Source organism: Fibrobacter succinogenes, assembly GCF_902779965.1.
Classification (GTDB): domain Bacteria; phylum Fibrobacterota; class Fibrobacteria; order Fibrobacterales; family Fibrobacteraceae; genus Fibrobacter; species Fibrobacter succinogenes_F.
In genome coordinates this window covers 1-57,671 of the sequence record NZ_CACZDK010000013.1, presented here as the reverse complement: position 1 = coordinate 57,671, position 57,671 = coordinate 1, and the positions used below count along the sequence as shown (strand labels likewise).

The following is a 57,671-nucleotide window of genomic DNA, read 5'->3' as shown; positions in this document are numbered from 1 at the left end:
TACTAATTACTCACACGCCTCCCTCCAACAAATTTTAAAGTATATTTAGTTTAGGTTTGGTTATGGCAGAAATCTTTGATTACGATGATTACCGAGATATGATCAAGGATTACTACTTGGAGCACAAAAAGCACAACTCCTTGTATTCCTTTAGCACTCTCGGCAAGACGCTTGGCTTGGATTCAAGTCACGCTTATTATATAGTTCAAAAAAAGCGAAATCTTCCCGTCCATGCAGTTCCCGCCGCAAAAAAAATGCTCGGGCTCGATGGTCGCGGGGCCGCTTATTTCGATTTACTAATCGTCGCCTCGCGCACGAAATCCGAAAAAACAAAAGCGGAAATTCTGCAAAAGGCGTTCCAGTTGCGCGATGTCAAGCGTCATCTACTCAAAGATAACGAACTCAAGTATCTTAGCGCCTGGTGGACCATTGTCGTGAGAGCGCTCATCGAAGTGAAACACGGCAATGTGGACATTCCGGAAATCGCCAACAGCGTCATTCCGCCCATCACCGAAGAACAAGCGCAAGAGAGCATCGAAATTCTAAAATCGCTCGGCTTTATCCAGCCCATCAACAATAACAGCAAAGTCCGCCTCGCCGACCCGCACATCACGGTTCAAGGCGCCGAAAAGGCCGAAGCAATCCGCAGTTTCCATTCGAAGGTCATGCAGTTTGGCATCCGTTCTTTGAACGAAATTCCGCCAGAAAACCGAGACATTTCGACAATCACCATGGCCGTCGACGCTAAAGGTTTCGAAGACCTCAAAAAGATGCTCAAGGAATTCCGTAAAGAAATCCAGATTCGAGTCGATAAGTGCATCGTACCCGATCGTGTAATGCAGTTGAACCTCGCCTTATTCCCCGTCGCACTCAATAAAAAGAAGGAAAAATAAAATGAAAAATTTTAACAAGCTTCTTTATTTGGTTCCCTTTGGAATTCTCGCTGCCTGCGGATTAGGCAACGACTCTGCCGGGAATACGACGGAAATCGAAAACGCCATCGCCATTCGAATTTTTAACGAAGGGACGCCAGCCGCAAACGTGCGCTACCAGGTGCTCCCCTCTTGGTACGTCGCCGACACCACCGAAACGAATTCTGTCAATTACACTTACCAAGGCACAACAGATACCAACGGTTGGGTCCACATCGACAAACACCAGAACGGTTCGTACATCATCAACTTTACCAAGGGCGATTCCTCCATCGTCTTGCAGTACACGCTGAACAATCTCAACCACGAGTACACGCTCGACAGCGCTTCACTCGAAGCCGTTGGAGCGGTCAAGGGTCTTGTAGATTTGCCGGACTCCGCCAACTACGCCTGGGTTGCTATCCAAGGCACCAACGAAATTGTCAAGACCGATTCTCTGGGGCAGTTCGTCATCCGTAAGGCGCCATGCGGAAACCTCACGGTCAGTGCTTGGGACGCTCAAGACATGGGCGCCATCGGTCAGACATCAGCAACGGTTACAACGAACGATACGATTGACCTCGGACTCATCGAGAATCCGAACAAAGTCATTCCCGAAAACTCAATCCGCTTTATGCCTTCCGAACTGATTTCGGATTGGATGCGCCCGCTCAGTTTCCCGACTGTACTGGTGTTGCGATTGACCGAAGACAACTTCGATTTCAAGAAAGCAGCCAAGGACGGAAGCGACATCCGCCTTTACGATGGCAGCGGGAACCTCCTCCCGTTCGAAATTGACGGCTGGGATACAACCATCAACAGCGCCACGCTCAACATCCGCGTCGAAAACGCCGCAGATACCGTAAGGCCGTGGATGCTCACCTGGGGCGACAAGAATGCCGAAAAGCTCAAGGATGTGAACGTCTGGAAAGGCCTCAGCGATTCCCTCGTGAATGCGCTCAACAGCGTCACTATATTAAACTTCGAAAGTGGCACCAAATATAACGCACTTCCGGCACCGTTAAAAAACAAGTACGATTGGTACATCCAGCCGCACGACAGCGCAACGGTCAAAAACGATCTCGACAAGACACCTACAAACGGTATTGAAAAAGCCGACAGTTCCATTTTCGGGAAGAACGTGCTCCACGTGCAATACCAGGCCAACAAGTTGGGACGCTACGTTGTTATCGGCACCCGCATTGCAGAACACCAGCACGACTTGAGCAAGCTCGATTCTGTAGAAGTTTGGATCAAGGGTGATGGCGACTTCGAAATTGTGCTTGAAACAATTGTCGAATCCGACACGAACTACAAGACTTCGTACAAAGGAAGCGTAAATAAGGAATGGACTCGCGTAGCGGTCACTCCCAAAGACTTCACCAACGCCGATGGCAAGAGCTACCATGGTTGGGAAGTCACCCGCAACAAAATTACGCGCTTCACGATATTCGTCTACAACGGTTCCGACGTGTGGATTGACAACGTGAAGATGTACGGGATAAACCTCGACGACTTGCTGTAAACGCAGTTTAAACGGCAATTAAAAAGCCCCCTCGAAGGGGGCAAAAAAGGCCGTTTGGGATTGAAAACTCTGTTCGGCCAAGGTCACTTTAGTATTATCATGAAGAAGAGTGATCCGAGTCTCCACCCGATACAAAAGCATCAATTCTCCAACACTAATTGATACTATCGAATTCAATCCCAAATCGGCTGTGTATTGGATACCCGTAAATTATGTTTATTTGGGGATTTTTACCCCAAAGCACCAAATCCGTTCATTGACAAAATGTCAAATAATTGGCAATGCCGCCCAAACGGGCAAGTCCGAAAACAAACATTTACAATTAAATTTTCGCAAAATAGCAGCATTTGAGCTGTTTTTGCACATGCGGAACAAGTTCTAAGGAGCCTAGAACTTTGTGTGCTTTACGTAGTAGAAATAAAGCCCCACAAGAACTGATATGGTCACAACCCAGCTAATTGGGTAAATCACCATGAGAGAAGCGAACGATTTATACTGCGGGAACACAAAGAATACCCAAAGAATGCGAATTCCGCACACGCCAGCGACACAAGTAAGCGCCGGAGCAAGCGAACGCCCCATTCCCGAAAGCGCACTCGAAAATACATCCAAGAAGACATTGATGAACAAGAGCCCCACCACCACGTACATGCGGATAGAACCGATTTCAATAATCTCTGAATCAGAAGTGAATACGGACAGCAAAGGATGGGCAAAAATGCAGCAAAGCGCGCTCAAGACAATCGTCGAGACGCAGCCCAGCAAGAGCGTCCAGCGGACTGCGCTACGGCAACGGGGCATGTTTTTCGCGCCGTAGTTCTGCCCCACAAAAGTCACGCAAGCTTGCGAGAACGAATTGAGCCAGTAATACACAATGAATTCGTAATTGAGGGCCGCAGCAGAAGCCGCCACCGTTGCAGACCCCAAGCTGTTTATGGCCGACTGCAAGCACACATTGCTAAACGAGAACACAACACCGCGAAGCCCGGACGGCAAACCCACGCGCATAATGCGGCTCAAGAAAAGCGGCGTCACGCGGAGCTTCCAAAATTCGAGCTTGAACGGTCCCACTTCATGGAGCAAGAAATAGATCAACGTAAGTCCGCTAATGGCATTGGCAAAAACAGTCGCAATCGCAACGCCCGACACACCAAGGCCAAAGCCCGCTACGAGAATCAAGTTCAAAACGACATTCACAGCACCTGCAACCATCAGCACATAAAGCGGACGCTTCGTATCGCCTTTGCCGCGCAAAATCGCTGCGATAAAGTTGAACAGCATTACAAACGGCATTCCGGCAAAATAGATTTGCAGGTAACGCACTGCCATGTCCAAAATGTCCGAAGGTGTCGAAACCGCCGAAAGAATCGGCCTTGCAAAAAAGATGCCGACAAACGAAAGGAAAATTCCGCTAAAGAACGAGACCATCACCGACGTGTGTACGCTGCGGGTCACCGAACGGTAACTGCGTTCCCCGATGGAATTGGCAACCACCACGTTCACCCCGACAGAAATGCCCACGAACAGATTGATGAGCAAATTGATGACGAACGTATTCGCACCGACTGCGGCTAGCGCCTTGTCGCCTGCGAACTGCCCCACCACGGCAACATCAGCGGCATTGAACAGCTGTTGCAAAATACTAGTCGCGGCCAACGGAATGGCAAACCTCAGGATTTTTCTCCCGAGAGGGCCGTTCAACATATCCATGTTCGTCTTTAACGAATCCGTTGCCATACAACACCTAAAAACGGGCGTAAATTTAGATTTTCACGTGGCCCGCCACAAGGGATTTTTTGAATCAATGGCTAAAATCCTTTTTAAACGCAAAAAAGAACGTCATGCGGGCGGGGCCCAAGCTCGGAGTTGCGAAGGCCGCACGGGCCCCTCCCTGCACCCTCCCCATCCTTGGCCGACGCCTCCATTCTCACGACGAATTTTGATTTTACAGCCCCACAGATAATTGCAGATGAGCTACTTTTTTCTAACTTTACATCGCAAAAAACAGACGGCGGCAAGAACCGCTAAAAATCGGAGATTATCATGGGTTTTAAATGTGGCATCGTAGGCCTCCCCAATGTGGGCAAGAGCACCATCTTTAACGCAATCACCAACGCAGGCGCAGAATCCGCAAACTATCCGTTCTGCACCATCGACCCGAACGTCGGCATGGTCAGCGTCCCGGATGCTCGTCTCGATGAACTTGTGAAAGTCTATAACCCGAAATCCATCGTCCCGGCCGTTACAGAATTTGTCGATATCGCAGGTCTTGTAAAGGGCGCTTCCAAGGGCGAAGGTCTCGGAAACCAGTTCCTCACCCACATCCGCGAATGCGAAGCTATCATGGAAGTGGTGCGCTGCTTTGACGACGAAAACATCATCCACGTGAACGGTTCTGTCGATCCGATCCGCGACGTCGAAGTGATCGAAACGGAACTTATCCTCAAGGACTTGGACACTGTCGAAAAGCGCCTTGCTACCGAAGCCAAGTCTGCACGTACCGGTAACGCCGAAGCAAAGGCTCGCCTCGCCGCTTGTGAACTCTTGAAGAAGAGCATGGAAGAAGGCCACGCCGCACGCACCGTGATGCACGACAGCGAAGAAATGGAAGGCATCGTGAAAGACCTCGGTCTCCTCACCGCAAAGCCGCTCTTCTACTGCGCAAACGTCAAGGAAGACGACATCCTCACGGGTAACGCCTACGTGGACCAGCTTAAAGAATACGCCTCCAAGCACGGTCACGACGTGATTGTCATCAGCGGCAAGATCGAAGAAGAACTCTCTGCCATGGAACCGGCCGACAAGGCTGACTTCCTCAAGGAACTCGGCATGACCGAATCCGGCCTCGACTCTGTCGTTCGCAAGGGTTACGAAATCCTCGGTCTCCGCACGTTCTTTACCGCAGGCGAAAAGGAATGCCGCGCCTGGACATTCCACGCAGGCTTCAAGGCCCCGCAGTGCGCAGGCGTTATCCACACGGACTTCGAACGCGGCTTCATCCGCGCAGAAACTTTGAGCTACGCCGACTTCCTCAAGCACGGCAGCTGGAACGCAGCGAAGGAAGCAGGGCTTGTCCGCACGGAAGGTAAGGAATACCTCGTGCAGGATGGCGACATCATGTACTTCTTGTTCAATGTGTAGCGGCTTCGCCGCAGTGGTTAGTAGACAGTAGGAAGAACTTAGACTTTATCGCCGACTGCTTATGCAACAAACCCTCAAAACGCTGAAATGACATTGTAAAAAAAGGCCGCGATTTCTCGCGACCTTTCTTCAGCTTTCTTCAATGGAGAATTTCGTTAACCAAATTCGTCGTCATAACCTTCGCCGAGATCTTCGAAATCAACGCCACTATCGTCACTAAATTCTGATGAACTAAGCAGGTTAGACACTCGTGTCAGTTGCACGAGCTTCATGCATGGCGGCGTATATTTTCTCTTTTCGACTTTGATATTCATATTCAGCCACTCCTACTTAATGACTACTTTTTTCCTGTTATGGAAATAAGTTCCCTTTGCAGTCGGCTTATGCTGAAGCAAACGACCCTTCATATCGTACCAACGGTTGTCATTCGAAACAAATTCACCTGTATATGTATTAAGCTTGCCAAGGGAAGTTGTGCTGCTATCAGCATTAATGACACGAACTTCAACTGTTTCTGGTAAATTATCCAAGCTAACAGCATCATCCGCAGATTTCGCCAACCCTTTTATAGCGGCAGGCAAAGTGCATCTTAAAAAGGCTCTAAAAGGTCTGATATAGGCGCAGCTCTTTTCGCTGCAAGTAGCCCTCTTAAAATCGCCTAATTTCGTACCATCATCTTTCTCCTTAGCGGCAAAACCATAGACACCCTTAGGATTCTTAAAATCTATGCGTTCATAGGTTCCAATGATTTCCCAGTTATAGCCATCATCATTCTGAAACGTCTTACGTTGCGAATTAGTCGTAGTATTGAATGTTACTTTATTTATCCCAGAATTTTCTATACTAAAAGAAATAACATTGTCTTCAGGCTTAGTTGATATAACAATATATGGAGTATTAGCTTCTAATGTACTAGAATATTCTTGAACATATACGCTATATTGAGTATTGTTATACTGATCCTTTTTTAAAGACACAAAAGAATATACTCCAAAACTTTGAAGTTTCCATGTTGGAACGCTAAAAGGAAGCATTATCGTCGATCTAACATTATTCTTAAACACACGGCTATAATAAACAGAGTCCACCTGTACATCTTCAGAAATCACAGGAACTTCATCGGAACTATCGTCAATATAGGCGACAACTTTATCCGACTTGGTTTCCCAGCTATTACGTTTGGCTTCACCGTGAATTTTCTTAACCGTAATGGAGCCATACTTGCCGATTACTTCTTCATCGGCAGCAAACGATGTTCCCGCCATAGCGAGAGCGAAAGCAAATGCAGAGATTACCTTCATGTTTATCATTGTCTACCTCCAAATCTAGAGCCTAATAAGAAGAATAAAGATGCAAACGAAAAGCGCTTATAATCCTGTGGTTGCTGCTTGTTGTATTCCTTTTCATAGTAACCGTAATGACCCGGTTCATATTCATACTGGTTCAACACAATAGCACCCTGCTTTCCGGAATAGCGCACAATCTTCGAGAGCGATTCCTTAATGTCATCCATACGATGCTTGCCATATTGGAGCACAAACAGCAAGTAATCGGCTAAAGGACAGATCAATTCGGCATCGGTCACCAAGCTTAAGGGCGGAGTGTCAACGATAACCAAATCATACTTCTGGCGAGCTTCCTTAAGCAAGTTGTCCATGGCATCGCTACGGAGCAAACCACAAGCCGTCATGTTGGTTTTGCCAGCGTTAAGCACGAACATATTCTTGTCGTATTTCTGCTGAACTGCTTCATCCAAAGTTTTCTTTCCGACAAGCACATCTGCAAGTCCGGCGCCACCAGTGCGAACAGAGCCACGACGCATATCAGCATCAATCAACAGCACCTTTTTGCCGCTAGTGGCGGCAATGGCAGAAAGATTCTGAGAGACAAAGCTCTTACCCACGCCAGAAATCAGACCCATCACGAGGATTACGGAGTGTTCCTTGTGCGAGAACGAGAAGTTGATCGCCGTCATCATGGACTGGAAGGATTCCGTCACCTGGTCTTCGGTTCTCTGCAGCACAAATGGCATGTTTTGGCGCATTTTTCCACGTTTGCCGAGCAATTTATTGTGGGACTTCGGGATCTTCACGAGCACATTCATTTTCGTTTCGCGTTCAATTTCAGAAGCGCTACGAACGCCGTTCTTGAGCAAATACATCAAGTAAGCGTAGAATACACCCAGTAAAAAGCCTGCAGCGACAGCAATAAGGAAAATCTTCTTTCTCTTCGGCTTGGACGGCATCGATTCAACCTGAGCCAAATCGACAATACGCACGTTACCCACTTCACCGACACGCACCACACGCAACTGCTGGATATTGTTGAGCATGTTCGTGTAGATTTCGTTATTCACGGCCACTTCTTCTTGCAAACGAGCGACTTCCTGCTGCGTGAGAGGCATCTTTTGAGCGCTCTTCTTAAGCATATTCAATTCAGAGCGCAATTTGCCCAACTGTCTAGAAAGCGTCACGACACTCGGATGTTCGGCCTTGAAAAGACGCATTGCAGCTTGTCTTTTCTGTTCCATTTCAAGAATTTGTCTTTTAAGTTCCGTTTCTTTCGAAATATGGGCCTTGGTTTCGCCATTCATGTCAATAGAGCCAATCTTATAGCGATAATCGGCCAAAACCTTTTCAGCACTATCAAGCTTAGCCTTGACCATCGGCAACTGGCTTTCCAAAAATTCAAGCGTTTTTTCGGCTTCAGCACTACGCATTTCAACGTTCTGGCGCAGATAAGTCTTAGCAATGGTATTCAAAATGGAAGCGGCGCGATCTGGATAGCGGTGGCTAAAATGAACGGAAATAATACCTGTCTTTTTACCCTGTTCTGCCACACCCAAAGCACCCCTCAAAGCGCGGCCAGCTTTCAGCGAAGACCCCTGAGCAATGATGAATTCCTGTCCTTCACGAGCAAGCAAGAACTTCACACGAATGACCAGGGAATCACCAGCATAGGCGGCCTTGCAAATTTCCCCAACCTTTCCATCAAGAATTTTTTTGCCATCCGGAGCGATTACGGAATATCCATCTTCGCCATCAGCCACAGCATACCACTTTTCGGTGCGCAATTCAGCCGGAATCTGCAATGAATCCAGATCCATACGGCCTTCCATATGCAGCAGGCGATTCCAAAAACCTATCGGTTGGGCAGACAGATGGAGGTGTTCCTCCTGAGCAACCGTAGTCAGAACCAAACGGCTCTTGATGAGCTCAATTTCGGCGTCGGTCGGGCTAGCCATTTCCAAAACTTCACCCATTTCGCCCATAGCCTTAGTCGACTTGCTGCTATTGCCCTTCATGTTCACCTGAAGGAGCACGTCACTAGAATATACAGGACGAGTCCACTGAGCAACAAAAGCTCCGATCACTGCGGCAACCAAGACGCATGTGATAATGGCTTTTCTATTTCTCCAAAGGAGGAGAAATATTTCCTGTAAGGAAATTTCTTCACTGTCCCGAGTGGTCGGAACCGAAGACAAACCCGATGCTGTAACTTTTTCTTGTTCTGCCATAATATTTATTTTGATACCCACTCCAAGCATCATAAGTTTTAAGGTTACGCACCTAATCAACCCGTTATCGTAAACAAAAGTTTAAGATAATCCCCAACACAATGCAAAATTTAAAATTTCCTATACAAAAAAGAATCCCCTCTAATCATACCTATTTTTGCCCATTTTCTGTTTTTTTTCATACTTTTGACACTGGTCACACGTTGAGAAAAAAGACAATTCTTGATATCAGGATTGTAAACTTAAAAAAACATTTAAAAAAGAAACAGGACCCGACTCTCGTCGGATCCTTGTATTTATATTTTGTAAACTTTTTGTTTACTTTTTCTTTTTTCGGCTACGGCGGGCGATAACTGCCGGGCGTACTAGAGTCGCTATATTCATCGCTGTTCCTATCAAAATCAAGAAACTAGCGCAATAAAGGCCAATTCCAGCCTGAACTTTCAATAGCGGAATCCCTAGCATATCGCTAATCTGCGAAAGCTTCATCAAAAGCGACCACAGCGAGACCATCGACAAAAGCCCCATCACCGTAGAAGCCAGCGGCACTATCCAAGCAAACACCGCTGCCAAGAATACCGCAGCGAGGATACCGTACAGATGGTGAACCGGTTCCATTTTAGGGAAATTCGGCATCTGCACCTTGAAACGGTCCAAAACCTTGGGGTTTTCCTTGACCATGCGGTGCATTTGTCCAAGCGCAGGGTCCGCTAGTGCTTTATCGAGGTCAACCCCCGAAGCCACTTGATAAAACGTCATCTCCGCAATAGGCTTGCTGTCGTCCTTAGCCGAACAAGAAACACTAGCCAATGGCATCAACAAAGCAAGAAACACCAGCAAATACGGAAGTGCCGTAAGCTTCTTAAAAAGGCTTTTTTCCTTATTGGAATTATTACTCATGATTACTTTTCCTGAACAATTCGTTCGAGCGGGAACACACAGCGGAAGCCAATGTAATCCGACCAATAGCGTGGATCTTCATCATCGCGGTATGTCATGTTCAATTTCTTGACTTTATCCTTCCAAGAGCCGCCTTTAATTACTTTGTTCGTTCCCAAGAAAGATCCCGTCGGATTTGAACTTTCAATCGTGAACGTAATCGCAAAGTAATTGTCGCGGGTCCATTCCGTTACGTTGCCCGACATGTCATAAAGTCCCCATGCATTCGGAGATTTCGTTGCCACATCATGCGGGCCATAAGCTTCATTTTTCTTACCGACCTTGAAAGAATTTTCTGCAAAGATAGCATACTTACTAACGCTCATTACATCGTCCATCGTCCACGGGACTCCATCGTTACTACCAGCGCGGCCAGCATATTCCCATTGAGCCTCGGTCGGCAAGTCACCACCAAGGACCTTACAGGCATACTGCGCCTTTTCCCAAGTGATATTTTGGACCGGCTTGTTCGGCCCCTTGAATGCCGATCTATCGGAATTACGTTTTGTCGAATCCAAGAGGCCCATAATTTTGTGATAAAATTCCTGCGTCACTTCGGTTGTATGAATTGCAAACGGAGACATCGACACAACCTTACCACGATAGCGGAACGAACCCGAATCAATAATAGCAACGGTTCCACGAGAAGGATGTTCAACAACATTAAACTTCGGTTCGTACTTTACGGTATCCACCACTTTAGAAGAAGAACTGGCAACAACTGACGAAGACGATTCAGGCCCTCTGGACTTGAGCCAATCCACAACTTCTTTTTCAATAGCAATATGCTTCGGCAAAGTAAATTTACCCTTGCCAAAATAAAGGGAATCGCCCACACGGAATCCAAGTTTGCCATAGCGATACTGGTAACGCCCAACCAAAGCACCTTCCTTGAACACCCACACCGGTTTGTTATTCACAAGAAACAGCGTAGTCACAAGGGAAGAGTCTCCATTGGCAAATAGATTCACAAGTGAATCCATCGAAAAACCATCAACCACGCCCTTCCAAGAAACCTCAACACGATTGTGGTCCGTACCAAAGCGAAGCCCCAACGATTCGATTTTGCAAGAATCTAAAGTTTTCTTTGACGTGTCAGTGGACGCAGCGGTTGTGTCAACGACCTTCATGATTTTTTCCACCGCGGCAGGCAACATGTTAATTTCAATCGGGAGCATCTGCAAGCTATCGAACTTTGCATGGAAAGCCTTATAGATCGCGCTAACTTCGCCCAACTTTTTTTCTCGCCAGATTTTTTGCGCTTCGCTACGTTTCAAATTATAATGCTTCACATAATCGCGATAGACCTTTCCCGAATTGTTAAGTCCAAGCGATTCGGCGGGGATAATCGAAGGATAGAACTTGGAAAATTCAGTCGTGTCTATACGCGTGAAATTCTTGTCGACATCGGCTGAGAAGATATCATAAAGCGATTCAGCTTCTTCGAGCACCTGAAGAGCCTGCACCTGTTCAAGCGTAACAGAAAGCAACGGCGCTGGGGCCTTCGATTCCGAAGACGCCACACTTGAACTCGAAACAGCAGCATCAAAATCAGGAATTTCCACGGATGCATTCGAGCTAGAAGAACCAGCGACTGAATCAGCAAGAGCGGAACTAGAAGTAGCTACAGCTTCAGGAGTCGCCTCACTCGAACTAGATGCCGCAACAACTTCAGGAACCGCCGCCCCCGAACTTGAAAGCACAACAACGGAATCCGGTTCCGGGAACTTCACATTGAACGTGAGCACTTCACCCGGCTTAAGCACACCCGCATCGACATACGGGAATTTACCCGGAGCGCTGAACGAAAAGAAATAAACACCATTTTCAGCAGGATAGATTGCCCTCGTTCCCGCCTTCATCTTTGAATTCAGAGACACAACTTCCAAATTCTTTTCATCGGTCTTGATTTGCACCAAACCCGGATGCACGCTTTCGTTCAAGACCTGCCACTTGCCATTCTTCATGAACAGGAGTTTTGCAACACGCGGCGAATAAACATACTCGGCATCAAAATAGATATCGGCTTCGTCCTGGAAGGCTTTATACTGACGGGATGCATAAAGACGGAGTCCCACCACCTCGCGAGCGGTCAAATGATTGCCCTTGAGGCTAAAGGCATGGAGCTTCTTATATTCTTCCGGCTTTGCCTCGCCAGAAAACCACAAGTAATCCTTAGCGGATTTTTTATAGCGAAGGTAAAGCGTATTAGGCAGCAATGGGAAGACCGGTTCCTGCGAGATAGCTAAAGATTTGTCCAAAGCAATAGCTTTCTTGGAAGCATTTTCCAAAAGACTTCCCTCCAGGAGGCTACCGACTTTAAAATTTTCCGATGTCAATTTGAAGTTGCGATCTTCGTCGGCCATGGTAAGCGCCGGAACCAGCAACAAAAGCGGAAGCAATCGGGAAAATGTCATAAGCACTCCTGTCATTTTAGAACCTTCTTGTCTAGAAAAATAATTTCTTCTTAGAAAAGAGATGCTAAAATTTCGACGAATTAACACCCATTTCGAGCAAGTAACCGCCCTTTGCTCCGCCAACAGGTCCCAATTCGACCTTCCAATCTGCCAAACGGATAATATCGGGATGGTGTTCGATGACAATGACCGTATCGCCACGCGCCGAAAGCCTACGCAAGAGGTTCCAAAGGATCTGGATATCCTTCAAATGAAGGCCCGTCGTAGGTTCATCAAGCAGGTAAACCATTTCGTTCGCCGGACGGCGGCAAAGTTCCGCAGCAAGCTTCAAGCGCTGGGATTCGCCACCCGAAAGTGTCGTAACCGGTTGTCCAAGCTTCACATACGGGAGACCCACATCGCGGAGGCATTCAAGCTTCGGCAAAATTTTTGGCTGGTCTTTGAAGAACTCGCAGGCTTCGACAATGCGCATGTCAAGCACGTCGGCAATGTTCTTGCCCTTGAACGTGACCGTGAGCGTTTCCTGATTGTAACGCTTGCCACCGCAAACTTCGCAGGTTTCCCAAATGTCCGAGAGAAAGTGCATCTCGACAGCGACGGCGCCACGGCCTTCGCAAGCAGGGCAACGGCCTCGCGCAAGGTTATAGCTAAAGCGACCGTAATCGAAGCCCTTCATCTTGGATTGTTCGAGCTTCGCGAACAGTTTGCGGATATCGTCAAAGACGCCCGTGAAACTCGCCGGCGTACTGCGAGGCGTTCCCGAAATCGGGCTCTGGTCTACAAGTAAAACTTCGCCGCTCTGCTTTTTACGACCGCGAGCCTGGAACTGCTTTTTAAGCGCCGGGAAAATTTCATCGACAACGAGTGAACTCTTGCCCGAACCCGAAACGCCACAGACAACGCTCACCGCTTTTTTCGGGAATTTTACAGACAAGTTCTTCAAATTATTAGCGTTAAGATTTTTGAATTCATAGAATTCCGTATCGTCCGTGATGCGTACCGGTTCCAGCTGGTTTGCCACCGGCGTGGAATAGGTGAGGAACTTGACCGTTTCGCTACGCGGGAATTGTTGCAACGCATATGGTTTTGCAAGTTCTGCAGGCGATCCTTCGGCAACGACTTCGCCACCGAAATCGCCCGCCCCCGGGCCCATATCGATAATGTGGTCTGCGGCCTGCATCATCTTGATGTCATGTTCCACGACCACGAGCGTATTACCGAGGTCGCGCAAGCGGTAAAGCGTATCCAAGAGTTTTGCGGTATCACTTTCATGGAGGCCGACAGTCGGTTCGTCAAGCACATACAAGACGCCTTCGAGGCCGCTACCGATTTGGCTAGCCAAACGGATGCGCTGGGATTCACCGCCCGAAAGCGTATCGCCCGCACGGTCAAGGCCAATGTAACCTAACCCCACGCTAATCAAGAAGTCCAAGCGGCCAATAATTTCGCGGAGGAGCGGCGCGGCAATTGTCGTTTTACTCTGGATGGATGCAGACGTCGCATTTTCTTCGTTTGCAAAATCGACTTTCGCAAACCAGTCGCGGGCTTCGGCAATGCTCATGTGATGCACATCCATGATGTTCTTGCCCAAGATGCGCACCGCAAGATATTCAGGCTTCAAGCGTTCGCCGTGGCAATCGGGGCATTCTTCGCCATCCTTGAAATGTCCAAGACCAAGGCATGTTTCGCAGGCGCCCCAGTGCGTGTTGAAACTGAAATGCTTGGGGTTCAGCGCGGAATCCATGTACCAGCCGCAATCCGGGCAGCCGGGCTTTTCACTGGCCGAGAGGCGTTCTTCGCCATCGCAATCCACGTAGAGAATTCCGTTACCGTCGCGGTAACCGCGTTCAAAGGCTTCGACGAGACGAGCACGATTTTCATCCTTCACCACCACGGAATCGACCACGGCAAGCAACTGCTTTTCGCGAATCGGAATTTTCGGCAGCGGGAGTTCCACAAGCTTTTTGCCAAGATATGCCTTGCGGTAACCCTTTTCAGTCAAAATCTTAGACAACTTAATTTCGTCCTTGATTTCGAACGGGGCAAGCACAGTCACCATCTTGTTGAGGTCGCGGTCAAATGCAAATTGCATCAAGTCGCCTGCGGCATAGGAGCTCACCGGCTTTCCGCAATGGAGGCAGTGGGCAGTTCCCACGCGGGCCCACAAAATGCGGAAGTAATCGTAAATTTCGGTAAGCGTTGCCACCGTACTGCGGGGGCTCTTGCTCGCGCTCTTTTGGTCAATGGCAATGGCTGGGGCGAGGCCCGAAATAGAATCAATGCTACCGCGGTCGGGGCGGCCCAAGAATCGGCGAGCATAAGTGCTAAGGGTTTCCACAAAGCGGCGCTGGCCTTCGCTAAAGAGCGTATGAAACGCAAGGCTCGACTTGCCCGAGCCCGAAACACCCGTAATCACGGTGAGCTTGTGGCGCGGAATCGTGACATCGATGTTCTTGAGGTTGTGCTTGCGAGCTCCATGAACTTCGATATCAAGCGAGTAATCTTCGCCCTTTTCATCCGTGCGTTCAAAATGCTTGTTTTCGCCATGCTTTTTCGCCAAGACCGGAGCCAAGTAGCGCCCGGTTTCGCTCTTTTTGCATTTGGCAATTTGTTCAGGAGTTCCCGTTGCGATAATGCGACCGCCATTCACGCCCGCATCTGGGCCCAAATCAATAATCCAGTCCGCGCACTTGATTACGTCCAGGTTGTGTTCAATCACGACGACGCTGTTCCCGAGACTGCGCAAGCGGTTCAAGCATTCGAGCAATCGACGGATATCCTCAAAATGCAAACCCGTTGTCGGCTCGTCGAGCAAGTAAAGCGTCTTGCCCGTACCCGGGCGGCGCAGTTCCGAAGCAATCTTCACGCGTTGCGCTTCGCCACCGCTGAGCGTTGTAGACGGCTGACCGAGCGTGAGGTAGCCGAGGCCCACTTCGCAAAGGAGCTTGAGCGGTTCTGCAATTTTCGGAATGTCCTTGAAAAATTCAGCAGCTTCGGCAATGCTCATGTCGAGCACTTCCGAAATATTCTTGCCCTTAAAATAAACTTCACGAGTCGCTTCGTTAAAGCGCTTGCCATCGCACACATCGCAAGTGACTTGCACGCTCGGCAAAATGTGCATGTCGATGACCTTCACGCCCGCGCCTTCGCAAGCATCACAGCGGCCACCCTTCACGTTAAAGCTAAAACGGCTCTTGGTGTAGCCACGCACTTTACTTTCTTCCATGCCCGCAAAGAGGTCACGGATATCGTCCCAAATTTTCGTGTAAGTCGCCGGGTTGCTGCGCGGGGTGCGTCCAATCGGCGTCTGGTCAATTTCGATGACCTTGTCAATGTTTTCAAGACCTTCCAAATGGTCAAACTTGCCGACCGGTTCTTCGGAATTGTAGAACACTCGCGCAAGTTCACGGCGCAAAATCTGGTTGATAAGCGTACTCTTACCCGAGCCCGAAACGCCCGTGACTACGGTAAACGCGCCACCAAGCGGGATTTCCACATCAATGTTCTTGAGGTTGTTTTCGCAAGCTCCGCAAACCTTGAGTTTCGGCGTATTCTTGTCAATTCTCATGCGCTGCGACGGGATTTCAATCGCTTTGCGACCGCTCAAATAGGCACCCGTAAGCGAAGACTTGTTCTTCTCCAGCTCTTCGACCGTGCCTGCCGCCAAGATGCGACCGCCCTCGACACCCGCGCCAGGGCCCACGTCAATCACGCAGTCCGCATGACGCATCGTATCCTCATCGTGTTCCACGATGAGAAGGCTGTTGCCTTGGGCACGTAAACGTTCGAGCATTTCGAGTAACTTATCGTTGTCACGTGGGTGCAAACCAATGCTCGGTTCGTCAAGCACATAAAGCACGCCCTGGAGCCCCGCCCCCACGGCACTTGCGAGCCTGATACGCTGCGCCTCACCGCCCGAAAGCGTCGAAGCCTTGCGGCTAATGTCCAAATAGCCAAGGCCCACCGCCTTCAAGAATCCAAGGCGCCCGCGGATTTCCTTGAGCACTTCGCGACCGATGCGCTGTTCCTTGGGACTGAGCTTTAACTTGTCAAAAAACTCGACAGACTTTTCAACAGACCATTCCGTCATCTCGCAAATGTTATGACCGTGGAAATCGACGGCCGCCGCAATGCGGTTGATTCGCGTTCCGTGACATTCCGGACAAACGCCAATCTGCATATACTTTCGGAAGTGGTAAATATGCCACATGTCCCAAAGTTCCTGCATAATCGTCACCACACCGCGTTCACTCCCGCTGGGAGTCCCATAAAGCACGGCGTCCTGTTGCGCCTTCTTGAGCTTATTCCACGGCGTATCCAGCGAAAAGTGCATTTCGTTTGCAATCGTACGCAAATTGCGCCAGCCAAAATCACTAAAGATGATGCATCCGTCATCCTTCTTTTGCGGGGCAAGGCAGCCCTGCTTTAAAGACAAACTCGGATCCGGCACAATCAAATTAACGTCAAATTCGCAGCTTTCGCCAAGGCCTTTACATGCGGGGCACTGGCCCTTCGGGTCGTTAAAGCTAAAGAATCGCGGTTCAAGTTCCGGGATAGAAATTCCGCACTTCGGGCAAGCGAGCTGCGTACCCTGCAAGCGGTATTCTTCCTTCGCGATAGCCCCCAGCGAGGCATCCGCCGAGCCATCTTTCGCGGCACTTTCCGAGCCCGCAGCTTCCGGCGCCGTCAACAAAAACGACACGAGCTTTCCGTCCGTGAGCTTCAAGGCTCCTTCAATCGCTTCGCGCAAACGGCTCATGTTCTTGCGTTCGAGCGTCAAGCGGTCAATCACCACTTCAATCGTGTGTTTCTCGTAACGCACCAACAGCGGCACTTCTTCGAGCCTGTAAATCGTCCCATCCACGCGTACGCGGACAAATCCATTTTCCTTGAGCTCCGCGAGTTCCTTGCGGTATTCGCCCTTGCGCTCCTGCACAATCGGCGCCATCACCAAAATCTTTTTATTCTCATCGCTTGCGTACAAGTTATCGACAATCTGATCCACCGACTGCGCCTGAATCACCTTGCCGCACTTGGGGCAATGCGGAACGCCCAAACGAGCAAACATCAAACGGTAATGGTCCAAAATCTCGACCACCGTACCCACCGTACTGCGCGGGTTACGGTTCACCGTATTCTGGTCAATCGAAATCGTCGGCGAAATCCCGCGAACGCTTTCCACATCCGGGTGCTTCATGCGACCAATGAACTGGCGTGCATACGCCGAAAGCGACTCCACAAAACGGCGCTGCCCTTCCTGGAACACCGTATCAAAAGCAAGGCTCGACTTGCCCGAGCCCGAAACGCCAGTCACCACGACTATCGAGTCGCGGGGAATCGTCAAATCGACATGGCGGAGGTTGTGTTCATGAGCATCGCGGATTTCAATAGATTTCGTCATGAACGCAAATATAGAAAAAGAGCCCCCAATTGTCTAAAAAATAGTGAACATTTGGACAGAATAACTATTTATATCAAAACTTTATTCACTTTTTTTGCCCAAAGGGCTTGACTGAATCAAAACAAGTTTTTAAATATGGTTCACCGATTGAGAAATCAATCGAACCACTTGGGGTGGTAGCTCAATTTTGGTTAGAGCACCGGCCTGTCACGCCGGAGGTTGCGAGTTCAAGCCTCGTCTATCCCGCGATAAAGCACTTCTCTTTGAGAAGTGCTTTTCGTTTTTTTCTCCTTCCCCCAAAAATGTTTTATATTAAAAATCAAGAAGGAGTTTTATGAAGAATATTCATAAGTACATACTCATTGCTGTTATCTGTGGGTTAATTTTCTTTATTCTCGGCTATCCTTGTCGAGAGCTGTTCAAGATTTCAGATACAACCGAAGTTCGAATTGTCGCCGCCCTCCCCTTGCTGTTCGGTATATCCTTTGGATTTTTCGGAATCCTTGGTTGTGCAATCGCGAACCTCATTGCCGATATCATTTCAGGCTACGATGCCATCATCTTTATCCCCGGCTTTTTTGTCCAAATTATTTACGGTTACGTTCCCGCAGTTATCTGGAACCATTTACGGCGAAAAGACAAAAATAAATTCAAGCTCGATAAAGTTTACAAGAACGTACAATACATGCTCATTGTTATTCTTGATTCAATAGCCTCGGCGTTCATGGTCGTAAGCGTCATCAAGCTCAAGTACAACGAACAATATTTTTCATTACTCTCTGCAAATATTTTCTTCAACCAGTTCATCACGATGGTAGTCATTGGCATTCCGTACCTCATTTGCGCTTCGCTGATATGCCAACACCACATACGAAAAAATCATCACGAGCCCTCAAGCTTCATATTCTCGTTTTCGCTCAACGAAAAATTCATCTTGTTCTTTTTAGTTTCAAGCATCGTCATCTCCGTTGCCATCGGATCCGCAAGTTACCCGAGCATCGCCCTTAAATATGGAGAAAACAATCTTTACCTTTGGAACTACGTTTACTTTTTCATCGGCGGACTGCTCAATATTTGTATTTGGGTTTCGCTAGGATTTCTCTTTTATATGGAACGGACTGTGACTAAGCCCATCGAGAGCATGAGCAAAATCGCAAGAACTTTCGGACAGAATACAGACATTTACGAAAGGATCAACAACATCCTGCAAAAATGCCAGAAGTATATCTATTTCACTTCTGAAGTTGGAGAACTCGCTCGTTCATACAAAGAAATGGCAACAGAACTCGATGATTACGTAAAGAACCTGACCGAAGCTACAGCAAAGCAGCAGAAAATCCAGACAGAACTTTCCATCGCGACCGCAATCCAAAGAGCTGCTCTCTCAAGGCCCATCGAGGTTGAAGGCATCGAGAACTACGCCGTCATGCGCCCCGCACTCGAAGTCGGCGGCGACTTTTATGACAACTTTTTTATTGATGACGACCACCTAGCCCTGCTCATTGCTGACGTTTCCGGGAAAGGAGTTCCAGCCGCATTATTCATGATGGTTTCAAAAATTGTCTTGAAGCACAATCTGCAACACGGGCTTTCGCCCGCCGAAGCGCTCAACCGCGCCAACGACGAACTTGCCGAGCACAACGTACACGATATGTTCGTCACGTGCATCTGCGGAATACTGAACATCAAAACCGGGAAACTCGTTTACGCCAATGCAGGGCACGAAAAGCCATTCATCAAGCACAAAGACGGCGAATTTAAAATAGCAGATGTCAAAAGTGGATTCGTTCTCGCAGGAATGCCCGGATACAAATACCAAAATTTTGAAGCCCAATTGCAACCAGGCGACACCATCTTCACCTACACCGATGGTATTCCTGAAGCGACAAACGAAAAAGACGAAGAATTCGGCATGGAACGCTTGCAAAAAGTCCTCAACGATGCCAAGGACGATTCCGTCCGGCTCATGTGCAGAAAAGTCCGCATGGCGGTGAAGGAATTCTCTGGAAAAGCACCGCAGTTCGATGACATCACGATGCTTTCGTTCAAAATGAAATAAAGAACTTGCAGTTGAGGTCCGTCCACTTGCCAAAAAGGGCTGCTTTAGCTATATTCAGCCCGCTAACAAGTTATCTATGGGGATATAGCTCAGTTGGTAGAGCGACAGGTTCGCAATCTGTAGGTCATGGGTTCGACTCCCACTATCTCCACGCAAAAGAGGCAAGCAAACGCTTGCCTCTTTTGTTTTCCATTACACCAAATTCTTTAGTTTACCAACAACCCGCAATTAACATCCCACGGTCAACACCGTACTATCTACTACCCACTTCCTACGGTCTACCGTCTACATCCTACTAACCACCGTCTACTTCCTACTGTCTACTAATCAAATATCCCACTTGACTCCTAGCTTCAGCTGTGTAAGCGAAGAACTTTCGGTATAAATCTTTTTATAAAAATGCGGCAAAGTAAGGCGGGTGTACTTGCGTTCGAGCCCCAAGTAATAGTTCAACTTCCAATTTTTCCAAGAAACCGTTGCCCCACACACGCCCGTAAACTTCTTGATTTTTTCAAAATCGCTATCAGGGCCGCCAACGGCAAAACGGTAGTACAAATTCATTTTGCCTTCAATCGTGATACGATTTTTAAACTTGTACGAAATTCTAGAGCGCCAAATCGGGCCGAACCACTTTCCTAAAACATTCTGAAACACCAAATCGTCAGCAGTTAAAGATTCCGTAGTATCATTTACGACATCATCGTAAGAACGGAAGTAAGATTTATAATCAAAGACAGAATCGGCTTCGTACTTGGCGCCCACATATATTGTACCATTCAAGCCAACAGGAACTGTTCTATGCCACGAGCCATACACCGCAAACGACATGGGACCCGAAGTTTGGTAAAAACCCCACGCCACCGCTCCCAAGCGTTGTTTTTCAAAGCGGAACAAATCTTTTTCAAACCAAGCATAAACATCCGAAGATAAATTTTTGCCCTCGATGTTAAAATCATAGCCTAAATCCAAGAGCATTGATTTTCCGAACAACGTATATTCAAGACCAAACACAATGTTCCAATCGTTAGTGTCAAGCACCGGCATATCATCGTTATTCAAGAAGTAATCGCCCTGCACCGAAGCGGCAAATGTATGCGACCACACACCAGAAGCATAATCCAAGTACGGATTCACATTCAAAAATAGGTCACCACCCATTTCACCTTTTTCCATACCGGATTCTTTATAGTGCATGCCATAAAGCCCAAGTTCTCCCGCGACATGGAAAGAATCCCACAAGCTAGCGCTTACGGTATCGCTATCAGACATCCCAAGCGCAGCCTCATAATCGCGAATAATTCCCTGAATTTCTTCGGTGTATTCGCCTGGCAACGCAACAGCCTCTTCGAAAGCTTGAAGTGCCGCAGGAATATCGCCAGCTTCTTCAAATTTCAACGCGCGATAATAAGCCTGTTCCTGCGTCTCAGCAAAGAGCGCAGTCGCAAAGACCAACAGAATTAAACCAAACAAAAACTTCATTTACTTTCTCTGAATCGGTCCTTTCTTCCAGTCACGCGGATTTTGATTTTTCCAAGGATGGCCTTCTATTGGACGTGGCACAATCGGACGACGCGGTTCCATGCGGTCTGGGCCAAAAGGCTTTACAAAAGGTCCCTTCGGCAGTTCCTTTTCCTCCATTTTCTTTTCTTGGATAAGCTCGTCCTTCGGTTTTTCAACCTTCTTCTCGATAGGAGTTTCAAGCGCAATCGGCATTGCCGCAACATCGCACATTTCATTTTTTTCGCCAGCCGTTTTGTTTCTCAGATTTTCAAGAATTTGTTCGCGGGCAGCACGGCGTTCTTCGCGCAATCTCTGCCAATCCATATTTTCTTTTTCCGACATTTTCGGAACTTTGTCAAAACTCTCACGAGCTTCAACAGGTGTCGGCACACTTGCTTCCGGGCGGGATTCAAAACTGCCGGCCATAGCGGTTGCGGCCATCATTGCAGACGCCATTACGATTTTTTTCATGACCACACTCCTTAAATTAAACATTTTACCAAACACCCCTATACCTTAAAGTCTTCTTTTTTCAAATTCAAGCGTTCCATGATTTCACGCAGCACTTTACGATCAATTCCAAGAATCGTCGCAGCGAGCGTGAGGTTTGCCTTTGTATCCTTGAGCGCGCGCGAAATGACTTCGCGTTCAACGGCTTCGCGGGCTTCCCTGAGTGTACGCGGAGATTCCTTCGCCTGAACCTGCATGTCATCAAGGCCCAAATCCTTGGGCTGAATCACGCCATGAACCGCTTGCACCAAACCTTTTTGCACACGGTTTTCAAGTTCGCGCACATTTCCCGGCCAGTGGTAACCGAGTAAAGCCTTTTCGGCATTTCGGCTCAAGTGGAATTTTCCACGGCCATACTCAGCCCCATAACGTTGTATAAAACTTTCGGCCAGCAGCACCACATCCTGACCGCGATTGCGGAGCGGCGGGAGTTCCAGCGGCAACACCTGAATGCGGAAATACAAATCTTCGCGGAAACGTTTTTCGCGCACAGCCTCTTCCAAATCCACATGCGTTGCACTAATCACGCGCACATTCACCGGAATTTCGCGATTGTCGCCCACACGCGTAATATGCTTTTCTTGCAACACGCGCAAAAGCTTCACTTGCATGTTAAGCGGAAGCTCGCCAATTTCATCGAGGAAAATCGTACCGCCATCGGCTTCTTCGAAAAAGCCTTTTTTATTTTCAATCGCCCCTGTAAACGAGCCCTTCGCATGCCCGAACATCAGCGATTCCATCAAATGCTCCGGAATAGCGCCACAGTTTACCGCAATAAAAGGCTTATCTGCACGAGGGCTGTGCTTGTGGATGTAACGTGCCATCACTTCCTTGCCCGTACCCGTCTCACCACGGATAATCACCGGGAGCGGGAGCGGCGAAAGTTTATCGGCCATCGCAATCACATCGACCATCGCCTTAGACGAATAGACAATACCATCTTTACGGACAACATTTTTCAATGTATCGAGAGATTCCTTGTCACGCAAGCGGTCGTAAGCGGCAAACGCAAACTTTTCACAGACTGCCACAAACGAATCAAAGAGCGCGCTATCTTCTTCGGTAAACGGATCCTTGCGGGCCGCACGTTGCAAATAGAGATAACCCGCCTCGGAATCAGGCGTTCTAAACGGAGACACCATGATACTCGTGAGCTGGTTTTGCACAATGGACTTGGACAAATCCGCCGATTCATCATCAAGCTGGTTCCACACCACAGCACGCTTCTCGCTTTTTGCAAGCTTGATTGCCGAAATTGAAATGGAAACTTTTTCAGGGTTCGAAAAATGGAGCGGTTCCTCGCCACCGATGTCCAGGACTGCGGCATCCGCATGCAAAACATCTTTTGCAACTTCTAGAATTTTCGGGAAAAGAGCCTCCGGCTGTTCCTCATCTAAAAGAGTCTTGACCACATCCAGCATCTTTTCTGTGGCGAGCATGGATTCCGATTTCATAACAAAGCCCTGTTTAGTTGCGCTATTGTTCAGCGGCAGGTACAGGGAGGTCCAAAAGCAAACTATCTACCTTCAATACAGGCGCGTTTTCGCTTTCCGTTGACGACTCCATGCTCCTCGACCGCTTCAACAGCTGGTCCCCCGTTGCATCGATACCGAAACGCATTGTTCCACCCGAAAGCAACAGAACTAACAAAGCTAATATAAGTACCAAAACGCCCCAAATGCTCCATTTTAGCCAGTTATTTTTCTTATGAACAACAAACGGAAGGCCGTTTTCGAGGCACTCTGGAACTTTTTGTACCGCATTCCGATAGCTTTCGGAACCCGTTATGGATTGGATATATTGGGTAACGCAAGTCGAAAGCGCAATTGCACCGCCCGCAATTTTATCAAGGGCAATCTCTAGAATTTCATCAAGTTCTTCGAAATCCTCGACGCGTTCCGACGGGTCGGAACGCAGAAGCCCTGCCCACAGGGCTTCTAGCGCCTTTAATTGAACCGCCCCTTCAGATGTATTAAAGGCGCCCGTCGAGTAAAGCTTTTCCGAGATGTTCAAGTTCTCTACACTTGCCATCTGTTCGGCAAATTGCTCATAGCTATCTGCGCTAATCAAATCCTCGCCTGCAATCCAGCGGTACAGCAAAAGCCCCAAGCTGAACAAATCGCTCTTTTCATCTGCAGGCTTGCCTTGGAACCGCTCCGGAGCCGCATAGGCAAGCGCGCCCGGCCCGACAATTCCGCAGTCAATCACAACCGCACGCAACCCGTATCCCGCGGATTTCGCGCGTTCACCGGCAGCACGCGTATTTTCATCTACCGCAAAAATTACATTCGCCGGGCTCAAGTCCCCATGCGACACATCCTGTTTTCGCAAAGCGTCAAGCGTCGCCACAACCTGCCGAAGTGCCACCAGCGCAACGACCACCGGCATGCGCCCCAATTTATCAGAAGTTACACCTTCGACATAATCGTAAATCAAGTACGGTGTTCCATTGCGATTGCCCCATTCCTCAATGCGGTACAATCCCGGCACATGTACTTTATTTGTATTTACAACAATATTTTCGTCAAACGAGAATCCGTCGTTATACCACTTGAGGACAAAAGGCTTTCCGCCAACATTCAATAAGTAAATAGACGCTTCGCCGCCACGATGCAGCAAACGGCCTCCCGTCACGGAATCCAAGAGCGATTTTTCGGATTTTCTCATGGTTCGCCCGCTCACAGTTTACCCGAATAAACCATCGCCTTGAGTGAGTCTTCTGCGATACGCGTCCACTTCGCAAGCACAACATCTTGCGGCAATGCCTCATGCCCCATCGACCAGATATCCCATGCCGATTCGTAGTCGTGCGCATTCCAGTAAAGGTTTCCGAGGTTCACGTAAGCCGATGCAAATTTCGGTTCCCGCGTCACAATGTACGCATAGATTTTCTTTGCTTCTTCGGTATTGCCTTGACCCGCCAAAATCAACGCTTTCAGATTATAACTAAAGTAATTTTCCGGATCAAGTTTTATAGACTGGTCCAAAAGCGGTAGCACCTTGGCCTGCGCATTTTCGGCAAGCATCGCCCGCGCTAAATAAAACAACGAAGTCGAATACATGGGTTTTGACTTTTCGCTCGTATCGACTACAGACAAAATCTTAAATTCGCGAACCGTGCGTTCCCAAAAAGCAAGAGTACTTACCCTTAAACGCTCCTTATCTTCGGCAATGGCATAATAAGCAATCGCAAGCCCGTAGCGGGCGTCCCTGTTCGCCGGATCTTTGTCCAAGACCTTCGAGAAATTCTTCGCAGCTCGTTTGTAATCACCAATGCGGAGCGCTTCGTCACCACGGTTCATATCGTTACCGTTGCATGCGCAAAGAAATGCCGCGAAGACCATCACGAACGCAAGTTTCATAGCAAAAGCAATACGGTAACGAACAACCCAAATCAATTGCATGTCTGTAATTATATATAAAAAAGTGGTTAATAGTTATTTGTTAATAGTTATTAATTATAAGTAGGAAGTGATTAGTGGTTGGTGGTTAGGGTACGAGGTATGAGGTCGGCGCAGAGCGCCTGTTTCTTGCGACAACGTATGGTTCCTCCTAACGGAGGATGACTTGAACCAATTGTACTTTCGCTTCGCTCTAATTCCGAATTAAAAAAACACTCTCCGGATATCCAGAGAGTGTTCTAATGACGAAATTTGTTTGTCGATTACTTTTCGATTTCGTACTGGGCAACGAGGTTGCCTTCGGCATCAAGGGCACGAACGACATTTTCATCGCGCTGGAGAGTGAGGTTGGAGACTTCGCCCTTAGCAGAGGTGAACTGTACAGAGAGGGAGCCGTCTTCGTTCTTCACAGCAGCAACGGAGTTGCCCTGAGCGTCCTTTTCATAGTAGGAATCGCCGGCAGCAAACGGATTGGAGCCCGTCCAGAATTCGATAGTGTTGATGAAAAGGAAGTCCACAAAGAGGAAGGTGACTGCGTAAATCGGAGTAGCCAAGAAGTGAACCAGAGATTTCGCCCACTTGTTGCCAATGGAACCAATGGCCCCATGAAGCCACTTAGTCGAACCATAGCTACCATAGCAGCCAGAAAGAACGATCATACCAGCGCAAACGAGGGCGAGAATTGCTTTTTTCATAATTACAAACTCCTTATATTTAAGTGTTTTAGTTTTGTAGAAATATAAGAAAGAACTTTCAAATTTGCTAGAGGTAGGTTTTGGGTGTGTCAAAAATTTACTAAAAAAATTCAAGTCCCTTGAGTATTACTCGATGTGGCTCAAGCACCCGAAGTCGCCGTAAATGGCATGGTTTTACCCACCGGAAATCGTTGTATCCATATATATGAAAGAAATTTTTCTCCAGCTCAACATCATACGCCAAAAGCCGATACCCCTCGCCACACGTAAAATCAATCGCTCCGACGGGTCGCAAAGCACGCATTTTTGCCGTTAACCGCTCAAAAAAGCCCCTTTCCAAGGCGTCTTCGGTGCAATCATCGCCCTCCAAACCTTCAGTAGGCAACTCCCAAAAACCAGAAAATTGCATTCCAGAAGCCCTTTTACACACCAAAACACGCCCATTTTGCCTTACAATACCGCAAACAGCCAACATTTTGCCCCTCCATGGACTATTAAAGAAAACTTTTCGCTTGCATTTCTGTTATTTTTTTAATAAATCTACAAATATAATACACATAAATTGTCGATACATTGAGCGTTTTGGAATCAGGAGGTGTACAATGAATACAATCGCAAAAATTGTGAGCATCGTCACAGCAGTAGCCGTTTCATCTCTTTTTGCCGCAAAGGCACCTGTAGCAAAGCACAACCCCAAACAAGATCCTTTAACCGTCTGGGTTATGCCAAACGGCGCATCTCCGCAGGAAAAACTGGAACAAAGGCTCAATCTTTTTACAAAGCGAACTGGAATCAAGACCAAAGTTGTCGTTTTGGACTGGGGTGAAGCCTGGAACCGTATTTCAACTACCCTCTCTTCTGGAAAAGACGCCCCAGACGTTCTCCAGCTCGGAACCACCTGGATTCCGTACTTCGCCTCGCGCGGCGAAATCAAGGCCTTGAATCCCTGGCTAGCTTCCATCGACTCGTCAAGATTCGTTCCGGTCAGCTGGAACACGACTCACATTGATTCCGATACAGCTATTTACTCTATTCCATGGTTTATCGACATTCGTCCGGTTCTTGCGAACAAGCGCATTCTCAAGAAGAACAACATACAGCCCGAAGATGTTGCTACATTCGATGGCTTCGTGAATGCGATCCGTAAAGTAAAGAACAGCCGCGAAACACTTGACGATGGAACGAAGGTCAGTGCATTCGCATTTCCGGGAAAAAGCGACTGGAACATTCCGCACAACTTCGCTCCGTGGATTTGGAGCAACGGCGGCAACTTTATAGAAAAAGACAATTACGGCAAATGGAGAGCGGGGATTCTATCTCCCAAAACCATTTACGGGATCGCCAAGTACTTGAGTTTTGTGCTCGACACACTTGTTAGCACTGATGCCTTACAAATGAACACCGCACAGATTGTGCAGCACTTCAACGCCGGTGAACTAGCCTTTATCGTAAACACTTCCGAAGTGATTATGCAAACCCGATTTGACGGCGCCAAGGGCGGACTCAACAACACAAGGATCGGCAAGGATAGCGTGATTGCTCTGCCCATCCCGACAGGGACCGAAGGTTCAATCAGCTTTATCGGTGGTAGTAACCTCGCTATTCCGGTAAGCAACACCAGACCCGAAGCCATAGACCTTCTGCTGTTCCTCACGAACGACGAAAACTTGAACTCTTACACCAAGCAAATCGGCATGCTCCCCACCTCCAAAAGAGTGCTCAAGAGCTGGTCCAAAGACCCCGACTACAAGACACTCGTCAAGATGCTCGAATCAGGACGAGCATACACCAACATTCCCGAATGGGGCGACATCGAGCAGAATCTCATCTTGATGTTCAGCGCCATTTGGGACCATCTTGAAATTCCGGCACTCTACTCCGAGGAAAAAATTTACGAAATCCTCAACAACTACTCTAAAGAAATCAACAGACGCTTGAACTACAAGAACGCAAGCAACTTGACTTTTGCCGAGTTCCGCACCACATGGCACAAGGCTCTAGGCATCAAGGACAATCGCGAAAACCGCCATATCATCGAGCAGCCCAAGCCCGTTGCAGAAGTGGACTCCGGATTCAGCAGTACACCCTGGATTTTTGCCATCGCTGTACTTGTTGGATTCATCTTCGCATTCAACCGCAAAAAGAAGCAATAAACCGACATCAAACCCAAATAAGAAAATTCCATGAGAACATCAAAAATATCAAGCATCACAAACAGTATTATCATCAAGAGCCTTTTGCTGTTGATTATCTCGATGCTTCTTATCGTGACAATCGGGACATACTTCTTTACGCAAAAGCAGATGAAAACCACATTGAAGTTGAGTTACGACACGAACGAGACTCAGCTTCAACAGCTTGCAAATACAGCCAACAACGAAATGGAGCAGTTCGCAAGCCGACTCACACTTTTGGCAAAGACATCCGAAATCCAGAGCATGGACAAGCTCACGGCAGCAGGTTACCTCAAGAGTTACAACATTTCTTCGCTCTTTATTTCGGGCGAATCGATTTCGCTATTCGACAGAAGTTATAACCTGATCTGCAACAATTCCATGATGGGGACTGCAAAAATCAGCTACCCCATCGAATTCAACAGGATTTCGCCACACAGGCCCACAATTTCACCGTGGTACCGCGATGCCGACGGCACACCGAAGCGCGCCTTTGGCGTTGTCGTTTCGGACCGTGCTATCGGTGATGGTCGACTGATTTCGAGTTTTTCGATCCGACGCCTCTGGAAATATTTTTCGGAATACAAGGTGGGGCAAAACGGAATCCTCATCGCATGCAATGGCCAAGGCGAAATTCTCTACCACCCCAACATGAGGACGTGGCTCGACGGAGTTCATAAAATTTCGGAACTCGGACTTGCGGGCATGAACATCAAGCAAGAAGACGGCAACAACATCCGCTTCCTCACGCTCGAAAACGGATCGACTTACCTGATTAACAAAACATTCAACCCGACTTACGATCTCGGTCTTATCGCGCTCCAACCCAAAACCGAAATTGACGCACACGTTTCATCAGTCAAACACGTGAGCCGAATTATTCTGTACAGTTCCATCATCGCCATTTTGCTCGTTTCTCTTTGGCAAATTTTGATTGTGTGTAAACCGCTCAACAGCTTGATCGACCACATTTCGCAAATCACCGAAGGAAACCTTAACATCGAAGAATTCAAGACCAAAAACAGTCAGGACGAAATCGGCCGACTCGCAAAAGTCTTTAACCAAATGCACGCGACCATCAAACGACAGATCCAAGAGCTGAACGCACACAGGGAATTGCTTGAAAAAGAAGTCAAGGAACGCACGTACGAACTAGAACAAGCTAACAAGAAACTCGACATCATTTCTAGAACCGATGAACTCACGCAACTTCCGAACCGCCGCGATATGCACAGGACCATCGAAAAAGAAGTGGACCGAGCAAAGCGATTCAAAAAACCGTTCAGCATCATCTTCTTGGATATCGACCATTTCAAGAACGTGAACGACACCTACGGGCATGCCGCAGGCGATGCCGTGCTCAAGTCCGTAGCAAGCACAATCCGCGGGTTACTCCGCAAATACGACGTTCTCGCCCGTTACGGTGGCGAAGAATTCTTGACGCTTTTGCCCGAAACAGAAATGAACGACGCCGCCCACGTTGCCGAGCGATTCCGCAAGCAGATTGAAAACCAGACAATCTTCTTTGGCGGCAAAGAAATCAAGGTTACGATTACATTGGGTGTTGCTCAATTCGATAGCGGTCAAGGGGCCGAAAAGTGCATCCAGCTTGCCGACAAGGCTCTTTACGAAGGTAAGGAACATGGCCGCAACAAGGTCATTCTTTGGAACGAAGACCACGCTATAGAAAGTACCGACAAAATGCAGTTGTAAAATTCTATTTTTACATGCATGAACATCGACTTTAATCGTAGACTTTCCATCGCTCCGATGCTCGATTGCACGGACCGCCACGAACGTTATTTTTTGCGTTTGCTATCCAAGCACATTTTGCTCTACAGCGAAATGGTCGTGTCTACGGGGCTTTTACACTGCGAAAACAAGGACTTGTTCCTCGGGCATGAACCGTTCGAACACCCCGCCGTATTGCAACTCGGCGGTAGCAACCCGTCTGACCTTGCCGCCGCATCAAAGCTCGTCGAAGCCGCTGGCTTTAGCGAAGTCAACTTGAATTGCGGTTGCCCATCGGACCGTGTGCAGAACGGAAATTTTGGCGCATGCCTCATGAAAGAAAAGCAAGTTGTCGCCGATTGCTTTAAGGCCATGCAAGACGCCGTCTCGATTCCTGTTTCGATCAAATGCCGCATCGGCGTTGACGATTTGGACAGCTGGGAATTTTTCACAGACTTCATCCAGACCATCAAGGATGCCGGTTGCAAAATTTTTATCGTGCACGCGCGTAAAGCTTGGCTCAAAGGACTCTCGCCTAAAGAGAATCGCGAAGTACCGCCACTCCATTACGAGTTCGTCCACCGCCTCAAGGCCGAGATGCCCGAGCTCAACTTGAGCATCAACGGCGGCATCAAGACTCTCGACCAAATCGAAGAACAACTCCAGGACCTCGATGGCGTCATGGTCGGTCGCGAAGCCTACGAGAACCCTTGGTTCTTGCACGATGCCGACGCCCGCATCTTTAATGACATCCGCCCGACAAGCGAAGACCCCGCCGACATCATCGCAGGGAAAGCCATTCCCGCTACGCGCAAAGCGCTCCTCGAAGCATACCTCCCCTACGTGGAAAAGCAGACCGCCGAAGGCTGCCCAGCGACGATTCTCGTCAAGCACCTCTACGGACTTTTCGCCGGACTCCCGGGCGCACGCAAGTTCCGCGCCATGCTGAGCAACGAAAGCCCGCGTGCACAAGCTTACGGAGGCGCCGCAGCACTCATCCGCAAAGCCATGGAATGCGTTGTGGAATAGACGAAAGAACGGACCTTCGGTCCTATAGACGAAAGACGATTGGCAGTAGGAAGGAGACAGTAGGCAGTGGTTAGTGGTTGGTGGTTTGGAATGAAAAAAATGATTAGTGGTTAGGTATTCTTGATTATTACATTCCTGTTTACTAACCACTGTTTACCAACCACTTCTTTCGTCTATAGCCCGCAAAGCGGGCGTTCTTTCGTCTCTCGTCTTTCGTCTATTTTCACCCCCACCCCTTGACAAACAAGATTTTTTTTTCTCTATTTGGTGGCGTATTTTTATGTTTAACCTTTAACGGAGATACAATATGCCTTGCGGAAAGAAAAGAAAGCGCAGGAAGATTGCGACTCACAAGCGTAAGAAACGCCGTCGTCGTGACCGTCACAAAAAGAAACTTCGCTAATATCCGTTAGCATTTTCTTGTGATTTCCTGTAAGACGGAGTGTAAAAGCTCCGTTTTTTTCGTTTTTCATTTTGAAAAGCCTAGAAAAGCGCTCGGAAATCACGAAAACAATAAGAACCGGATGATTTTTTAATCAATTGGTAAATGGGTTTCACCCAAAGGAAAACAAATGATAGATCGCAACAAACACTTCCTCCGCCTCATGGACTGGAGCGAAGAAAAAGTCCTCGAAACAATCGAGATTGCCTCGCGTCTCAAGGCTGAAGTTCACGCTGGTAAGGTCTCTGACCGTCTTCACGGCCAGAACATCGCCATGTTCTTCGAGAAGCCGTCTCTGCGAACTATCACGACTTTCCAGGTGGGCATGAACCAGCTCGGCGGCCACGCCGTGCTCCTCTCTCCGGATTCTATCGGGCTTGGCAAGCGTGAAAGCGTCAAGGACGTTGCCCGCTGCCTCAGCCGCTGGGTGAACGCCATCGTCGTGCGCTGCTTCAAGCAGCAGCTCGTCGAAGAACTCGCTGAATACGGCTCTATCCCGGTCGTGAACGCATTGACCGACGATTATCATCCGTGCCAAGCCATTGCATTTGCACAGATGATTAACGAAAATCTCGGCGGTTTCAAGAATGCCGATGGCAAACCGAAGACTGTCGCCTTCATCGGTGACGGCAACAACGTTGCAAACTCTTTCCTTGCGCTCGCATCCAAGGTCGGCATGAACTTCACGCTCGCTTGCCCGAAGGGCTTTGAACAGCCCGCCAAGGTAGTGGAAGAAGCTCAGGAAGGCCTCAAGAAGCACGGCTGCCAATACCGTGTTTTCAACGATCCGAAGGATGCCGTCAAGGACGCTGACATTCTCTATAGCGACGTTTGGGTTTCGATGGGTCAGGAAGGCGAAAAGGCAACGAAGCAATCTCACTTCTTGCCGTTCCAAATCAACGACGAACTCTTGAAACTCGCTCCTGCACACTGCAAGGTATCTCACTGCTTGCCGGCACACCGCGGCGAAGAAATCACGGACTCCGTGATGGATAACCTCGACGTGAACATGAGCTTCGAAGAAGCCGAAAATCGCTTGCATGCACACAAGGCCGTGCTTTGGCAGGTGATGGAACCGTTCGCAAAATAAACGATAAGATTACAAATATTTTTAAAGCCATCCTTTGGGGTGGCTTTATTTATTTTTCGCATTCAGCAAATGGGCAAATCAAAGACGATTACCTTCATCGGTGACTGCAACAACGTTGAAAAAATTTGACAGGTAACAAAACCGTTTTTCAGATAAACTCACAAGCAAAAAGCAAACCGAAAAAGCTGCATTTTATCACGTTTTTTTTGTGAGAAAAAAGTAATCATTTAACAGTTCACCTAGCCTAACTTTTTTCTAAGAAAATTGTAATTTTTTGACCATAAAATTTTGTGATATTTTTCATTAAAACGAAAAATATCCCATTTTTTCGGATATTTTTTCTAGCGATTGAAATCACATAATTCATTTTCCCCCTAGCCACATCCCTCTCTCAAAAGATATATTAAAGCAAACGGTCACGCATAGACCACAAAGGGGTGTTATCGCAATGAAAAACAAAGCTTTCGCTTTTAAAAATGCAGTAGAGTTCGAAAACGATCTAAACCTATTTAGCACTTGGTGCAAGGAACATGGCTCGCCTACTGTATGCTTCCAAATCCATTCAGCCTTGTTAGATTCAGATAAATTAAAACCTGTTTGGGATATTTTGGAACGCGTTTTTCCCCAGGCTCCATGGTTCGGAAACTCTACAGGCGGAAACATTGCGGACGGCGAAAAGACAACCGACATTTCTGTATCAGCAATTATATTTGAAAAGCCGACAACAAAAATTCAGATTTGTCAATACGACTTTTCTAAAGATTCCATCAGCAATATTGCAAGCGAAATCGTAAAAGTCGCAAACCATAATTCTTGGGTGAAAGCTCTCGAAATTTTCTATTGCATCACACCATTTTCAACAACACATCTTTGCGAAGAACTTGACGCTATTGCACCAAACATCCAAATCTTTGGCGGTATTGCGGGCTCATCTGATATCAACAGTTCTGATTCTTGTATATTCTCGTCGGTAGGCGGCTATACAAAGACAGGTCTTTTGGCAGTGTTCTATGGCGGTGAAGAATTTTTTGTAGAATCACGCAAGATTAGCGGCTGGAAACCCATTGGCCGTAATTTCCAAGTAACTCGTTCCAAAGGCAACGTCCTTTACGAATTGGGCGGAATCCCTGCCAATGAAGTGTACAATAAGTACCTGGACATCAACAACGACAAAAACTTCTTTTACAACGCCCTTGAATTCCCGATGCTCTACGAGCATAACGGAGTTTCAATTGTGCGTGCCGTTGCTGCCTGCGAAGCGGACGGATCATTGGTAATGTCTTCGGACATCGACGAAGAATCAATGATTCGATTGTCGTATGGCGATCCTCAGTTGATTATCGAAAATATCAAGACCGAAAGCGAAAAATGCAAAGAGTTCGCTCCTGATGTTATGCACATATTCTCTTGTGCAGCAAGAAATGTTTACTGGTCGCAACACGATCAAACGTACGAAATAACCCCATTTAAAGAAATCTCCTCTAGTACAGGATTTTTCTCGCACGGTGAATTCTTGCGAGAAAAGGGCCATTTGAACCAGCACAACATTACACTCGTCATCGCATTGATGCGCGAAGGTTCAATCGTCAAACACGAGCAAACCAATAACGAAGGTTCTCGCAAAGAAAAGTCTTTCCGCCTACCGATTTCCGCGCGCATGGCTACGTTCATTCGCGAAACATCTTTCGAGCTCGAACAAACTAACAGCAAATTACAAGTAATGACCGAGCACTTGCAAGATGTCGCTACAATAGATAGCTTGACCGGTCTTGAAAACAGAGTCGCCTTCGATGCGCTTCTAAAGATGATCAGTCAAGAAGATACAAATACAAATTGGACCATGCTCTTGATGGACGTGAACGGTCTTAAATACGCAAACGACACCTTTGGGCATCAAGCAGGCGATGCATTAATTGTCGCGGCGTCTAATATCATCACAAGCGCATATGGATCCAAAGGCAATTGCTTTAGAATCGGTGGCGATGAATTTGCCGTTATTACACGAGCCCCGCTGAACACGCTTTTCATTTTGTATTCCAATTTGCAAAAAGATATTGAGGAATACAACAAGACCGCGCTGTACCATTTGTCAATTGCTGTGGGCGAAAGCCGCCTGTGCAATGATGCCGGAATCCGCAAGTCCATTAGCGACTGGAAAATGGATGCCGACCTGAACATGTACCGCGACAAGGTGCGTTTCCACAAGCCGATTGAAAACAGCGAAAACCAGAACCTCAAGGATTTGATTTCCTGCTTGATTTCAGTCGAAGAAGCAAAAGATTCCTATACCGCACACCATTCTGAACGTGTGAAGGCATACTCGGAACTGATTGCACGTTCTCTTGGCCTTTCAGAAAGTTCTATAGCCATGATTACGCATGCCGCGCACTTGCACGATATCGGAAAAATGGGCATTAGCGACAACGTGCTTGGAAAGCCCAGTAAACTTTCCGATGATGAATTCGAAATCATCAAGCAGCATCCGGTCATTGGCGCAAAGATTCTAATGCAGTCCAACTACACGCATGAACTAGTGCAAACCGTACTGCACCACCATGAACGCTACGACGGCCGTGGCTACCCGGAAGGACTCAAAGGCGAAGACATTCCAATAGGCGCCCGTGTGATTGCCATTGCGGACTCAATTGACGCCATGACCAGCAAGCGCGTTTACCGCGACGCCATGTCGTTGGAATACTGCCGTAATGAAATCGAGAAGAATCTGGGCGTGATGTATGACCCCGCCATAGGCAAGGTCGCCCTGGAACACTGGAATGAAATTGTTGATTACCTAATGAAAATGTTATCGGGTCGTCCGAAAGTTATTTAATGATATCTTGTTCTGTAAAAAAAGCGAACCTGAAAGGGTTCGCTTTTCCCGTTATAATAGCCCCAAAATTCTATTTTTGTCAATTTAAGGCCCAAATTTTTACATTCCGCCAGACATATTCCTTCTTGATAAGATATATTAATAAAGTCAAAGTACACTTTGGTGTAACAAGAAGGGAAAATTTAAATGAAAAACAGAATTTTTGCTTTTAATGATGCAGCCTCGTTCGAAAAAGAACTTGTCCAGTTTAGCGACTGGTGCAAAGAAAACGGGTCGCCTACCATATGTTTCCAAATCCATTCTGAAGAGCTAGATCCGGAAAAGCTTAAATCTGTTTGGAACACTCTAGAACACATTTTTCCTGATGTGCCGTGGTTCGGCAACTCGACAAGCGGAAACATAGCCAACTGCGACAAAGCTAGCGAAATTTCAGTATCCGCCATCATATTCGAAAAGCCAACGAGTAAATTCGAGATTTATCAATATGACTTTTCCAAAAAATCCATCAGCGATATCGCCTGCGAAATTGAGCAAGAAGCCAATCGGAATCATTGGGTAAAAGCTATTGAAATCTATCACTGCATTTCATCGTTCTCAACAACACACCTTTGCGAAGGGCTCGATGCCTTAGCTCCAGACATTCAAGTCTTTGGCGGCATAGTCTGCTCCCCTGACATTACAAGCCCGGAATCCTGCGTATTTTCGTCAGTAGGCGGCTATACCAAGACCGGACTTTTGGTGGTTTTCTATGGCGGTAGAGAATTCTATGTAGAATCACGCAAGATTAGCGGCTGGAAACCCATCGGCCGTAATTTCCACGTCACCCGTTCCGAAGGCAACATCCTTTATGAATTGGGCAGCATCCCAGCCTACGAAGTTTATAACAAATACTTGAATATCAAGAACGACAAAAACTTTTTCTATAATGCGCTTGAATTTCCGATGCTCTACGAACATAACGGAATTTCGATTGTGCGAGCCGCAGGCGCAAGCAACCCGGACGGATCGCTCACAATGTCTTCGGACATCGATGAAGGCTCCATCGTTCGCCTGTCGTATGGCGAACCACAGTTGATCGTCGATAGCATCAAGACCGAAAGTGAAAACAGCGAAATGTTCGCTCCTGAAGTTTTGCATATATTCTCTTGTGCGGCACGTAAAGCCTTCTGGTCGCAACACGAACCGACATACGAAATTGCTCCACTGAAAAAAATCGCACCCAATACAGGATTTTTCTCGCACGGCGAATTCCTGCGTGAAAAAGGCCATTTGAACCAACACAACATTACGCTCGTCATCGCATCGATGCGCGAAGGCCCCGTCGTCAAACGCGAGCAAGTCAAAAACGAAGTTGAGCCCAAAGTAAAATCTACACGTTTACCGCTTGCCGCCCGCATGGCAACATTCATTCGCGAAACCTCATTTGAGTTGGAACAAATTAACAGTAAGTTACGCGTAATGAACGAACACCTGCAAGACGTCGCTACCACAGACAGCTTGACAGGCCTTGAAAACAGACTTGCCTTCGACGCCCTTCTAAACACAATCAATCAAGAAGATTCCGAAGCAAGCACTTGGACCATGTACTTGATGGACGTGAACGGCCTTAAATATGCAAACGACACCTTTGGCCATCAAGCAGGCGACGAGCTAATCATCGCGGCAGCAAAAGCCATCAAGAACGCATACGGAAGCAACGGAAATTGCTTTAGAATCGGCGGCGATGAATTTGTCGTTGTGACACGCGCTCCGCAAGATACATTATTCCTACAGCAAACACAATTGAGAGACAGCGTTGAAGAATACAACAAGACCGCATTGTACCATTTGTCGATTGCAGTGGGCGAAAGCCGCCTGTATAGCGATACAGGAATCCGCAAATCCATTAGCGACTGGAAAATGGAAGCCGACTTGAACATGTATCGCGACAAGGTGCGCTATCACAAAACAATTGAAAACAGCGAAAACAAAAATCTCAAGGATTTGATTTCTTGCCTGATTTCAGTCGAAGAAGCAAAAGATTCCTACACCGCACACCATTCCGAACGTGTAAGAGAATACTCGGAACTAATCGCCCGTTTTCTGGGCCTTTCGGAAAGTTCAATATCGTTGATTACACATGCAGCGCACTTGCATGATATCGGCAAGATAGGCATTCGAGACAACGTACTTACAAAACCGGGAAAACTCACAGACGAAGAATTCGAAATCATCAAGCAGCACCCGGTCATTGGTGCAAAGATTCTAATGCAGTCCAACTACACGCACGAAATGGTGCAGATTGTATTGCATCATCATGAACGCTACGACGGCCGTGGCTACCCGGAACACCTCAAAGGCGAAGACATTCCGATAGGCGCCCGAGTGATTGCCATCGCGGACTCAATCGATGCCATGACCAGCAAGCGCGTTTACCGTGACGCCATGTCGCTAGATTACTGCCGCGAAGAAATAGAAAAGAATCTAGGCAAAATGTACGATCCCGCCATTGGCAAAGTCGTTCTAGAACATTGGAACGAAATGGTCGATTCGCTATTGCATATGCGAACAGGCCATCAGAAAGTGATTAGTCAGTAGCGATCCGTCATCCTGGAGGGAGCATCGCGACCGATAGGATCCAGTCAAATCTAGTGGTTAGTAAACAGTAGACTGTTGGTAGTAAAAGGAAAGCGTCATCCTGAGGAGCTGGCGACGAAGGATCCAGTCAAGTCTCGATATAAAATGGGGGAAGCGTCCCCCTCGCTTCAGCCTTGGCTCTAAACATGTCATGCCCGCCACTGAGCGGGCTTCAAACGCCAGCCCGCAAACCAAGCAAGGCGAGCGTCGCAGTCATGCTTACATGACTATGACCGAGCCGCAGAGGTTTCTGCAACACCCGGTTTATGAAGCAAAACAACAAGCGTTTACATAAACGGATACATCATACGATTCCAAACAGCATCTTCTAAATCACGCCTAGAATCAAGAACTAAATTCAGTACCAAATATAGTCCTTTGAAACATTAAAGTCAAGAGCACTACTACTAGACACAGCACTCAACGACATCGCTGCATTGCAAACCATGTACAATGTCAATATGGATCTAAAAAAAATCTCCCGAAGCAATTCCGAGAGATTTTTTTATTTGTCTATTACAGTTGCAGTTTACACGTTCGATTTATCCCTAAAACACTAAAAATCAAAAAATCTGTCTGGGAAATTCTTCGAGCTTTGATATTTAGAAAATTCCATATCAATCTTTGTCTCTTTTGATTCTATCATAATGGACATTCTCATTGCAGACATCTGTTTTGTTGATGGATTATATTCAAATGTTATTAAAGTATTGGTCTTATCATTATTTTGTTCCATCTTGACAAGGTGTTTTTGAGCAGCATCATAATAAACAGTAGCAGAATCACCATCTATACGATAAACATTCCCGGATACCAATACAGGATTTTTCCAATTTCCATTTTCCATTGGATTAGAAACAGGCGACTGCATTTTTTAGCATTTCAGGATTCGTATTCATAATCCTTTCGGCATTAGTCTTTAAATCAATAACCTTCATTTTTTTACCTGAAACTATCATACGCTGATTAATCAACTTCCCTTTCATTTCAAAGTAAATTTTATCGGGTCCTTTGCGTACATTGTACGATTCCATTGTCTGTGTTCCCATCAATGGAGATGAAATTGTCGTTTTAAATTTCATTTTCAAAGAGTCTTCGTTAATGGAATTGCTTTTCAGACCTCTTTTAACGTCATCTAATGAAAGTGCAAAAGATACTGAACAAAGGAGTAAAATACTAATTATTATTTTTTCATTTGATTTTCCTATCTTTTAAAAAATGTTATATTGGACCGAGATTCCGATACCGCCAACAAGCAACATATTGTTGCTATTATAAATCCGGCTTTCATACCGCCACAACACATAGTTGTAATTAGCAGTCATTGCGACAAGTAAGTTATCCTTTATATAATAACCCAATCGGTACCCATACTTAGGAGAATACCGTTCAACAAATCCGTCGTTTTCACGCATATAGTCCGAAAAATTTGTTCCCGCAAATCGAAATGAAAAACCGGCAAATATTTCAAAATAAAATTTTTCGTATGATACAGACCAAGACAATAAATTAAAATCAAGCATATAAAGCGAAACACTTTCATCGCCATCGTTATATGAATATCCCAATCGCGTTACGCCAAAGGACATCTTGTAATCTACGATATTTTCAGGTTCATCATGAAAACCAATACCAAGAGTATAGTTCACGATACCAGCTGGTCGATAAACATGATGATTACTTTGCAACCTGCTATCACCCAAATTTCCATAAGCAAAAAAAGCATTTGCATAAGACACAATAAGGAAAAGACAAAGAATTAATACTCGCATTTGTTTTTCCCCTTCGTTGAGTAAACACTTTTTTCATCACCACTATACACTTCAAGTTCTCGAGAATCTTCCCTTTCATAATAATTGTAATCACCTACACCTTTAATCCGTAATGCATAGCTTATAGTACCATCTTTTTCAAGATGTTCTAAATAGACATCAACTTCGAAAGAAGTATCTTTCCTCATCTGTCCTAAGCCTCCATTTTCATCTAAAATAAAGCATCTCTCATGGATAAAAGCTTTTGAAGAATCCATGCAAACTTCTGTACATCTATAATTATTTTCCGCAAAAATATTTTCTCGATAATAACAGCCCTTAATTTCATCAAAAGATGTAACGATATGATTGGTTGCATAGCTTGTTCCGTGGTCCACATACGGGCATCCAACAAACATGAGCAACAACATGATTAGCGAATAAATTTTAAAAAAGAAGTACTTCATATATTATCTTTTATTTTATAAGTATTCTCGAAAGTATCACATTTTCCTTACAAAGGACTAAATACAATCTAGAAACAAAATTAACATTTTCCGTAGAGATATAACGTTCTCCGACGTTCCAACTACCGCAAAATAACACTTTTTGAAATACCTGAAGCTTTCACCTGTTCTAACACATACCTTCAGTCATTAGAATCATTAACAAGAATTCCTTCTGGATTAACGACAATATAATCACCATATTTTCCTACATTTCTTTCATGAAATTCCTAATTATTCTCGTTCTATTTCCGTGCTTACTTTTCGCACAACTGATGCCCAAATATTTTAGCAATGAGCACCATTTTAATTCAACTACATTCACAATCAACAACAAATTCAACAAGGCTTCAACAGATAAAGAATTAGATAAAATTGAAGCAAGCTATCCCCCAAGCGACAGCATAGCAAAAAAGAAATACGAGAAAAAAGCGTATGTCGATTCTTCAAAAATCATATACAGTTGGGGAGAAGGTCTCACTATAGATTATTGCTTAGGGAAAAAGGATTACGAAAATGAACGTTATTCTCTAGGGCCAAAGGGAGTGCTAGACATTTTAGAAAAAGATATAAAAGATCGAAACATGCCTAACAAGTATTATGCAAGTGCCAAAAGATTCTATAATTTTCAAAGAGTTCTTTTATTGACTTCTTTGGCGGCATTTTTGGGAGGTATAATTATGGACGCAAACGGAATGAATGCAGGAAAGTATATTGGAGGGGTCGGTATTTTGACTGTTCCTGTGAATATATATGGCCTTGGACTGTGGGGTGCCTATTTATTGGATGACGCCATCAAAGAATATAACAAAAATCAAGCTTTCCAAAACATTGATACAAAGCCCGTCTTTTAAGCCATTGAAAAAAATCTCCCGGAGCATTTCCGAGAGATTTTTAATTTGTCTAGTACCACCGCAGTTTTCAATTTCGCAGTTCATGCCCGCGGCAAAAAGCTTATCGTTTGTCCCTATCAATCCACGGGCGTTCGTTCTTGCCGATGTAAATCTGACGCGGACGGTTAATCTTGCTCTGCGGATCGTCGTGCATTTCCTTCCAGTGGGCAATCCAGCCCGGCAAGCGTCCAATCGCAAACATCACGGTGAGCATGTTCGTCGGGATGCCCATGGCGCGGTAGAGAATGCCAGAGTAGAAGTCCACATTCGGATAGAGCTTACGTGCAATGAAGTAATCGTCCTTGAGGGCGGCTTCTTCGAGCTTGATTGCCACATCCAAAAGCGGGTCGTGAACGTGTTCGCGTTCGAACACCTGGTACATGAGCTTTTTCAGCACCTTGGCGCGCGGGTCGTAGCTCTTGTAAACACGATGACCAAAGCCGGAGAGACGGAACGGATCGTTCTTGTCCTTGGCCTTATCCATCACCTGTTCAATCGTCATGCCGCTCTGCTGGATGCGCAGGAGCGTTTCGAGCACAGCCTGGTTAGCACCGCCATGGAGCGGGCCCCACAAGGCGCAAATGCCGGCGCAAATGCTAGCGTAAAGGTTAGCCTGAGAGCTACCCACCATGCGAACGGTCGAAGTGGAGCAGTTCTGTTCGTGGTCCGCATGGACAATCAAAAGCGTGTTGAGCGCCTTTTCCATGATCGGATCCGGATGGTACGGGCGAGCCTTACTGCTGAACATCATGTTCAGGAAGTTGCTGCAGTAGCTGCGTTCCGCTTCCGGGTACACGAACGGTTCACCGATGCTAGCCTTGTAGGCAAACGCGGCAATCGTGCGGATCTTCGAAATGAGGCCAGCGGTCGTGAGTTCGAATGCACTTGCGATGTTTTCGTCGTCGTAAAAACGCGGCGTGAAAAGGCCAACGGCGTTCACCACGGACGAGAGAATACCCATCGGGTGAGCTCCCGGCGGCATTTCGCGGAAAAAGTGCAGCAAGTTTTCGTGCAGAAGAGCGTTTTCCGTCAAAAGCGTGCGGAAATGGCTCAACTGTTCCTGATTCGGGAGTTCTCCGTAAATCAGGAGCCAAGCGGTTTCCGGGAAAGTCGCCTTTTCTGCAAGGTCTTCAATGGAGTATCCTCGGTAACGCAGCACACCATGTTCGCCATCAACGAACGTGATTGAGCTTTTGGTGCTACCGGTGTTCAAGTAACCGTAATCCAGCGTGACAAGGCCTGAACTCTTGCGGAGTGCGCTGATATCGAGACCGTGCTCGCCTTCAGTGCCATCAACGACGGGGAGTTCGTAGCTTTTTCCGTTGTAGTTTAAGGTCGCGTTATTGGACATGGAATCTCCAAATGAGTGGTTGGTGGTTAGTGGTTGGTGGTTAGGCTTGCAATAAAAATGTTCTTTTTACATTCCTGTTTACTAACCACTGTTTACTAACCACTGTTTACTTCATCTTCATGATGCAATTATAGATATTTTCAAAGAGCTTGCCGAGTTTTTCGGTCGGAACGGCGCTGAATGCAATGCGGATAAGGCCCGAGAGCATAATAGTGCCGGTGCTGTAATCCTTGATGAGCTTCTGGCGGAGTTCTTCGGCGTCAACGCCCTTCGGCTTGATGCACATAAAGTAACCGCTATTACACGGCATCGGGTCAAAGGCTTCCTTGTATTCCGGGTGAGCAGCCAAGACTTCCTTGATGATGTCGTAACGCTTCTTCAAGGTGGCGTACTTTTCAGCCTTCTGCTGGGCGTATTCGGCGCTCTGGTAAGCGGCGAGCAAAATCTTCTGGCTAATGGACGGACCGTTAGAGATGTTTCCACGGACCGTACCGGCAGCCTTGTCTTCGAGAGCCTTGAGCTGGGCTTCGGTAGCACCCTTGAAACCAAAGCTCATAAAGCCCACGCGGAAGCCCCAAACGTAGTCTTCCTTGGTCGGGCCATCGAGCTTCACGGCGAGGAGATTTTCGTGTGCATCCACGAGTTTCACAAAGAGGGATTCCTTCGTCACGCCTTCTTCATAGACGAGTCCAAAGTAAGCATCGTCGAGGAGAGCCACGACCTTGTTGCCGGCAGCGGCACATTCCGTGAGGATCTTTGCGATTTCGACAGCTTCCACTTCTGTTGCGGTGTAGCCTGTCGGGTTGTTCGGGAAGTTGAGGAGAACGACTTTCTTGCTAGACTTGCTTTCGGCGAGGGCGGCCTTCAAGGCTTCCGTATCAAAACCACCGTTCTTGAAAGTGTTGAACGTCTTGATCTTTGCGCCACGAGCGTTTTCGAACACGAGTTCGTAGTTGTCCCAGTAGAGGTCCGGGATAATCACTTCGTCGCCAGCATCGAGGAACAAGTAGCCAGCGCAGCTGATGGCGTGCGTCAAAGCGCAGGTCACGACCGGGTTGCTGAAGTTCTTGGAAGCAAGTGTCGGGTTCTTCTTGATAACCTGAGCCTTCCATTCCTTGCGGAGGTCCGGGTTACCGAAGCTCGGAGCATAGAGGAAAGAAGTCTTCGGAAGATTGAGGGACTTGAGAACGCAGTCCAAAACGAGCGGAGAACCATCGTCTTCGAGAGCTGTACCGATTGTCGCATTGATGTCGGAGCCCTTAGCTTCGGCACCCTGGCCAAGAATACCCTTGCGCGGGAAGAAAATGGCCTTGCCCTGTTCAGAGAGCATGTCAAGAACGCAGCAACCATTTGCGGAAAGTTCTGCATTCAAAGCTTGAGCGAGAGGATTGTAGTTCATTCTCAATGTCCTGTTTTGAAATTTCCGCGGGGCAATTTAGAAAAATTGCGGACCAATCGCAAGATAGAATGAAGTGCAAAAAAGCGATTTATAAACAATCGCATTTCAATTAAAACATTTTTTTTCGCAATTTGCCACGCCCACCACCGAGCAAGCCACATCTTCTCACAAGTATTACAAAAAATGAAAATTTCAGCGACCAAAATCAGCCGCTGAAATCATTCCTCCTCTAATACATTTTTATCTAGGGTTTTACGACTTCAAAGCCTTCATACACGCCAAAGCCTTCAGATGCACCAGGTTCAGATATGCCGAAATAATATTTCCCTTCAGGCAAGCCATAAATAACCATGTACCCATTTTCATAGTCTTCTTCGGTCACCCTTTGGCAAGGCACATAATAATCCGGAACATCGGAACGCTCTCCATCCATAAAATCTTCCGAATACACGCAAACCATCAATTCAGCCTTTTCTTCAATATCCTTTTCCAGGCGTTCATCCCATTTCATTCTTTTACTCATATATTCATAAAATTTCAAAATCTTGAAAGGCGGATTCAAGCTTAATTTACCAGAATATACGGGTTCCAAAACAATCTTTTCCAATTCAGCAAACGGCACACCATCAATTGTCATGGCGGAAGCGTTCGCAAAACTAGAATAAACATTGACACCAAAGTTTGAATCCGCCGAAAGCACCCGCAACTGGAGAGAACTGAAGCGCGGCTCACTTCCTTGCAAATACCAAAGATAAGCTACGCTATCTATATAGATATAGCCATCCTTGTCCGTGGTGTATAAACATTCGCCATCATCACAAGCGGAACCGCCTTCGTAAACCTTAGCACCTGCTAGCGGTTTTCCCTGCGGATCAACCACTTGCACTCTCGTATTTATATACAAGCGAATAGTTTCTTTTCGACCACACGCAGGGGAAGGTACATCGCCAAAATCAACTATAGGAGACGCCTTGGCCAACACATTAGGCTCATCAACGTCTAAAACCACAGCCTTTTCAGAACACGGATCCACAACATCAATTCGTTGGTAAACGATGGACGTATCCAATTCGGCAAGACGCCCCAGTTGCACAACAGGCTTGCCCGTTTACGTTTCGCTGAACGACGAAGCAACATCATTTTCACTACAAGCGGCAAGGATTCCGAAACCCAGCACCGACAAAGCAATGTACATCTTTGAAATTTTATTTTTAATCATAATCATTTAACCTCGTTTTTTCAAATTTGAGACACTGAAAATTTTCATTTTTCAATGCATTAAGTTCGATTTACGGCTTTACTTCCAGCGGAGAGAATTCATAATACGTTCCTCCTATTAAAATATTGTAAGTTCCTTCTGGCAATCCATATATTGTCATATACCCATTCTTATAATCTTCATCCGTTACCCTTTGACATGGATAGAACGACGACGGAGAAGATTCATCATTTTCACCTTTCTTTTCTATGCAAACTTTTTCTCCATTTTTAAGATCTTCCTTTATACCTTTGTTCCAATTATCAAAATTTTCCCTATCACGTTCCGATGTATTTTCATCATACGCTATATAAAGGGAATCCAAATATACCTTGGCCGAATATACAGTTTCAACAACAATTTTTTCCAATTCGGCAACAAGTTTTCCATCAATAGCCACAACACTGGCATTTAAAAAACTGGAATAAACATTGGCCCCAAGGCTTGAATCTGCAGAAAGCGCACGCAATTGAAGATTTCGAAAATCCTCTATATAAGCATATTTAGCCTCTTTAGCAAAATCGTTTTCCCAATACGTCAAATAATTGACGCTGTCCATGAAGAAATAACCATCCTTGTCTGTGGTATATTGGCACTTGGGATCATCATAATCGCAGACTCCTTCATAAACCTTCGCAAACGCCATGGGATTCCCTTTAGCATCAACCACTTGAGCCCTAGCATCCATAAACAGGTAAATATCTTTATGTGGACGGCACATAACCCTACCCCAAGCTATTACACTATCCTCGGGATTGTTTTTCCTTAAAAGCATTGGGCCTTCGTACAATTCATCATCAACAGAATCAACACAAATATTTTCCCCAGAGATTTTCTTGTGAACTAACGAAGTATCCAATTCAGCAAGGAGTCCCTTTTGTTCAACAGGCTTTCCCGAACTCGATTCGCTATATGATGAAGCCACATTATTATCACTGCAAGCGGCAAGGATACCAAGACCAAGCATAGCCACGGCAATGCCTAACTTTGTAATTTTATTGATAATCATAATCATTTTTCCTCGATTTATTTTTTCAAATTTGTGAACAAGTGAATATTCAACTGGTGCACTCCAGTCGCTTCCTTTTTATCTTGCGTAATAATCCTACGCACCTTGGCTTTCAAGTTCTGAATTTCCAAGGCAATCTCTCTATAGGCGTCGTCCGAAACGCTGAACGTGAACGTTCCCATGTCCGATGGATTATCGTCATTTGCAAGCAACGCCTGCTTCGAAAGTTCAAAGCACTGCAATTGGTATTGGCGAACCAAGTCACTATTGTTATAGGCTCCGCTGCTCACCGATTCACGCGAACTTTTCCAGAAACCGTCTTCGTTCTTGCGCACAAATCCGATGCGTGCAAGTAACTCCAACGAACGCTTCAAAGTTCCCACAGAGACCTTCGGAAAAATGCGTTTTTGAATCGGTTCAAGGTCATCCGAAACATCCATCACATCCAACGCCGTAAACAATACGCTATTATACCAGTGATTGTAATACTCGTAGGCATCTTCATTCAAGATGTGTTGCGGATCCGGGTGCAGTTTGATGAGTTCATCAAAAAATGCATCGCGTTCCGTTGTTGTTTTTGCCTGGTCAAAATTCACCATCGTTTCAAAGTACTTGGCTTCTTTCTTGTTGAGTCCAAGAACTTCTACAAACTTCGGAATCATTCGGCTAGAAAGCTTTTTTCCTTTGACGATATCGTTGTAATAGCTGCGAGTCTTCGGGAGACCAAGCAAAGCGCAGGCCCCCGCCCTGGTGAATTCAGGATCAGTCAGCACGCGTGCCGCCTGATACTCATCCAAGTACTTGCGAAAGTGTGTAAACTGAAATATGTCGATTGCTTTTTCCATATTCCAAATGTACTCAAATTTTGACTCAAAGTCAAGAGGTAATCATAAAATTTTGAGATTTTTTTTGAGTACTTGTTTTTATGCTGAATGAATCAGCACTTCATCAATTTTTTAATCATTAAAGTACGTCTTGCGGGCGGGGCCCCAGCTCAGAGAGCTTTGATGCTTTTGACGCCTAGGCGTCAGCGGCTTCACTCGGTTATGCCGGTCTGCAAGCAGCCCGTCGCAACACTCGTTTTGCACGCTACTGCGAAGGCCGCACGGGCCCCTCCCTGCACCCTCCCCATCCTTGGCCGACGCTTTATTCTCTCAACGATTAACTATAATTTCTTATACAGTTATTTTTTCACGCATTTATTGATAATATCAACGGCCTTTGAATTGGTCACCGAATTTGAGTTCGGTTTCTTTGGCGCCGTTGAGGTTCACGAGGCGTTCCGGTTCAAAGACCATTTCGCGGGCAATCCCGTCCTTGAGCTTTTCAACGCAATCGAGCATTTCAGCAGCCGATTGGCACGTCAATAAAGCCTGCCGCACCGACATCGCGACACTGTCATCCGAAGGAGCTACAAATCCCTTACATAAACGCGCGGCGAGTTGTTTCATGCGGCCCATCGCATTCATCTCGGTCGCCCCGTCCTCAATCTTAAACTTGTAATAAAGCGGGAACACGTCAAGCGCTTCTTCAGCGGTAATCACATGCTTTTCGCGACCTTCCCAGGCATCTGCAATCTGCCCGAAAATCCAGGGATTATGCATCGCCCCACGCCCAATGCTCACGCCCGAAACACCGTAAGTATTGATGCGTTCGCGAGCGCATTCGACGCTATTCACATCGCCATTTCCAATCACAGGAATCTTCGCTGCAGCAGCAACTTTGCCAATCCAGTCCCAATTGGCGAGGCCGTTATAACCTTGCAAACGAGTGCGACCATGAACCGTGAGCATTTCAACGCCCTCGCCTTCGGCAATTTTGAGCGTTTCCATCACGTTGATGCTTTCGTCGTCCCAGCCAATACGGCACTTGAGCGTGAGCGGAATCTCTAGCGCCTTCGCATCCAACGTTTTCTTCACTTCGTGTAAAATTTCTTGCAAACGCGGCAAGTCGCGCAAAAGTCCAGAACCGCTCCCCTTGCCCGCCACCTTCGGCGCCGGACACCCCGCATTCACTTCGATAAATTCCGGGTGATAACGCTCGGCAATTCGACCAGCGGCATACGCCATACGGTCGGGAAAACGTCCAAAAATTTGCACACCGAACGGTCGCTCTTCCGGGAAAAACTTCAATTGCTTGTGACCATCCGGGTTGAACACGGCATCGCCATCCGTTGGAACAAACTCCGAAACCAAGAGCCCCATGCGGTCGCCCGAAAGCACACGGCAAAGACGCCGGAACGGCGCATCGGTCACACCGTCCATCGGACTCAAGATAGTATTGGGGAAAATCTCCTTATCCCGGAGACTAAAACGGACCTTTTTAGGCAAATTATCAATCTTCAACATTTAAGTCACAACTATTCACAAATATTCCGCAATGTGAACCCGAAAAAAATATTTAATTTCGCACGAACCATCACTCTAAGTCTATGATAAACTTATATTTAGTGCGTGGCTAATATAACTAAACAATCCCTTATTCAAGAAATCGCTAAATCCACCGGATTTGTGCGCAATGATATTAAAATTGTCGTCGAACAGTTCCTCGATTTGCTTGGCGAGAAGCTTATCGAAGGCAATACTATTGAAATTCGCGGTTTTGGCACGTTCGCCTGCAAGCCCCGCAAGGCTCGACCGGCACGTAACCCCCGCACAGGCGAAACAGTCCTCATCGACGAACGCTTGGTCCCGACCTTCAAGTTCAGCAACGACATTAAGGACAAGATCAATTCGCTCGAAGGCATTCTCGGCGAAGCCACCGTGCAACCCGAACTTGAAACCGAAAACGAAATCGCACAAATCAACAGTGATTTCGATTCCATCTAAACGAACGTTGAACCTATCAGCTCAGGCAACGCATACGCCTGATACGAAAGAGCCGGCTTAAACGCCGGCTTTTCTTTGTCATGCCCCGTCATCCTCGAAGCGAAGCGTAGGGACAACCTCAAATGGCGAGAGTCGCAGCCATACTTGTATGGCTATGACCGAGTCAAAGAGGTTGGGGCTTGCCCCATCCATTATTTTTCACCCCTTACGTTTGACGGGGCATCTCCTTTATTACGACAGTGCAGCCACTTCATCTTCGGTGAGGAATCGCCAACCGCCCTCACCCAGCGTGCGATCCAGAACAACCGGTCCAATAGCGACACGTTCAAGCGTTTCCACGTGATTCCCGACGGCAGCAAACATACGGCGAACCTGATGGTACAGTCCTTCGCCAATCGAAATGACAACAGCATCTCCGTCCACTTCGATTTCACGAGCCAGCACCGGACGTCGTTCGTCCTTGAGCATCACGCCCGCCAAAAGCTCTGCCTTCTGCGCATCTGTAAACGGCCTCGCCAGCGTAACGCGATACTTTTTCCAAAGCCCCTTTTTGGGGCTTTCTACTTTATGAATAAAGTCACCCTGATTCGAGAGCAGCAATAGTCCCGAAGAATCCGCGTCCAAGCGCCCGACGGACTGGATGCCCATTGCCGTAAAGCGTTCCGGCAAAAGATCGTACACAGGCTTATGGTCACGAGCATTATGGCTACATTCTACATCCGTTGGCTTGTAAAGCATCACGTACAACTTTTCCACCGTCGGAGCTTCTTCACCGTTTACCGTAATAAACTCCGGACGTTCCTTGAACTCCATAAACGGATCATCAAGGACCTTGCCATCTAGTTCCACAAGTCCCATGCGAACCAGGCCACGAGCATCCTTGCGGCTACCAAAGCCCATCGAGGCAAGTAAACGTTCCAAAGTCAAAACAGCCATCAGTCCTCCAAAATAATATTCAGAATCTTTTTGCGAACAAAACCCAATTCCGGGAGTTCATTTGTTTTAATCACTCGTGCACGACGGCGCCAAAAGCTGAACGCCAAAATTCCAGCAAGCACAAGCGTTTCAAGCACAAAGCAGAAAACGCGAAGCAAAGTGACACTCAATCGAACAGCACCCGCCGCACGGAGTTCCTTTTCACGGCACCAGTCCATTCTCAAGTCCCAATCGCCAACATACGGGAAAGCCTTTAAAACTCCATTCGTCGCAGCCAAGTATCCCATAGTCTGGTAATCCGTCTGGATGCCTTCGACAAAGCAATCCTTAAAGCGAATGCGGAACAGCGAAAACACAGCACCAAGAATTTTCATTACATATCTAAAAGCCCGAGCATCCAAGTCTGGAGTTAAGAGGATTGTCCAAAATTCGCGGTCCGAGAGTTTGCGCTTTTCTTTCTTCGGCTTCTTTTTTGAATCGTCGGCTGACGTCTCTGACTTTTCTGCATCGTGATGCTTGGATTCTTTGACTTCAACTACAGACGATGCCTTCACTTTCGCAGGTTGCGCATTTTCGCTGTCATCACTAGACTTCACTGGATCTTTTTCGCAAGTGCAATCCGAGACATTATGGATCCCCTCCCTGACGGTCGAGGATGACGCGGGTTGAGATTCTCGCTTTTCACTTTCACTAATTCCCACTTCCGACTTCCGACTTCCGACTTCTCTCTCGTCTTTCGTCTCTCGTCTCTCGTCTCTCATCTCCAAACATTCCGTCTTCGGAGAGTCTGCGGGCTTTTTTGCGACGGCTTCTGTTAGCGGCGCACTCTCGCTACCAGCATTAGATTTCACTGGATGGGGCTCAGCCCCACCCCCTTGGGCTCGGTCATGCCCAAGCGAGCTTGGTCGCGACTCTCGATCTACGCATTTGTCGTCTCCCCCCAGCCCCCACTTTTTTTCGTACTCGTAAATTTTCTTCTTGAAAAAAAAGAACAGCGCCTGCGCACCGCGCTCCCCAGCTTCAAATTCAATTCGAACAGAAAACGGGAAAAGCAGTAGCACAAGCGCTACAACGAGAATAGAACAAAGGAGCCAGGAAAAGAAGCCCATTTACTTTTCGGCTTCGTCGGCCTTCTTACTGATGATATCGATCAGCTCAGCAAAGCTCTTATCCTTGAGGATCTTGCTAAACTGTTCCTTGTAGTTGCGAGCAGTCGAAAGATCGTCGATAACCAAGTCCCAAGCTTTCCACTTGCCATTCACAAGCGTCATCTTGTATTCGAGCACCGATTCCTTGCCCTGGTTCCACAGGTGGGCAATCACGCGAGCATCGTCCGAACCCTTCATCTTTGCCGGTTCGTAAATCGTGGAATCGGCGCGGTAAAGTTCCAAGCGGTTGGCGCTGGAATTGCGGACCATGCGCTGGAATTCAGTCACAAACTTTTCCTGAGAAGCAGCGTCCTGAGCCTTCCAATCACTTGCAGCAAGAGACTTCTTGGCAAGCAAGGCGAAATCAAAGGAATCGTTCAAGAGGTTCTTGACGCGTTCCGTTTCCTTAGCAGTGCGTTTAGACTTCTTGATGATATTCTGCAATTCAACGTCCTTGCTCTTGACGACAGACACAGGATCTTCGGCAGCAAAAGACAAGAGCGAAGCGCAGGCAATAGCAATCATAATTTTCTTAAACATCTTGATACTCCTCATTTTTTATTTAAAATACGAATTATACTCTTGAAGAGACAAACCCATCTTTGCAATTAATCCGGCAAATTCGACGTTATATCGGCAAACTGCGAAATAATAATCTTTTTTCATTGTTACATTCTGCGTGTAAGCCGATACGAGGTCGCTCGTTTGGGATTTGTCCAAGTCATATTTCATAGCGGCACCTTTCAAAATTGCCTCCGAAGCACGCAAACTTTCGCGCAAGGCATCGAGCTTTTCCTTGGCCGCAACAACTTGATAATACTGTTCCACGGCCTTCGCCACCAAACCATCGGCGGCATAATTTTCTTTAAGCTGAAGACCACGATAATCCGTTCTCGCCTTGCGGAACTCCTCCCAACTCTTCCAGAAATTCAAGCGGTATCTCAAGCCCACGCCGACAAGTCCAGAAATCTTGTTGACGGCATCCTGGGCAAAAGCACTTTTCTGCAGCACGTTGCGATTTCCGGCCCAGCTTTTCACATACTGGAATTCACCCATGATGAAGAATTCAGGGGCAAGTTTCGCTTCGGCCAAATCCATCTGGAGCCTACGAGCGCGGAGCCCGGCCTCTAGCTGTTTCAATTCAGGATTATACTTAATCGTCAAATCGCGAACCTGTTCTTCGGTCGGGAGTGGTTCCGATCGCATTGTAAGCACAGTATCTTCGGTTGCAAAAGTATCGCCTTCCGGCAAAGAGAGAGCAAATCGAATTGCAAGCATCACGCGCTTCATGCCAAGGTCCGCTTCAATCACGCCTTCCTTGACGGTGTGCATTTTCGCTTTTAAGTTCAAAAGATCGTTCTGCGAAACAGTCGGTTCATCTTCGTCCAAAGCTTCTTCGAGCTGGTCATAAGCCTTATCCACTTGCTTTTTGGCGTCCGCGGCAAGACGTTTCATTTCAAGCGCCAGGAGATAATTGTAATAATACGACTGGAGTTCAACCTCTTTTTTGTGGGTTGAATTTTCAATTTCGAAGGATTTCTGCTGTAAATCAGCTTCCAAAGCTTTCTTTCCGCTCCGGTACTGTCCCAAATTCAAAGGTTGGATAAACTTGGCCTCGACCGCCCAAAATGGTCCCATTCGAGAAAAATCATACGTGTCTACAGTATCGCCCCACTGATCAATCGTTTCCTTCAAACCGGGAGCGGGCCCCACCATCATAGACACATTGAAAGTCGGCAAAATAACTTCGGCCGTCAAAGAACGAATCTTGTCATTTTTGCCTTCCAGAGCATGTTTCGTTTCGGCCATCTGCGGATCATTAGCAAGGCCCTGTTCTACAAAGCGCAAACAATCATAACGGACTTCACCCGCCAAGGCAATCCCCGTCATAGCAAGAATAAAAATCAACTTCCTAATCACGACTAGAATTTAGAAAAAAGATTTTAGTCAGTGGTCCATAGTCATTAGAAAGTGGCTTGTAAATAGTAGGAAGTAGACAGTAGACAGTAGGAAGTGCTGAGTAAATAGTAAACAGTGGTGAGGTTTTTAATTGGTCATCCTCGCGTACGCGAGGAACCATTATTTCTTGAGTTGCATTCACAAACAGCATAGGCGTCCATCTATGATTTTAGACATAATGGATTCTCCTACGGAGAATGACAAATCCTAACCACTATTTTTCAAAACGAACAATGCGCCACCAAATCCTTATATTTTGCCACAACGCCCTCGTAATAAACGGTCGGGAGTGGAGCGTTTTTTTCCAAGAGTTTATCGACAGCGGAATGCCCCAAATTATAAGCCACCAGAGCTTCTCTCAAATGGCCATATTTTCCGATAAGGCGAATCAAATAAGCCGAACCCACGACCACGTTGACTTCAGGGCGCATCAAGTCCTCTTCCGTCTCGATAACAAGCCCAAAGCGGCTTCCCATAGATTTTGCAGTTTCTAACTTTATCTGCATTAACCCAAGTGCCCCCGAAAATTTTCCAGTCTGGAAACGCCCACGAGCAAGCGGATTGCCGCGACTTTCCTGCGCCACCACGGCAAGGATAATCAACGGGTCCAGCGAGTACGATTGAGAAATCTGCCAAAGGTTTTCGGCCAAAATGCGAAAGCTCACCTCAGGGAGACGGTCGCCAAGCATATACGTGAGCGCCTTTTCGATTTTCACATAGTCCAGCGTCCACTTGCCCACCACTTCCAAATGTTCAAGGTCATTGTGAAGAATGCGTTCCCGGTAAGCCAAATTTTCAAGCTTAAGCCGGTTAGAATACCATTCGCTCGCAAAAGTGAACAAGACGGCAAACCCGATAACGAATAAAACGCTTACCGCCATCGAAGAAAGTCGTACGCTACTTTTCACGCCGATTCTTCTCCAAGTATTCTAGATAAGAAACCCAATCCTGGATGACACCAAAGGAACTTAGCAGAGTTGTATCCTGAACCACGCCGAGCTTGCGCATCGGACCAATTGCAGATTCCAGGCGATCAATTTCGCGGATGTATCGTGCTTTCTGGCTTTCTAGAACTGTAATTTGCGCTTGCTTATCCGAGATTTCACGCCCTTGCCCAACGATAATAACAAATAACGTAACAGCCCAGCCAATCAGGAACAGAGCCACCGAAACGGCAAAGCCAGGCGAAAGACTGATGGACCTCTTTTCGTAATGGAGGCCGACCAAGTGAGCCTGTTTAGAAAGGCCCGACTTGCGATACTCCTCGCGGCTCCTATAAATTTCAAAGATGTTGCGGTAACGCTCAAAATAGGTTTGCAATTCTTCGCTGTCGAAAATCAAGATGAGCGATGCTTTCTGTTGCTTCACCATGTTCAGAATTTCGAGGAACAGACTGCGATAAGCATCTGTCGTAAAACGAGCATTCTGGAGATTCACAAAGAAAAATACACCCGGCCCGCGAACGAGCATTTCCAGTTTTTCGCGAACAGCCGACAACTGGTATTCACCGAGAATACCATATAGCGAGATTTCAACTTCTTCGCCGCGGTCTTCAACCTGGATGTCAATCAAGTCGGCTCGCATTCATTACCTCTTGGTCACCGACACTGAAATTTTAAAGGCCTTGCGATCGAGCACGTTAAACGGCGCATTCCAGAACGGGAACACGCGAATGCCTTGGAACGCCTGCGGAGCTGCCGACGATGTAGCGCCAAAGATGGAGCCCACAAAAATCGATGTCGGTCGGTCAAATGCCATACGGAAAACGCAACCATCCTTTTCGTCACGAATTTCAAGAGACTTGCCATCAGGATACAAAAGCGGTTCGACCATATTCCACTTGACATTCTTTCCGTCAATCCAGACCTTGTTGACATCGCCACGCGACAAAAGTCCAAGTTCGAGGATGGTCCCGAAATACCCCTTCGTGTTCACGTACGCAAGATTGTCTATCGCATACGAAACCGTAAACTTGGCCGCATCACCTTGGAAAGTAAAGACCTTCTTGATCCTGAACAAAGCCTTGCGTTCTTCGTTTGCAAAACCTTGTTCTTCGTCCAGCATAATCTCCGTACCCGAGTCCGAGCGGAGAATACGGTAATCATAAGGGTCTGCGAGCAAATGTTTGCGATCGTAAAGCATCTGTTCTAGCTTGACCGGCGTAAAGTCTACGTTCGGGAGGAGGCAATCCAAAAAAGCAAAGGAGGGTTCGCCATCGTCACGCCACGTATTCACTAAATTGATTTTTCCGGCCTTGTAATTCAAGGCACGGAGCGCACCGCCAAAGCGGGAATCCAGCAAATAAGAGGATTCTGGATTTTCGCAAAAAAGAATTTTTTTGCCACGAAGCAAAAAGTCGCATACATCTACGCGAAGTCCAGAAAAGCCAGTAAGATCGTCCAACAGCTGAGAAGAGGCTAGCAGCATTCGATTCGAGCGCTTGCGGACCATCATGGAGCGCATGCCCGAGCGATTGAACATATCCCTAAAATAAAGCGGAGCCATTGCAGGCAAAAGGGAATGACAGAACTCAAGCCACTTCTTGCCCGAAAGCAAACTGCGCCCTCTCCTGTACAAATTCAGGAATGACTTATGGTGCAAATTAATTTCGGGGCGACGGATTAAAAGTTCGCGACACGTGCGCGCCGTCGAAGGGAGCCCCAGCTTGCGCCCCGCCGAAACGAGGAAACTGATTGTACCGCAAGTTTCAAGCTGATCGACAGCAAAACCAACAGTTCTAGTCTGAACCTCATTAGCCTCGACAAAATCGACAATGCGGCCAAAGAAATCAATAATTTCGTTCGGATCAGATGGAATATCCAAAAGTGCCACCGCCGACTTGCCATCGCGACAATACGATTCAGCAATGCTGCGCCATGCAAGATTGTCTTCGGCAATCGCTTTCGAAAGCACCTCAGACACCGGAACAATGCGGATAAGAGCACCGCGATCTTCAAGCGTGAACCATCCCGAAACAGGCGTCGAGCGGCCAAGCGCATCTTGCACCGCCGATTCCGTCACCAGCGCAAAATCAAAACGCGAACGTTCCAGAACATCGGCCATGCCCGGCTCCCAAACCAGCGAGGAATTGAAATACCCCTGCGGTTCAACACTTAGCACTTTTTTCAGGTAATTGCGATGCAATTCTAGCTGCATCGTTTGCAAATCTTCAGGGAATAGCGGGAGCATCGGATCGTAATAGCCACCGCCCAAAAATTCGATAACCCCATTGCGAATCGCATTCTGAATTTTGCCGAACATCAAAGGCTTTGCCACATTGTAAAGCGCCTCAATCATCGGCCCATCCAAAAAGATGGAGCACTTCACCTGTTCAGAATCCAAAAGAACATTCAATCCTTCGAGCAAGTTACGCGCAATCGCCTCAAGGTTTTCATACGAGGTCGAAGGCGACATCTGCAATACAAAGGATATTCTAGGATTCATGTGACAAAGAATAGCAATTTTAATTGCTATCAACTATCGAAAACGCTAATCTATACCCGTAAGTATTTAGTTTTTTGATGACGGGAGCAATATCTTTCATCAGCACGTCTTTTTCAAAAACAAGCGTTATTTTATTAGAAACATTTACAGAATCAACAAGTAAACTTAGAACCGTATCCTGTTTCATTTCAGATTTCTTTTCTGTTTGGCGCTCCACCCTCAAACGGACATTCTCAATAAACCTCCACAAATCAGCATCATTGTTAAATGTATAGAAGTTAAAACCATCAAACCGGCTTCCCTTATTGAAATAGGCTTCATTCAAACTGACGACATAAGCGATGCCATCACCTTTACTATAAAACGACAAAACCAAATCAAGCCCCTCATAATTTTGAACGCACTCTCTATCCTTAATGCCCATTTTCAGAATTTCATCAAACGATAACTTTTGGCAGTAACGCAAACACTTATATCTTACCTCTTTCATTTCTCGAATAACAAAGTCGCACCACATATAATCAACTGAAGGAATACTTAAATAAAAAATGTCCTTATAATTTGACCCAACCGCAATGTTGAGCTCCGAATATCCGCAAAGTTCCATTGAAATGAGTGATTTATAGAAATCCCCATAAGAAAGGTTATCATCAACATGTAACTTGGCTAAATCATATAAAGGCAAACCATTCCTTCTAACATACTTCTGATACCTTGCTTTTGCGTCACACAATTCTGTTCGAATTGGCTTGTTATAGAAATCATCATCAGCAGAAATATCGATGAACGTTATTCCGATAGCAGTTCCATTCAGCGAGTACTCTTCTGTATTGACATCGAGGAGTATTTCACCATCTTTCAATGTCTCGAACTCCTTTTTCGCGCTGTCGCAGGCCGCAAGGAGGAAAAGGGAGAGTAACAGGATGTATGCGGAGATTTTAGACATTTGTACGGAATATACAAAATTGCGACTGGAACCGTGTATGCAAGGGGATCCGTGCAGGATGGCCCCGGAACAAGTCCGGGGTGACAATAAAAAAAAGCCCCGCTCACCGTGTTTCGGCAAGCGGGGCGTGAGCGACAAGCGGCGTGTACTAACACGCCGTGGCCGCGAGAGCGAGGCGAAGACGGAGTCCCGTCCTGCAATAGAGCCGAGCGGTATAAGTCACAAGCCACCCCTAAGAGGGGTGGCTTGCTTTGCCCCTAGAAGGGGCTGTTACTGCCAGCGCCTTAATGACGCTGGCTTTCTCTTCGTTCAAGC

General features: G+C 46.9%; 44 protein-coding genes and 2 tRNA genes. 14 read left to right on the top strand and 32 right to left on the bottom strand.

Going from position 1 to position 57,671, the window contains the following annotated elements:
• Positions 1 to 62: 62 nt before the first annotated feature.
• Together HUF13_RS07995 and HUF13_RS07990 are read left to right on the top strand one after the other, a co-directional pair.
• The gene (locus HUF13_RS07995) at positions 63 to 893 is read left to right on the top strand and encodes a DUF4423 domain-containing protein (RefSeq protein ID WP_173474638.1); all 831 of its coding nucleotides are present in this window, start codon (positions 63 to 65) and stop codon (positions 891 to 893) included.
• Position 894: 1 nt separating this feature from the next.
• Complete coding sequence (locus HUF13_RS07990) at positions 895 to 2,436, top strand: hypothetical protein (RefSeq protein ID WP_173474637.1); 1,542 nt, start codon at positions 895 to 897, stop codon at positions 2,434 to 2,436.
• Positions 2,437 to 2,823: 387 nt separating this feature from the next.
• On the opposite strand, the gene HUF13_RS07985 is transcribed toward HUF13_RS07990, so the two are convergent.
• On the bottom strand, positions 2,824 to 4,173 hold the full coding sequence (locus HUF13_RS07985; RefSeq protein WP_173474636.1) for an MATE family efflux transporter: 1,350 nt from the start codon (positions 4,171 to 4,173) through the stop codon (positions 2,824 to 2,826).
• Positions 4,174 to 4,479: 306 nt separating this feature from the next.
• Here HUF13_RS07985 and ychF point away from each other — a divergent pair, with 306 nt between their 5' ends.
• Positions 4,480 to 5,577, top strand: a complete 1,098-nt coding sequence (gene ychF, locus HUF13_RS07980) for a redox-regulated ATPase YchF (RefSeq protein WP_173474635.1) — start codon at positions 4,480 to 4,482, stop codon at positions 5,575 to 5,577.
• A 155-nt stretch (positions 5,578 to 5,732) separates the two neighbouring features.
• On the opposite strand, the gene HUF13_RS07975 is transcribed toward ychF, so the two are convergent.
• From HUF13_RS07975 to uvrA, 6 genes are all read right to left on the bottom strand, one after another.
• Entirely contained in the window at positions 5,733 to 5,891 is a 159-nt protein-coding gene (locus HUF13_RS07975) for a hypothetical protein (RefSeq protein ID WP_173474634.1), read from the bottom strand.
• 12 nt (positions 5,892 to 5,903) lie between these two features.
• The gene (locus HUF13_RS07970; RefSeq protein WP_173474633.1) at positions 5,904 to 6,887 is read right to left on the bottom strand and encodes a hypothetical protein; all 984 of its coding nucleotides are present in this window, start codon (positions 6,885 to 6,887) and stop codon (positions 5,904 to 5,906) included.
• Positions 6,884 to 9,094: a polysaccharide biosynthesis tyrosine autokinase gene (locus HUF13_RS07965; protein WP_173474632.1), complete on the bottom strand. Its 2,211-nt coding sequence runs from the start codon at positions 9,092 to 9,094 to the stop codon at positions 6,884 to 6,886. The genes HUF13_RS07970 and HUF13_RS07965 overlap by 4 nt, the downstream gene beginning before the upstream one ends.
• Positions 9,095 to 9,412: 318 nt before the next feature.
• Positions 9,413 to 9,994, bottom strand: a complete 582-nt coding sequence (locus HUF13_RS07960; protein ID WP_173474631.1) for a hypothetical protein — start codon at positions 9,992 to 9,994, stop codon at positions 9,413 to 9,415.
• A gap of 2 nt (positions 9,995 to 9,996) precedes the next feature.
• Positions 9,997 to 12,450 (bottom strand): SUMF1/EgtB/PvdO family nonheme iron enzyme, encoded by a 2,454-nt coding sequence (locus tag HUF13_RS07955; protein ID WP_173474630.1) that lies wholly within the window; start codon positions 12,448 to 12,450, stop codon positions 9,997 to 9,999.
• 64 nt (positions 12,451 to 12,514) lie between these two features.
• A complete protein-coding gene (uvrA, locus tag HUF13_RS07950; RefSeq protein ID WP_173474629.1) occupies positions 12,515 to 17,851 on the bottom strand; it encodes an excinuclease ABC subunit UvrA in 5,337 nt (1,778 codons plus the stop codon).
• 170 nt (positions 17,852 to 18,021) lie between these two features.
• Here uvrA and HUF13_RS07945 point away from each other — a divergent pair.
• The 3 genes from HUF13_RS07945 to HUF13_RS07935 all read left to right on the top strand — a co-directional run bounded on the left by HUF13_RS07945 (position 18,022) and on the right by HUF13_RS07935 (position 20,061).
• Positions 18,022 to 18,097, top strand: a tRNA-Asp gene (locus HUF13_RS07945).
• A gap of 88 nt (positions 18,098 to 18,185) precedes the next feature.
• Positions 18,186 to 19,910 carry a SpoIIE family protein phosphatase gene (locus HUF13_RS07940; protein ID WP_173474628.1) on the top strand — a complete coding sequence of 575 codons (1,725 nt, stop codon included), beginning with the start codon at positions 18,186 to 18,188 and terminating at the stop codon, positions 19,908 to 19,910.
• 78 nt (positions 19,911 to 19,988) lie between these two features.
• Positions 19,989 to 20,061: transfer RNA gene (locus HUF13_RS07935), tRNA-Ala, on the top strand.
• A 176-nt stretch (positions 20,062 to 20,237) separates the two neighbouring features.
• Here HUF13_RS07935 and HUF13_RS07930 read toward each other — a convergent pair.
• From HUF13_RS07930 to HUF13_RS07900, 7 genes are all read right to left on the bottom strand, one after another.
• On the bottom strand, positions 20,238 to 21,389 hold the full coding sequence (locus HUF13_RS07930) for a hypothetical protein (protein ID WP_173474627.1): 1,152 nt from the start codon (positions 21,387 to 21,389) through the stop codon (positions 20,238 to 20,240).
• Positions 21,390 to 21,881: a hypothetical protein gene (locus HUF13_RS07925; RefSeq protein ID WP_173474626.1), complete on the bottom strand. Its 492-nt coding sequence runs from the start codon at positions 21,879 to 21,881 to the stop codon at positions 21,390 to 21,392.
• A 38-nt stretch (positions 21,882 to 21,919) separates the two neighbouring features.
• Positions 21,920 to 23,374: a sigma-54-dependent Fis family transcriptional regulator gene (locus tag HUF13_RS07920; RefSeq protein ID WP_173474625.1), complete on the bottom strand. Its 1,455-nt coding sequence runs from the start codon at positions 23,372 to 23,374 to the stop codon at positions 21,920 to 21,922.
• Positions 23,375 to 23,396: 22 nt separating this feature from the next.
• The gene (locus tag HUF13_RS07915; RefSeq protein WP_173474624.1) at positions 23,397 to 24,587 is read right to left on the bottom strand and encodes a serine/threonine protein kinase; all 1,191 of its coding nucleotides are present in this window, start codon (positions 24,585 to 24,587) and stop codon (positions 23,397 to 23,399) included.
• An 11-nt stretch (positions 24,588 to 24,598) separates the two neighbouring features.
• Positions 24,599 to 25,324, bottom strand: a complete 726-nt coding sequence (locus HUF13_RS07910) for a tetratricopeptide repeat protein (RefSeq protein ID WP_173474623.1) — start codon at positions 25,322 to 25,324, stop codon at positions 24,599 to 24,601.
• Between the two features lie 260 nt (positions 25,325 to 25,584).
• Positions 25,585 to 26,016: a DUF3332 family protein gene (locus HUF13_RS07905; RefSeq protein WP_173474622.1), complete on the bottom strand. Its 432-nt coding sequence runs from the start codon at positions 26,014 to 26,016 to the stop codon at positions 25,585 to 25,587.
• Positions 26,017 to 26,116: 100 nt separating this feature from the next.
• On the bottom strand, positions 26,117 to 26,491 hold the full coding sequence (locus HUF13_RS07900; RefSeq protein WP_173474621.1) for an NUDIX domain-containing protein: 375 nt from the start codon (positions 26,489 to 26,491) through the stop codon (positions 26,117 to 26,119).
• 127 nt (positions 26,492 to 26,618) lie between these two features.
• Here HUF13_RS07900 and HUF13_RS07895 point away from each other — a divergent pair, with 127 nt between their 5' ends.
• The 3 genes from HUF13_RS07895 to dusA are packed head-to-tail and all read left to right on the top strand — an operon-like array spanning position 26,619 to position 30,950.
• Positions 26,619 to 28,169, top strand: coding sequence for a sugar ABC transporter substrate-binding protein (locus tag HUF13_RS07895; protein ID WP_173474620.1), 1,551 nt, complete (start codon positions 26,619 to 26,621; stop codon positions 28,167 to 28,169).
• Between the two features lie 30 nt (positions 28,170 to 28,199).
• Entirely contained in the window at positions 28,200 to 29,903 is a 1,704-nt protein-coding gene (locus HUF13_RS07890; protein ID WP_173474619.1) for a diguanylate cyclase, read from the top strand.
• Positions 29,904 to 29,921: 18 nt separating this feature from the next.
• Complete coding sequence (gene dusA, locus HUF13_RS07885) at positions 29,922 to 30,950, top strand: tRNA dihydrouridine(20/20a) synthase DusA (RefSeq protein ID WP_173474618.1); 1,029 nt, start codon at positions 29,922 to 29,924, stop codon at positions 30,948 to 30,950.
• 284 nt (positions 30,951 to 31,234) lie between these two features.
• Here the strand turns inward: dusA and HUF13_RS07880 are convergent, their stop codons facing one another.
• Positions 31,235 to 31,423, bottom strand: a complete 189-nt coding sequence (locus HUF13_RS07880) for a hypothetical protein (RefSeq protein ID WP_173474617.1) — start codon at positions 31,421 to 31,423, stop codon at positions 31,235 to 31,237.
• A 99-nt stretch (positions 31,424 to 31,522) separates the two neighbouring features.
• On the opposite strand from HUF13_RS07880, the gene argF reads away from it, so the two are divergent.
• The 3 genes from argF to HUF13_RS07865 all read left to right on the top strand — a co-directional run bounded on the left by argF (position 31,523) and on the right by HUF13_RS07865 (position 37,889).
• Entirely contained in the window at positions 31,523 to 32,482 is a 960-nt protein-coding gene (gene argF, locus HUF13_RS07875) for an ornithine carbamoyltransferase (protein WP_173474616.1), read from the top strand.
• Between the two features lie 448 nt (positions 32,483 to 32,930).
• Positions 32,931 to 35,312 (top strand): HD domain-containing phosphohydrolase, encoded by a 2,382-nt coding sequence (locus HUF13_RS07870; protein ID WP_173474615.1) that lies wholly within the window; start codon positions 32,931 to 32,933, stop codon positions 35,310 to 35,312.
• A gap of 186 nt (positions 35,313 to 35,498) precedes the next feature.
• A complete protein-coding gene (locus HUF13_RS07865; protein ID WP_173474614.1) occupies positions 35,499 to 37,889 on the top strand; it encodes an HD domain-containing phosphohydrolase in 2,391 nt (796 codons plus the stop codon).
• A 595-nt stretch (positions 37,890 to 38,484) separates the two neighbouring features.
• Here HUF13_RS07865 and HUF13_RS07860 read toward each other — a convergent pair.
• The 3 genes from HUF13_RS07860 to HUF13_RS07850 form a co-directional block, all read right to left on the bottom strand.
• Positions 38,485 to 38,799 (bottom strand): hypothetical protein, encoded by a 315-nt coding sequence (locus HUF13_RS07860; protein ID WP_173474613.1) that lies wholly within the window; start codon positions 38,797 to 38,799, stop codon positions 38,485 to 38,487.
• A gap of 340 nt (positions 38,800 to 39,139) precedes the next feature.
• A complete protein-coding gene (locus HUF13_RS07855; protein WP_173474612.1) occupies positions 39,140 to 39,700 on the bottom strand; it encodes a hypothetical protein in 561 nt (186 codons plus the stop codon).
• Positions 39,688 to 40,146: a hypothetical protein gene (locus HUF13_RS07850; protein WP_173474611.1), complete on the bottom strand. Its 459-nt coding sequence runs from the start codon at positions 40,144 to 40,146 to the stop codon at positions 39,688 to 39,690. The genes HUF13_RS07855 and HUF13_RS07850 overlap by 13 nt, the downstream gene beginning before the upstream one ends.
• A gap of 314 nt (positions 40,147 to 40,460) precedes the next feature.
• Here HUF13_RS07850 and HUF13_RS07845 point away from each other — a divergent pair, with 314 nt between their 5' ends.
• Complete coding sequence (locus tag HUF13_RS07845; RefSeq protein WP_173474610.1) at positions 40,461 to 41,039, top strand: hypothetical protein; 579 nt, start codon at positions 40,461 to 40,463, stop codon at positions 41,037 to 41,039.
• Positions 41,040 to 41,139: 100 nt separating this feature from the next.
• Here the strand turns inward: HUF13_RS07845 and HUF13_RS07840 are convergent, their stop codons facing one another.
• The 6 genes from HUF13_RS07840 to HUF13_RS07815 form a co-directional block, all read right to left on the bottom strand.
• Positions 41,140 to 42,429 (bottom strand): citrate synthase, encoded by a 1,290-nt coding sequence (locus HUF13_RS07840; protein ID WP_173474609.1) that lies wholly within the window; start codon positions 42,427 to 42,429, stop codon positions 41,140 to 41,142.
• Positions 42,430 to 42,535: 106 nt separating this feature from the next.
• Positions 42,536 to 43,828, bottom strand: a complete 1,293-nt coding sequence (locus HUF13_RS07835) for an aminotransferase class I/II-fold pyridoxal phosphate-dependent enzyme (protein WP_173474608.1) — start codon at positions 43,826 to 43,828, stop codon at positions 42,536 to 42,538.
• 244 nt (positions 43,829 to 44,072) lie between these two features.
• Positions 44,073 to 44,921: a hypothetical protein gene (locus tag HUF13_RS07830; RefSeq protein WP_173474607.1), complete on the bottom strand. Its 849-nt coding sequence runs from the start codon at positions 44,919 to 44,921 to the stop codon at positions 44,073 to 44,075.
• A gap of 196 nt (positions 44,922 to 45,117) precedes the next feature.
• The gene (locus tag HUF13_RS07825) at positions 45,118 to 46,101 is read right to left on the bottom strand and encodes a hypothetical protein (protein ID WP_304038961.1); all 984 of its coding nucleotides are present in this window, start codon (positions 46,099 to 46,101) and stop codon (positions 45,118 to 45,120) included.
• A gap of 11 nt (positions 46,102 to 46,112) precedes the next feature.
• Positions 46,113 to 46,940, bottom strand: a complete 828-nt coding sequence (locus tag HUF13_RS07820) for a TIGR02147 family protein (protein ID WP_173474606.1) — start codon at positions 46,938 to 46,940, stop codon at positions 46,113 to 46,115.
• 366 nt (positions 46,941 to 47,306) lie between these two features.
• Positions 47,307 to 48,443, bottom strand: coding sequence for a tRNA-dihydrouridine synthase (locus tag HUF13_RS07815; protein WP_173474605.1), 1,137 nt, complete (start codon positions 48,441 to 48,443; stop codon positions 47,307 to 47,309).
• Between the two features lie 105 nt (positions 48,444 to 48,548).
• On the opposite strand from HUF13_RS07815, the gene HUF13_RS07810 reads away from it, so the two are divergent.
• Entirely contained in the window at positions 48,549 to 48,923 is a 375-nt protein-coding gene (locus tag HUF13_RS07810) for an HU family DNA-binding protein (protein WP_173474604.1), read from the top strand.
• Between the two features lie 231 nt (positions 48,924 to 49,154).
• Here HUF13_RS07810 and HUF13_RS07805 read toward each other — a convergent pair whose 3' ends face one another.
• From HUF13_RS07805 to HUF13_RS07770, 8 genes are all read right to left on the bottom strand, one after another.
• On the bottom strand, positions 49,155 to 49,859 hold the full coding sequence (locus tag HUF13_RS07805; RefSeq protein ID WP_173474603.1) for a pseudouridine synthase: 705 nt from the start codon (positions 49,857 to 49,859) through the stop codon (positions 49,155 to 49,157).
• The gene (locus HUF13_RS07800) at positions 49,859 to 50,968 is read right to left on the bottom strand and encodes a hypothetical protein (RefSeq protein ID WP_304038959.1); all 1,110 of its coding nucleotides are present in this window, start codon (positions 50,966 to 50,968) and stop codon (positions 49,859 to 49,861) included. The genes HUF13_RS07805 and HUF13_RS07800 overlap by 1 nt, the downstream gene beginning before the upstream one ends.
• Positions 50,969 to 51,547: a phospholipid-binding protein MlaC gene (locus HUF13_RS07795; RefSeq protein WP_173474602.1), complete on the bottom strand. Its 579-nt coding sequence runs from the start codon at positions 51,545 to 51,547 to the stop codon at positions 50,969 to 50,971. It lies immediately after the preceding gene.
• A gap of 18 nt (positions 51,548 to 51,565) precedes the next feature.
• Positions 51,566 to 52,915 carry a TolC family protein gene (locus HUF13_RS07790; RefSeq protein WP_304038957.1) on the bottom strand — a complete coding sequence of 450 codons (1,350 nt, stop codon included), beginning with the start codon at positions 52,913 to 52,915 and terminating at the stop codon, positions 51,566 to 51,568.
• Between the two features lie 272 nt (positions 52,916 to 53,187).
• Positions 53,188 to 53,874, bottom strand: coding sequence for a lytic transglycosylase domain-containing protein (locus tag HUF13_RS07785; protein ID WP_173474601.1), 687 nt, complete (start codon positions 53,872 to 53,874; stop codon positions 53,188 to 53,190).
• A complete protein-coding gene (locus HUF13_RS07780) occupies positions 53,864 to 54,550 on the bottom strand; it encodes a hypothetical protein (protein ID WP_173474600.1) in 687 nt (228 codons plus the stop codon). Before HUF13_RS07780 ends, HUF13_RS07785 begins: the two co-directional genes overlap by 11 nt.
• A gap of 3 nt (positions 54,551 to 54,553) precedes the next feature.
• Positions 54,554 to 56,410: a glycoside hydrolase gene (locus HUF13_RS07775; protein WP_173474599.1), complete on the bottom strand. Its 1,857-nt coding sequence runs from the start codon at positions 56,408 to 56,410 to the stop codon at positions 54,554 to 54,556.
• 19 nt (positions 56,411 to 56,429) lie between these two features.
• Entirely contained in the window at positions 56,430 to 57,272 is an 843-nt protein-coding gene (locus HUF13_RS07770; RefSeq protein ID WP_173474598.1) for a hypothetical protein, read from the bottom strand.
• Positions 57,273 to 57,671 lie beyond the last annotated feature (399 nt).

What these genes read in the sequence shown, in the direction of transcription:
- HUF13_RS07840 (WP_173474609.1), bottom strand. Translation starts at nt 42,429, where the DNA reads ATGTCCAATAACGCGACCTTAAACTACAACGGAAAAAGCTACGAACTC.
- HUF13_RS07870 (WP_173474615.1), top strand. Translation starts at nt 32,931, where the DNA reads ATGAAAAACAAAGCTTTCGCTTTTAAAAATGCAGTAGAGTTCGAAAAC.
- HUF13_RS07985 (WP_173474636.1), bottom strand. Translation starts at nt 4,173, where the DNA reads ATGGCAACGGATTCGTTAAAGACGAACATGGATATGTTGAACGGCCCT.
- HUF13_RS07905 (WP_173474622.1), bottom strand. Translation starts at nt 26,016, where the DNA reads ATGAAAAAAGCAATTCTCGCCCTCGTTTGCGCTGGTATGATCGTTCTT.
- HUF13_RS07835 (WP_173474608.1), bottom strand. Translation starts at nt 43,828, where the DNA reads ATGAACTACAATCCTCTCGCTCAAGCTTTGAATGCAGAACTTTCCGCA.
- argF (WP_173474616.1), top strand. Translation starts at nt 31,523, where the DNA reads ATGATAGATCGCAACAAACACTTCCTCCGCCTCATGGACTGGAGCGAA.
- dusA (WP_173474618.1), top strand. Translation starts at nt 29,922, where the DNA reads ATGAACATCGACTTTAATCGTAGACTTTCCATCGCTCCGATGCTCGAT.
- HUF13_RS07900 (WP_173474621.1), bottom strand. Translation starts at nt 26,491, where the DNA reads ATGTTGGCTGTTTGCGGTATTGTAAGGCAAAATGGGCGTGTTTTGGTG.
- HUF13_RS07920 (WP_173474625.1), bottom strand. Translation starts at nt 23,374, where the DNA reads ATGAAATCGGAATCCATGCTCGCCACAGAAAAGATGCTGGATGTGGTC.
- HUF13_RS07970 (WP_173474633.1), bottom strand. Translation starts at nt 6,887, where the DNA reads ATGATAAACATGAAGGTAATCTCTGCATTTGCTTTCGCTCTCGCTATG.
- HUF13_RS07890 (WP_173474619.1), top strand. Translation starts at nt 28,200, where the DNA reads ATGAGAACATCAAAAATATCAAGCATCACAAACAGTATTATCATCAAG.
- HUF13_RS07825 (WP_304038961.1), bottom strand. Translation starts at nt 46,101, where the DNA reads ATGATTATGATTATCAATAAAATTACAAAGTTAGGCATTGCCGTGGCT.
- HUF13_RS07815 (WP_173474605.1), bottom strand. Translation starts at nt 48,443, where the DNA reads ATGTTGAAGATTGATAATTTGCCTAAAAAGGTCCGTTTTAGTCTCCGG.
- HUF13_RS07930 (WP_173474627.1), bottom strand. Translation starts at nt 21,389, where the DNA reads ATGAAGTTTTTGTTTGGTTTAATTCTGTTGGTCTTTGCGACTGCGCTC.
- HUF13_RS07915 (WP_173474624.1), bottom strand. Translation starts at nt 24,587, where the DNA reads ATGAGAAAATCCGAAAAATCGCTCTTGGATTCCGTGACGGGAGGCCGT.
- HUF13_RS07960 (WP_173474631.1), bottom strand. Translation starts at nt 9,994, where the DNA reads ATGAGTAATAATTCCAATAAGGAAAAAAGCCTTTTTAAGAAGCTTACG.
- HUF13_RS07955 (WP_173474630.1), bottom strand. Translation starts at nt 12,450, where the DNA reads ATGACATTTTCCCGATTGCTTCCGCTTTTGTTGCTGGTTCCGGCGCTT.
- HUF13_RS07780 (WP_173474600.1), bottom strand. Translation starts at nt 54,550, where the DNA reads ATGCGAGCCGACTTGATTGACATCCAGGTTGAAGACCGCGGCGAAGAA.
- HUF13_RS07880 (WP_173474617.1), bottom strand. Translation starts at nt 31,423, where the DNA reads ATGAAAAACGAAAAAAACGGAGCTTTTACACTCCGTCTTACAGGAAAT.
- HUF13_RS07775 (WP_173474599.1), bottom strand. Translation starts at nt 56,410, where the DNA reads ATGAATCCTAGAATATCCTTTGTATTGCAGATGTCGCCTTCGACCTCG.
- HUF13_RS07965 (WP_173474632.1), bottom strand. Translation starts at nt 9,094, where the DNA reads ATGGCAGAACAAGAAAAAGTTACAGCATCGGGTTTGTCTTCGGTTCCG.
- HUF13_RS07995 (WP_173474638.1), top strand. Translation starts at nt 63, where the DNA reads ATGGCAGAAATCTTTGATTACGATGATTACCGAGATATGATCAAGGAT.
- uvrA (WP_173474629.1), bottom strand. Translation starts at nt 17,851, where the DNA reads ATGACGAAATCTATTGAAATCCGCGATGCTCATGAACACAACCTCCGC.
- HUF13_RS07975 (WP_173474634.1), bottom strand. Translation starts at nt 5,891, where the DNA reads ATGAATATCAAAGTCGAAAAGAGAAAATATACGCCGCCATGCATGAAG.
- HUF13_RS07855 (WP_173474612.1), bottom strand. Translation starts at nt 39,700, where the DNA reads ATGCGAGTATTAATTCTTTGTCTTTTCCTTATTGTGTCTTATGCAAAT.
- HUF13_RS07925 (WP_173474626.1), bottom strand. Translation starts at nt 21,881, where the DNA reads ATGAAAAAAATCGTAATGGCGTCTGCAATGATGGCCGCAACCGCTATG.
- HUF13_RS07990 (WP_173474637.1), top strand. Translation starts at nt 895, where the DNA reads ATGAAAAATTTTAACAAGCTTCTTTATTTGGTTCCCTTTGGAATTCTC.
- HUF13_RS07940 (WP_173474628.1), top strand. Translation starts at nt 18,186, where the DNA reads ATGAAGAATATTCATAAGTACATACTCATTGCTGTTATCTGTGGGTTA.
- HUF13_RS07860 (WP_173474613.1), bottom strand. Translation starts at nt 38,799, where the DNA reads ATGCAGTCGCCTGTTTCTAATCCAATGGAAAATGGAAATTGGAAAAAT.
- HUF13_RS07895 (WP_173474620.1), top strand. Translation starts at nt 26,619, where the DNA reads ATGAATACAATCGCAAAAATTGTGAGCATCGTCACAGCAGTAGCCGTT.
- HUF13_RS07850 (WP_173474611.1), bottom strand. Translation starts at nt 40,146, where the DNA reads ATGAAGTACTTCTTTTTTAAAATTTATTCGCTAATCATGTTGTTGCTC.
- HUF13_RS07800 (WP_304038959.1), bottom strand. Translation starts at nt 50,968, where the DNA reads ATGGGCTTCTTTTCCTGGCTCCTTTGTTCTATTCTCGTTGTAGCGCTT.
- HUF13_RS07805 (WP_173474603.1), bottom strand. Translation starts at nt 49,859, where the DNA reads ATGGCTGTTTTGACTTTGGAACGTTTACTTGCCTCGATGGGCTTTGGT.
- HUF13_RS07795 (WP_173474602.1), bottom strand. Translation starts at nt 51,547, where the DNA reads ATGTTTAAGAAAATTATGATTGCTATTGCCTGCGCTTCGCTCTTGTCT.
- HUF13_RS07865 (WP_173474614.1), top strand. Translation starts at nt 35,499, where the DNA reads ATGAAAAACAGAATTTTTGCTTTTAATGATGCAGCCTCGTTCGAAAAA.
- ychF (WP_173474635.1), top strand. Translation starts at nt 4,480, where the DNA reads ATGGGTTTTAAATGTGGCATCGTAGGCCTCCCCAATGTGGGCAAGAGC.
- HUF13_RS07845 (WP_173474610.1), top strand. Translation starts at nt 40,461, where the DNA reads ATGCCCAAATATTTTAGCAATGAGCACCATTTTAATTCAACTACATTC.
- HUF13_RS07910 (WP_173474623.1), bottom strand. Translation starts at nt 25,324, where the DNA reads ATGCAATTGATTTGGGTTGTTCGTTACCGTATTGCTTTTGCTATGAAA.
- HUF13_RS07820 (WP_173474606.1), bottom strand. Translation starts at nt 46,940, where the DNA reads ATGGAAAAAGCAATCGACATATTTCAGTTTACACACTTTCGCAAGTAC.